This window comes from Streptomyces sp. NPDC093064 (assembly GCF_044754605.1).
Classification (GTDB): domain Bacteria; phylum Actinomycetota; class Actinomycetes; order Streptomycetales; family Streptomycetaceae; genus Streptomyces.
In genome coordinates this window covers 1-55,630 of sequence record NZ_JBIVPK010000044.1, presented here as the reverse complement: position 1 = coordinate 55,630, position 55,630 = coordinate 1, and the positions used below count along the sequence as shown (strand labels likewise).

At 73.8% G+C, this 55,630-nt stretch carries 49 protein-coding genes and 1 pseudogene (1 of these 50 cut by a window edge); 22 read left to right on the top strand and 28 right to left on the bottom strand.

The genetic code is table 11. The features are described from left to right. Positions 1-1,321, bottom strand: partial view of a S1 family peptidase gene (locus ACIQFZ_RS34065; protein WP_402693033.1) — the 5' portion only. The gene continues 59 nt to the left of window position 1, outside the view; 1,321 of the gene's 1,380 nt are visible here — the first part of the coding sequence; its start codon is at positions 1,319-1,321; its stop codon lies beyond the left edge, outside the window. A gap of 130 nt (positions 1,322-1,451) precedes the next feature. Continuing rightward, complete coding sequence (locus ACIQFZ_RS34060) at positions 1,452-2,462, bottom strand: DUF3800 domain-containing protein (protein ID WP_365424433.1); 1,011 nt, start codon at positions 2,460-2,462, stop codon at positions 1,452-1,454. A gap of 82 nt (positions 2,463-2,544) precedes the next feature. Here ACIQFZ_RS34060 and ACIQFZ_RS34055 point away from each other — a divergent pair, with 82 nt between their 5' ends. Together ACIQFZ_RS34055 and ACIQFZ_RS34050 are read left to right on the top strand one after the other, a co-directional pair. Beyond that, entirely contained in the window at positions 2,545-2,925 is a 381-nt protein-coding gene (locus ACIQFZ_RS34055) for a PPOX class F420-dependent oxidoreductase (protein ID WP_402693032.1), read from the top strand. Between the two features lie 74 nt (positions 2,926-2,999). After that, positions 3,000-4,259 (top strand): glycosyltransferase 87 family protein, encoded by a 1,260-nt coding sequence (locus tag ACIQFZ_RS34050; protein WP_402693031.1) that lies wholly within the window; start codon positions 3,000-3,002, stop codon positions 4,257-4,259. Positions 4,260-4,293: 34 nt separating this feature from the next. Here ACIQFZ_RS34050 and ACIQFZ_RS34045 read toward each other — a convergent pair whose 3' ends face one another. Together ACIQFZ_RS34045 and ACIQFZ_RS34040 are read right to left on the bottom strand one after the other, a co-directional pair. Then, positions 4,294-4,707 (bottom strand): Zn-ribbon domain-containing OB-fold protein, encoded by a 414-nt coding sequence (locus ACIQFZ_RS34045; protein WP_376652873.1) that lies wholly within the window; start codon positions 4,705-4,707, stop codon positions 4,294-4,296. 146 nt (positions 4,708-4,853) lie between these two features. Further along, the gene (locus ACIQFZ_RS34040) at positions 4,854-5,615 is read right to left on the bottom strand and encodes a TetR family transcriptional regulator (RefSeq protein WP_365424428.1); all 762 of its coding nucleotides are present in this window, start codon (positions 5,613-5,615) and stop codon (positions 4,854-4,856) included. 161 nt (positions 5,616-5,776) lie between these two features. Between ACIQFZ_RS34040 and ACIQFZ_RS34035 the strand changes: the two genes are divergently transcribed. Together ACIQFZ_RS34035 and ACIQFZ_RS34030 are read left to right on the top strand one after the other, a co-directional pair. After that, a complete protein-coding gene (locus ACIQFZ_RS34035; protein ID WP_365775715.1) occupies positions 5,777-6,610 on the top strand; it encodes a hypothetical protein in 834 nt (277 codons plus the stop codon). Between the two features lie 103 nt (positions 6,611-6,713). Beyond that, complete coding sequence (locus ACIQFZ_RS34030) at positions 6,714-7,442, top strand: peptidoglycan-binding domain-containing protein (protein WP_365424425.1); 729 nt, start codon at positions 6,714-6,716, stop codon at positions 7,440-7,442. Positions 7,443-7,494: 52 nt separating this feature from the next. Here the strand turns inward: ACIQFZ_RS34030 and ACIQFZ_RS34025 are convergent, their stop codons facing one another. The 4 genes from ACIQFZ_RS34025 to ACIQFZ_RS34010 form a co-directional block, all read right to left on the bottom strand. Further along, positions 7,495-9,876, bottom strand: coding sequence for a SpoIIE family protein phosphatase (locus ACIQFZ_RS34025; protein ID WP_383058708.1), 2,382 nt, complete (start codon positions 9,874-9,876; stop codon positions 7,495-7,497). A 143-nt stretch (positions 9,877-10,019) separates the two neighbouring features. After that, the gene (locus tag ACIQFZ_RS34020; protein ID WP_172632751.1) at positions 10,020-10,400 is read right to left on the bottom strand and encodes a hypothetical protein; all 381 of its coding nucleotides are present in this window, start codon (positions 10,398-10,400) and stop codon (positions 10,020-10,022) included. 331 nt (positions 10,401-10,731) lie between these two features. Next, the gene (locus ACIQFZ_RS34015) at positions 10,732-11,655 is read right to left on the bottom strand and encodes a MurR/RpiR family transcriptional regulator (protein WP_365424423.1); all 924 of its coding nucleotides are present in this window, start codon (positions 11,653-11,655) and stop codon (positions 10,732-10,734) included. A 90-nt stretch (positions 11,656-11,745) separates the two neighbouring features. Next, positions 11,746-12,411: a nucleoside/nucleotide kinase family protein gene (locus ACIQFZ_RS34010; RefSeq protein ID WP_383058684.1), complete on the bottom strand. Its 666-nt coding sequence runs from the start codon at positions 12,409-12,411 to the stop codon at positions 11,746-11,748. A 206-nt stretch (positions 12,412-12,617) separates the two neighbouring features. On the opposite strand from ACIQFZ_RS34010, the gene ACIQFZ_RS34005 reads away from it, so the two are divergent. Beyond that, a complete protein-coding gene (locus tag ACIQFZ_RS34005; protein ID WP_402693030.1) occupies positions 12,618-13,370 on the top strand; it encodes an HAD family hydrolase in 753 nt (250 codons plus the stop codon). Then, positions 13,367-15,709: a glycosyl hydrolase family 65 protein gene (locus tag ACIQFZ_RS34000; protein WP_365424417.1), complete on the top strand. Its 2,343-nt coding sequence runs from the start codon at positions 13,367-13,369 to the stop codon at positions 15,707-15,709. Before ACIQFZ_RS34005 ends, ACIQFZ_RS34000 begins: the two co-directional genes overlap by 4 nt. Before the next feature lie 35 nt (positions 15,710-15,744). Here ACIQFZ_RS34000 and ACIQFZ_RS33995 read toward each other — a convergent pair whose 3' ends face one another. After that, the gene (locus ACIQFZ_RS33995) at positions 15,745-16,638 is read right to left on the bottom strand and encodes a M56 family metallopeptidase (RefSeq protein ID WP_365424415.1); all 894 of its coding nucleotides are present in this window, start codon (positions 16,636-16,638) and stop codon (positions 15,745-15,747) included. Further along, on the bottom strand, positions 16,635-17,018 hold the full coding sequence (locus ACIQFZ_RS33990; protein WP_141355372.1) for a BlaI/MecI/CopY family transcriptional regulator: 384 nt from the start codon (positions 17,016-17,018) through the stop codon (positions 16,635-16,637). Before ACIQFZ_RS33990 ends, ACIQFZ_RS33995 begins: the two co-directional genes overlap by 4 nt. A gap of 231 nt (positions 17,019-17,249) precedes the next feature. Between ACIQFZ_RS33990 and ACIQFZ_RS33985 the strand changes: the two genes are divergently transcribed. After that, the gene (locus ACIQFZ_RS33985; protein ID WP_402693029.1) at positions 17,250-18,746 is read left to right on the top strand and encodes a hypothetical protein; all 1,497 of its coding nucleotides are present in this window, start codon (positions 17,250-17,252) and stop codon (positions 18,744-18,746) included. Between the two features lie 818 nt (positions 18,747-19,564). On the opposite strand, the gene ACIQFZ_RS33980 is transcribed toward ACIQFZ_RS33985, so the two are convergent. Genes ACIQFZ_RS33980 through ACIQFZ_RS33970 form a run of 3 tightly spaced genes read right to left on the bottom strand, consistent with a single transcriptional unit; the run spans position 19,565 to position 21,557 of the window. Then, on the bottom strand, positions 19,565-20,293 hold the full coding sequence (locus ACIQFZ_RS33980; RefSeq protein ID WP_402693028.1) for a phosphatase PAP2 family protein: 729 nt from the start codon (positions 20,291-20,293) through the stop codon (positions 19,565-19,567). Further along, complete coding sequence (locus ACIQFZ_RS33975; RefSeq protein ID WP_402693027.1) at positions 20,290-20,892, bottom strand: phosphatase PAP2 family protein; 603 nt, start codon at positions 20,890-20,892, stop codon at positions 20,290-20,292. The genes ACIQFZ_RS33980 and ACIQFZ_RS33975 overlap by 4 nt, the downstream gene beginning before the upstream one ends. Then, positions 20,889-21,557 (bottom strand): DedA family protein, encoded by a 669-nt coding sequence (locus ACIQFZ_RS33970; RefSeq protein ID WP_365436331.1) that lies wholly within the window; start codon positions 21,555-21,557, stop codon positions 20,889-20,891. The genes ACIQFZ_RS33975 and ACIQFZ_RS33970 overlap by 4 nt, the downstream gene beginning before the upstream one ends. A 355-nt stretch (positions 21,558-21,912) precedes the next feature. Between ACIQFZ_RS33970 and efeU the strand changes: the two genes are divergently transcribed. The 3 genes and pseudogenes from efeU to ACIQFZ_RS33955 all read left to right on the top strand — a co-directional run bounded on the left by efeU (position 21,913) and on the right by ACIQFZ_RS33955 (position 26,454). Then, the gene (gene efeU, locus ACIQFZ_RS33965; RefSeq protein ID WP_402693026.1) at positions 21,913-24,507 is read left to right on the top strand and encodes an iron uptake transporter permease EfeU; all 2,595 of its coding nucleotides are present in this window, start codon (positions 21,913-21,915) and stop codon (positions 24,505-24,507) included. 56 nt (positions 24,508-24,563) lie between these two features. After that, on the top strand, positions 24,564-25,844 hold the full coding sequence (efeB, locus tag ACIQFZ_RS33960; RefSeq protein WP_402693025.1) for an iron uptake transporter deferrochelatase/peroxidase subunit: 1,281 nt from the start codon (positions 24,564-24,566) through the stop codon (positions 25,842-25,844). 125 nt (positions 25,845-25,969) lie between these two features. Further along, positions 25,970-26,454, top strand: a pseudogene (locus tag ACIQFZ_RS33955) (DUF5709 domain-containing protein). 13 nt (positions 26,455-26,467) lie between these two features. Here ACIQFZ_RS33955 and sthA read toward each other — a convergent pair. Continuing rightward, positions 26,468-27,871, bottom strand: a complete 1,404-nt coding sequence (gene sthA, locus ACIQFZ_RS33950; RefSeq protein ID WP_365775710.1) for a Si-specific NAD(P)(+) transhydrogenase — start codon at positions 27,869-27,871, stop codon at positions 26,468-26,470. 295 nt (positions 27,872-28,166) lie between these two features. Beyond that, positions 28,167-28,373, bottom strand: coding sequence for a hypothetical protein (locus tag ACIQFZ_RS33945; RefSeq protein ID WP_365419370.1), 207 nt, complete (start codon positions 28,371-28,373; stop codon positions 28,167-28,169). Between the two features lie 200 nt (positions 28,374-28,573). Between ACIQFZ_RS33945 and ACIQFZ_RS33940 the strand changes: the two genes are divergently transcribed. Further along, on the top strand, positions 28,574-30,418 hold the full coding sequence (locus tag ACIQFZ_RS33940) for a glycoside hydrolase family 15 protein (protein WP_376652859.1): 1,845 nt from the start codon (positions 28,574-28,576) through the stop codon (positions 30,416-30,418). A 30-nt stretch (positions 30,419-30,448) separates the two neighbouring features. On the opposite strand, the gene ACIQFZ_RS33935 is transcribed toward ACIQFZ_RS33940, so the two are convergent. The 4 genes from ACIQFZ_RS33935 to ACIQFZ_RS33920 all read right to left on the bottom strand — a co-directional run bounded on the left by ACIQFZ_RS33935 (position 30,449) and on the right by ACIQFZ_RS33920 (position 35,690). Next, a complete protein-coding gene (locus ACIQFZ_RS33935) occupies positions 30,449-31,291 on the bottom strand; it encodes a chitosanase (RefSeq protein ID WP_402693024.1) in 843 nt (280 codons plus the stop codon). A 39-nt stretch (positions 31,292-31,330) separates the two neighbouring features. Next, positions 31,331-34,090 (bottom strand): SpoIIE family protein phosphatase, encoded by a 2,760-nt coding sequence (locus ACIQFZ_RS33930; protein WP_402693023.1) that lies wholly within the window; start codon positions 34,088-34,090, stop codon positions 31,331-31,333. Positions 34,091-34,295: 205 nt separating this feature from the next. Continuing rightward, on the bottom strand, positions 34,296-34,988 hold the full coding sequence (locus tag ACIQFZ_RS33925) for a GAF and ANTAR domain-containing protein (RefSeq protein WP_365775709.1): 693 nt from the start codon (positions 34,986-34,988) through the stop codon (positions 34,296-34,298). 237 nt (positions 34,989-35,225) lie between these two features. Then, complete coding sequence (locus tag ACIQFZ_RS33920; RefSeq protein ID WP_383058692.1) at positions 35,226-35,690, bottom strand: hypothetical protein; 465 nt, start codon at positions 35,688-35,690, stop codon at positions 35,226-35,228. A gap of 249 nt (positions 35,691-35,939) precedes the next feature. Here ACIQFZ_RS33920 and ACIQFZ_RS33915 point away from each other — a divergent pair, with 249 nt between their 5' ends. Further along, on the top strand, positions 35,940-36,401 hold the full coding sequence (locus ACIQFZ_RS33915) for an SRPBCC family protein (protein ID WP_402693022.1): 462 nt from the start codon (positions 35,940-35,942) through the stop codon (positions 36,399-36,401). A gap of 2 nt (positions 36,402-36,403) precedes the next feature. On the opposite strand, the gene ACIQFZ_RS33910 is transcribed toward ACIQFZ_RS33915, so the two are convergent. The 3 genes from ACIQFZ_RS33910 to ACIQFZ_RS33900 form a co-directional block, all read right to left on the bottom strand. After that, on the bottom strand, positions 36,404-37,300 hold the full coding sequence (locus ACIQFZ_RS33910) for a fructosamine kinase family protein (RefSeq protein ID WP_402693021.1): 897 nt from the start codon (positions 37,298-37,300) through the stop codon (positions 36,404-36,406). Next, entirely contained in the window at positions 37,297-37,761 is a 465-nt protein-coding gene (locus ACIQFZ_RS33905; protein WP_376555856.1) for a low molecular weight protein-tyrosine-phosphatase, read from the bottom strand. Before ACIQFZ_RS33905 ends, ACIQFZ_RS33910 begins: the two co-directional genes overlap by 4 nt. A 90-nt stretch (positions 37,762-37,851) precedes the next feature. Then, positions 37,852-38,511: a lipoprotein gene (locus tag ACIQFZ_RS33900; RefSeq protein ID WP_402693020.1), complete on the bottom strand. Its 660-nt coding sequence runs from the start codon at positions 38,509-38,511 to the stop codon at positions 37,852-37,854. Between the two features lie 491 nt (positions 38,512-39,002). On the opposite strand from ACIQFZ_RS33900, the gene ACIQFZ_RS33895 reads away from it, so the two are divergent. After that, positions 39,003-39,533: a hypothetical protein gene (locus ACIQFZ_RS33895; protein WP_365419347.1), complete on the top strand. Its 531-nt coding sequence runs from the start codon at positions 39,003-39,005 to the stop codon at positions 39,531-39,533. Positions 39,534-40,129: 596 nt separating this feature from the next. Here the strand turns inward: ACIQFZ_RS33895 and ACIQFZ_RS33890 are convergent. After that, positions 40,130-41,728, bottom strand: a complete 1,599-nt coding sequence (locus ACIQFZ_RS33890) for a glycerol-3-phosphate dehydrogenase/oxidase (RefSeq protein WP_402693019.1) — start codon at positions 41,726-41,728, stop codon at positions 40,130-40,132. Continuing rightward, positions 41,725-42,360: a TetR/AcrR family transcriptional regulator gene (locus tag ACIQFZ_RS33885; protein WP_365419341.1), complete on the bottom strand. Its 636-nt coding sequence runs from the start codon at positions 42,358-42,360 to the stop codon at positions 41,725-41,727. Before ACIQFZ_RS33885 ends, ACIQFZ_RS33890 begins: the two co-directional genes overlap by 4 nt. A gap of 144 nt (positions 42,361-42,504) precedes the next feature. Between ACIQFZ_RS33885 and ACIQFZ_RS33880 the strand changes: the two genes are divergently transcribed. Together ACIQFZ_RS33880 and ACIQFZ_RS33875 are read left to right on the top strand one after the other, a co-directional pair. Then, on the top strand, positions 42,505-44,100 hold the full coding sequence (locus ACIQFZ_RS33880) for an FAD-binding oxidoreductase (RefSeq protein ID WP_376652865.1): 1,596 nt from the start codon (positions 42,505-42,507) through the stop codon (positions 44,098-44,100). Positions 44,101-44,175: 75 nt separating this feature from the next. After that, on the top strand, positions 44,176-45,057 hold the full coding sequence (locus ACIQFZ_RS33875) for a YegS/Rv2252/BmrU family lipid kinase (protein WP_383058697.1): 882 nt from the start codon (positions 44,176-44,178) through the stop codon (positions 45,055-45,057). A 56-nt stretch (positions 45,058-45,113) separates the two neighbouring features. Here ACIQFZ_RS33875 and ACIQFZ_RS33870 read toward each other — a convergent pair whose 3' ends face one another. After that, positions 45,114-45,479 (bottom strand): transglycosylase family protein, encoded by a 366-nt coding sequence (locus tag ACIQFZ_RS33870; RefSeq protein WP_383058698.1) that lies wholly within the window; start codon positions 45,477-45,479, stop codon positions 45,114-45,116. A 233-nt stretch (positions 45,480-45,712) separates the two neighbouring features. Here ACIQFZ_RS33870 and ACIQFZ_RS33865 point away from each other — a divergent pair, with 233 nt between their 5' ends. The 7 genes from ACIQFZ_RS33865 (at position 45,713) to hypE (ending at position 53,869) form a co-directional block, all read left to right on the top strand. Beyond that, the gene (locus tag ACIQFZ_RS33865; RefSeq protein ID WP_402693018.1) at positions 45,713-47,422 is read left to right on the top strand and encodes an enoyl-CoA hydratase-related protein; all 1,710 of its coding nucleotides are present in this window, start codon (positions 45,713-45,715) and stop codon (positions 47,420-47,422) included. Beyond that, a complete protein-coding gene (locus ACIQFZ_RS33860; protein ID WP_383058700.1) occupies positions 47,419-48,021 on the top strand; it encodes a hydrogenase maturation protease in 603 nt (200 codons plus the stop codon). The genes ACIQFZ_RS33865 and ACIQFZ_RS33860 overlap by 4 nt, the downstream gene beginning before the upstream one ends. Before the next feature lie 61 nt (positions 48,022-48,082). Then, complete coding sequence (gene hypB, locus ACIQFZ_RS33855) at positions 48,083-48,856, top strand: hydrogenase nickel incorporation protein HypB (RefSeq protein ID WP_365419322.1); 774 nt, start codon at positions 48,083-48,085, stop codon at positions 48,854-48,856. Next, positions 48,853-51,228 carry a carbamoyltransferase HypF gene (gene hypF, locus ACIQFZ_RS33850; RefSeq protein WP_365419319.1) on the top strand — a complete coding sequence of 792 codons (2,376 nt, stop codon included), beginning with the start codon at positions 48,853-48,855 and terminating at the stop codon, positions 51,226-51,228. Before hypB ends, hypF begins: the two co-directional genes overlap by 4 nt. Before the next feature lie 73 nt (positions 51,229-51,301). Continuing rightward, positions 51,302-51,634, top strand: coding sequence for a HypC/HybG/HupF family hydrogenase formation chaperone (locus ACIQFZ_RS33845; protein ID WP_365419317.1), 333 nt, complete (start codon positions 51,302-51,304; stop codon positions 51,632-51,634). Beyond that, positions 51,634-52,794, top strand: coding sequence for a hydrogenase formation protein HypD (gene hypD / locus ACIQFZ_RS33840; protein WP_402693017.1), 1,161 nt, complete (start codon positions 51,634-51,636; stop codon positions 52,792-52,794). Before ACIQFZ_RS33845 ends, hypD begins: the two co-directional genes overlap by 1 nt. Before the next feature lie 85 nt (positions 52,795-52,879). Continuing rightward, positions 52,880-53,869, top strand: a complete 990-nt coding sequence (gene hypE / locus ACIQFZ_RS33835) for a hydrogenase expression/formation protein HypE (RefSeq protein ID WP_376652876.1) — start codon at positions 52,880-52,882, stop codon at positions 53,867-53,869. A gap of 70 nt (positions 53,870-53,939) precedes the next feature. Here the strand turns inward: hypE and hypA are convergent, their stop codons facing one another. Genes hypA through ACIQFZ_RS33820 form a run of 3 tightly spaced genes read right to left on the bottom strand, consistent with a single transcriptional unit; the run spans position 53,940 to position 55,536 of the window. Further along, positions 53,940-54,299 (bottom strand): hydrogenase maturation nickel metallochaperone HypA, encoded by a 360-nt coding sequence (gene hypA / locus ACIQFZ_RS33830; protein WP_365419312.1) that lies wholly within the window; start codon positions 54,297-54,299, stop codon positions 53,940-53,942. Between the two features lie 47 nt (positions 54,300-54,346). After that, positions 54,347-54,943: a DUF5947 family protein gene (locus ACIQFZ_RS33825; protein WP_402693016.1), complete on the bottom strand. Its 597-nt coding sequence runs from the start codon at positions 54,941-54,943 to the stop codon at positions 54,347-54,349. Further along, a complete protein-coding gene (locus tag ACIQFZ_RS33820; protein WP_365419306.1) occupies positions 54,940-55,536 on the bottom strand; it encodes a NifU family protein in 597 nt (198 codons plus the stop codon). Before ACIQFZ_RS33820 ends, ACIQFZ_RS33825 begins: the two co-directional genes overlap by 4 nt. Between the last annotated feature and the right edge of the window lie 94 nt (positions 55,537-55,630).

The window sequence follows — 55,630 nt, the reverse complement described above, 5'->3', positions numbered from 1 at the left end:
TCCAGCGGGTGGCCACCAGGGCGATCAGACTGCCCCCCATGATCAGAAGACCCGGGCCGACGTTTTCGGGGTCGAAGAGCCGGGAGAGCAGCGCGGTCCCGTCCGGGGTGCCGGTCACCGGCGCCGAGGAGCCGGGGGAGGCCGCGCCGGGGGCGATGGCGCTGTGGGTGGCCGGGGCGGACGGCTCCGCGCTCTGCTCGGTCCTCTGCCGCGCGTCGGTCACGATCAGCCGCACGTCGAGCGCGGACAGTGCCTTGGTGACCGGCTGGAAGAACGTCGTACCGCCCCTTGTGCAGTCGCCGCTGCCGCCCGAGGTCACCCCCAGGGCGATCCCCTCGGAGAACAGCGGACCGCCGCTGTCGCCCGGCTCGGCGCACACCGTGGTCCGGATGAGACCCGTGACGGTTCCCTCGGGGTAGTTCACGGTCGCGTCCAGGCCGGTCACCTCGCCGTCGCGCAGCCCGCTCGTGCTGCCGCTGCGGAACACCCGCTGTCCCACGGCCGGATCGCCCGCCCCCGTGATCCGTACGCCGTTGCCGCCGCCGATCGCCACCACGTCGGCGCCCTGGCCCGCGCTGCCGGAGTCGTATCGCACCAGCGAGAAGTCGCCGCTCGGGAAGGAGCCGGCGACCGTCCTGCCGAGCTGCAGGTCGCCCTGGCCGTCGGCGAACCAGAGGGAACCGGTGGGCCCGCAGTGGCCGGCCGTGAGGATGAAGTCGGTCCGCCCGTCGGTCACGTTGAAACCCGCCGAGCAGCGCCCGCCGGTCGACAGGATGGGCTGCGCCCCGTTGAGTCGGGTGGTGAAGGCGCCCTCGGTGCGCTCCATGCGCACAAAGCCGCCGATCTTGCCGGCGACCTCGGTCATCCGGGCCCAGTCGGCGGCGGAGACCGTGCTGTCGCCCTCGACCGTCACCCGGTTGGAGCGGTAGTCCATCATCCAGGCCGTGCCGGCCACCCGGGGCGCCGCGCGGAGTGTCGCGGTGGCCGCCTTCAGCTCGTTCATGCTGTGCCGCACGACCTTCGCCTCGGCGCCCGCCCGCCGTACCTCAGCGGCCGCCCGCTCGTCGGTCACGGCGACCACCGGGCGCCCGTCGGAACCCATCCAGTTGCCCGCCGTGCGCGAGGTGCCGAGCCGGGCCACGAGGTCGGCGCCGGACGTGCCGGATGTGCCGGCCGGCCCCGCGGATCCGCGCGCGGCGGAGGCGCCGGGAGGCTCGCTCGCCATCGCCGCCTGCGCGACCATCGCTCCTCCCAGGAGGAGTCCCGCGACGGCCGTCAGCCGTGTCACCCGCCGGACGACCCGTCGTCGTGCGTGCCCCATGCATGGCTCCCGAACCCGAACGCGCGGTCTCAACACCGCGGGGCGCTGCGGTCGTTGAGCGCCCTTCCTCCATACGTGGCAGGGCACGGCCGCGTTCAGCGCTCGGATGATCTCCTTCTGGCGCGCCCGCTCAACAGGGGAGCCGCGCCCCCGAGCCGGCCCGCGTCTCCCGGCCGGGGCCGTCCGGGTACGGGCCGAGGCGGGTCCAGCTCGGGGCGTCTCCCCAGACGGAGGCCGCACCGACGTAGGGGCGCAGCAGGGTGGTGAGCACCGGGTCGCCGTAGCCGTTCAACTCGTCGGAGGCGAGCTTGCGGGCGACACCGGCGAGGAAGTCGGCGAGCTGCACCCGCGGATCCAGCCGCGAGTGGACGAGTTCCACGCCGTCCACGGTCACACCCCGCTGCCGGGCCGTCCGCAGGAGCCAGTCGACGCGGTCGGGAGTGAGCATGTTCTGCCGGTCGTGCACGAGCCGCACGGCGGTTCGCGGCGCGCTCCACAGCGCGGCCGTGCGCAGGATCGCGGGCAGCAGCGGGTTGAGCGCGGGGATCAGGGGCGGGCCGGCGGCGACCCGGGCCCGGTAGGCCTCGGCGCGCCCACGGCTGCCGGCCAGCCGCTCCAGAACCGCCGCGGCCGGCTCGGGAACCTCCGTACGCCGCAGTTCCTCGACACCGGTGAGGAAGGCGTCCACCGGGTCCACGGGCTCAGCGTCGCTCCTGGCCCGCAGCAGCCGGTTGGCCGCCCGCAGGAACCGCCGCCATCCGTCCGCGCCGAAGGCCTCCCGCCCCGCGCCGTACAGGGCGTTCGCGCCGGCCGCGTCCCCGAGCAGCAGATCCAGGGCCCGGTCCACCACGAAGAACGCCTTCTCGGTGAGGTCCACCCGGGCGTGCCCGTACAGCGGCCCGGCAGGGGAGAGCACCCACTCCAGCACCGCCCGGTGCTTCTCCCGCAGCAGATGGCCGGCCTTGTACTCCTCCGCGGGCGAGCGGATCCGGTTCCGTATCTCCCGTACGCACCCGGCGGCGGACTCCATCGGCAGCAGCACGCTGGCGTGCGCGAAGACATCGGTGTTGCCGTCGGTGAGGTTCTCACCGTCCGACCCCGACTCGTCGCAGGCGACCTCCCGTACCCCGTCCCGCACCATCCGTCCTGCCCCCGTCCTCGTCGTCCCGGGCCACAGCCCGAGTCTTCCACCGCCTCGTCGCGCCGGGCCTAGACTGCGGCGCATGGACGACACCCTGGTGGAGCGGCTCGGAGCGGGGAAGTACCTGCTCGTCACCAGCTATCGCAGGAACGGCACCCCGGTCGCCACCCCGGTCTGGGTGGTGCGCGACGGCGACGCGCTCGGTGTGTGGACGACCGCCGACTCCTGGAAGGTCAAGCGGATCCGCAACCGCGCCGACGTCCTCGTCGGCCCCTGCGACCTGCGCGGGCATCCGACCGGGGAACAGGTGGAGGCACGGGCGGAGATCTGCGACGCGGACACCACCGCCCGCTACCGGAGCCTGATCGCCCGCAAGTACGGGCTGATCGGTCGCCTCACCCTGCTGGGCAGCAGGCTGCGCCGCGGCCTCGGAGGAACCGTCGGAATCCGCGTGACCCTCTGACCGCGTGGCAGCCGCCGCACGCGGTACCCGCTGGGCTAGTGTGCGGGGCGCTGCGAGACGACGGGGCTGGTGCGGTGCAAGGGATCTGGGCCAGGAGCCGGGGGATCGGACAGTGGCTCACCGGCCATGCCGGCTGGTGCCTGGCCGTCTCCCTGGCGGTGCACGTCGTAGCCGTCGTCACCCATCCCACACACCCGCTGGACCTGCGTGTCTACCGCGAGGCCGCGCCGCACGTGCTCTCCGGCGGCCTGTACGACTACGCGCTGCGCACCACCCCGCCCATCCCGCGGCTGCCGTTCACCTACCCGCCCTTCGCCGCACTGGTGTTCCTGCCGCTGGCGTGGCTTCCCTGGGGGGCGCTGGTCGCGCTCTGGCAGTCGCTGTCCGTGGCGGCCCTGGTCGTCGTCGCTATGTGCGCGGTGCGGCTGCTGGGCCCGCGTCCCGGCGGCAGGGTCCGGCAGCGCGCCCTGCTCTGGGCCGCCGCCGGGCTGTGGCTGGAACCCGTGCGCCACACCCTCGACCAGGGCCAGGTCAATCTGCTGCTGGGCGCCGTGGTCCTGTGGGGCCTGGCCGTGCCGCGTGCGGCGCCGGGCAGGGGAGCGGGGGTGGGCCTGGCGGCGGCGGTGAAGCTGACCCCGGCCGTCGGGGGGCTGTACCTGCTGGCGACCCGGCAGTGGCGGGCCGCCGCGTGGGCGGTCGCGACCGCGGCCTTGGCGACGGCGCTCGCCTGGGGTGTCGCCCCGCGCGAGTCCGCCCGCTACTGGTCCACGCTCGTCACGGACACCGGCCGGGTCGGCCCGGTCTGGTCGGTGCGCAACCAGTCGCTGCGCGGCGCCGTCGCCAGACTGCTCGGTCAGGACATCACCGCCGCCGTGGTCCTCTGGTGCGTGCTCGCTCTGGTGACCGTGGCGCTGGTCTGTGCCCTGCGCTCCGCCGTACGGCGGCACGACCTGCTCGGCGTCCTGGTCGCCGTGGAGCTGTACGGGCTGCTGGTGAGCCCCGTCTCGTGGAGCCACCACTGGATCTGGTGCCTGCCCGCCATGATCTGGCTGGCCCACGGACCCCTCCGCGGCCGCCTGCTCAGCCGCGTCACGCTCGTGTTGTGGGCTGTGGTCACCGTCGCCCGCGTGGTGCCCTTCCTGATCGGCGCCGAGGACCACCTGGTCCACCCCGGTGCCTATCCGGCGCTGCTCGCCTGGCCCGGCTGCGTCTACGCCGGGTGCGCCGTGCTGACGCTCGCCGCCGTGGCGCTCCGAACCGCGGGGCACGACCGGCCGGTCCTCGCGCCCGACAGCGCGCCGGAGCGGGATCGCTCGGACATCGTGGGCGGTTGACGGCCGGTCAACGTCGTGGGCGGTTGACCGCCGGTCAGCTCCAGGCGCCGTACGGCTCGTCGACCAGCTGGAAGACCGGCTCGCCGCGCACCGGGTCCTTGGCCGTGGTCAGCCGGACCCGGTCGCCGCCGTGGATGCCGATGGGCGGCCCCATGACCCGGCCCCGTACGACGAAGCCCTCGCTCATCTCGACCAGCGACACATTGCGCGCGGCGGGGGAGTTGCGGTTCACCACCGTGGAGTGGCGGACCGTGCCCGTACCCGCGCTGCGCTCGGTGCGCAGGTCGCTGCCCCGGCACACCGGGCACAGCAGCCGGTGGTACACGGCCGTCCCGCACCAGGTGCAGCGCTGGAAGTACAGGGCCCGCGAGTCGCGGGCCGCGGGCTCGAGAAGGCCGGTCGTGGCGCCGACTGCCGGAAGAACGGTGTTTCCTGAGTGGTAGTACACGCTGGTCAACTCCCTGCGCTCGACCGGAATCCCTCGTGCGCGGCGCACCCGGGCACGCATGTGCACGGTGGTCGCGCCACCGTGCACGACCACAGCGTATGGCACTGGGTGTCACCCGTAAAGGCACTGCGTACCCTCAATTGCCCTCAGTTCGGGGGCTGCCGGCCCTCCGCGAGCGCCGTCTCGACCTCCCGCACCACCCGCCACAGGGGCGCTCCGCGCCGCGCGACCACGACGACCACGTCCTCCTGGGCCGCCCCGGGCCGCCGTTCGGCGCGGGGGGCGGCCGGGTCGCAGAAGGCGGCCTGCACATGGTTCAGCGCGTGGTCCACCGCCGCACCCGCGTCGCCCTGTCCGTCCGAACGCAGCCATGAGCGCAGGGCGTTGTTGTGTGCCGCCACCACCGCCGCCGCGATCACGTCCGCCCGCAGCGTCCCGTCGCGCCGCTGCGCGAACCGGGTCCGCAGATACCCGGCGAGCGCGCGCTCGTAGCGCCACACCACCGACAACTCGTACGCCCGCAGCCCCGGTACGCGCTTGGTGATCCGGTAGCGCTGGACGGAGAACGCCGGGTCCTCGGTGTACATCCGCAGGACCAGGCGGGCCGCGTCGCAGACCCGCCGCACGGGTTCGTCCTCGTCGCCGCCGGCGGCGAGGAAGGCCGTCATATCGGCCAGGTACCGCTCGTGGTCGGGGAAGACCACGTCCTCCTTGGAGGGGAAATAGCGGAAGAACGACCGCCGTCCGACCCCGGCGAGCGCCACGATGTCGTCGACGGTGGTCTGTTCGTAGCCGCGCTCCAGGAACAGCCGGAACGCCGCCGCCACGAGGGCCTCCCGCATGGGCGTCCGCCCGGCCGCCGTCCGCGCCTTCTCACCGCGCCGGGACGCGGCGCTGCTGGAGCTCATGGACGGGAACGTAGCATCTGGACGGGCGTAGATGGCACTCAGTGCAGCCTGATGGGGGAACGAGTGCAAGGGGGAGCATCGGGCGGTTTGCGCAGTAACCTTTCCCCACCTTCTCCCGCTCCCCGTCCGCCCCAGCGGACACCACGTTCCAGGAGACGCCCATGCCGCCCGTTCGTTCCCGTCTGCTCTACGTCACCGACCTGGCGTACCCGGCCCGCGGGCGCCGCTACTGCGACGAGGACATCCGGCTCACCTCGCGCCTGCGCGAGGACTTCGACCTGGCCCTGTGCAACCCCCGGGACGCCGCCGCGCTGATGGACGCCTTCGACGCCGTCGTCGTCCGCAACAGCGGACCCGTCCTGGAGTACCAGGCGGCCTACGACGACTTCCGGACCCGGGTCCTGGACCGGAAGACACCGGTCTACAACCCGCTCACCGGGCGCGCGGACATGGCCGGCAAGCAGTACCTCCTCGATCTCAGCGCCGCCGGCCGCCCGGTCATCCCCACCGTCGACCGCCCCGAGGACCTGCACCGGCTGCCCGCGGCCGACCGCTACGTGGTCAAGCCCAAGCTGGGCGCCGACTCCATAGGCCTGCGCATCGTGCCCGCCGGGGAACTGCCCGGCCTGGCCGACGGCACCCTCCTCGTCCAGCCGCACATCGACTTCGCCTACGAGGTCTCGTTCTACTTTGTCGACCACGACTTCCAGTACGCCCTCCACGCCCCGGACCCGGAACGGCGCTGGGAGCTGCGCCCCTACGAACCCTCCCGCGAGGACCTGGAGTTCGCCCGGAGCTTCGTCGAATGGAACACCCTCGCCCACGGCATCCAGCGGGTCGACGCCTGCCGCGCCCCGAGCGGCGAACTGCTGCTGGTCGAACTGGAGGACCTCAACCCGTACTTGTCCCTGGACGCCGTCGACGACACACGCCGGGACGCCTTCGTCGCCGCGATGAAGTCCTCCCTGCACCGCTTTCTCGCCGCCACCGGGTGAGCGGCCACCGCCCGCAGCACCGCGGGCGGCGCTGAACCGGCCGGGCGGCGGCCGCGTATCACTCCTCGGGATGGGCCCGGACGCAGAGCGTGAGGAGTGCAGTGTGTCGACACCGCCCGGACACCAACAGCCGCACGGCGGGGCGCCCCTGGAGCCGGTACGCGTCATCCGGCCCAGACGGACCGACGCCCTCGCCGAGCTCATGCGGGAGTTCAGGGAGTACCAGCGGGACACCGGTGGCGGCGAGGATCCGCCGGGGCCGCCCGCCGGATCCGCGGAGGACGCGGCGACCGAGGAACTCCCGGCCGCACCGGCCGAGAGTTCCACACCCCGGGGCCCCGTACCTCGGGGCCCCGCACCCAGCCGGGCGCCGGTCCGGGGCCCGGACGCGGCGGGGCGCTCACTGCACGGGGCCGCCGTCGCGGTCGCCGTGGCCGCGGCCGCGCTGCTGGGTTTCGGCTGCGCCCTCCTGCTGCCCGCCCGGGGCGAGGCCGCCGGCGCGGCGGCGGCCCCACCGCGGCCGTCCGCGAGTGCCGCCACCACGACCATCCAGGCCGCGACCCCCATCGCCACCCCGTCGACCGATCCGGACGGCCTCGGCACCCTGCGCGAGGGCGACAGCGGCCCGGGCGTCACCGAACTGCAAGAACGCCTCCTGCGTGTCCCGGACGTCTACCGCGACGGCTCCACCGGCGGCCGCTACGACGGCGAACTGAGGGCGGCCGTCGCCCGCTTCCAGCTCTGGTACGGCATCAGCGGCGACGCGACCGGCGTCTACGGCGACGACACCCGCCGCGCCCTGGAGTCCCGTACCACGGTCGACGGCGGTTGAACCGGTCGGACGGTGCGGGGAGGGGTGCGGTGACGGCCGCGGCGAGCGGGACCTACAAAGGCTGTGCGGGCACCCGGAGGTCCAGGACGCAGACGTCGTCGCGGCGTTCGCTCTCCAGCATCGAGGCCAGCAGCGGCCCCAGCGCGCCGGCCGGCTCGCCGGGGCCGGTCGCGGCCGCCGCGGCAAGCCGCTCCAGGCCCTCCTGGATGGCCTCCCCGGGCCGCTCGACCAGGCCGTCGGTGTACAGCAGCAGCCGGTCTCCCGGCTCCAGTCGGCACTCCGCCTCCTCGAACACCGGGGTTCCGGTCGCCCCGAGCAGGACACCGCGCGGACGGTCGAGGTAGCGGGGCTCGCCCCGGCGCAGCAGCAGCGGCGGCAGGTGTCCCGCCTGGACCCACAGCAGACGGCGCTCGGCCGGCTTGTAGCGGGCCAGCACCATGGTGGCCGTACGACTGGTGTCCCGGGAGTGGAGCAGCAGGGTGTTCAGCCCGAGGAGCGCGTCCGCCAGCGCCGAACCGGTGAAGATCATGCCCTTGGCCGTGAACCGGAGCTGGGCCATGGTGGCCACCGCGTCGATGCCGTGCCCGGCGACGTCGCCGATCACGAACAGCGCGTCGCCGCCCGGCAGTTCGATCGCGCTGAACCAGTCACCGCCGACGTGGATCCCGGACTGCGCGGGCAGGTAGACCACGTCGACCCGCAGCCCGGCCAGCCGCACGGGCCGCCGCGGCAGCGGCAGCAGCGCGTGCTGGAGGCGGCCCGCCAGAGTCCGCTCGGCCTGGAGGATCCCGTGCTGCGCCAGGATCGCCCGCTCGCTCTCGACGAGGGCGAGTTCGGCGCTGCGCTGCGCGGTGAGGTCCTGCACGAAGCCGTGCACCTGGACCGGTGTGCCCTCGGCGTCCGGGACGGCCTCCGCGACGAGCCGCAGATGCCGAACCCCGGCCGCCGTCATGATCCGGAACGGCACGTCGAACGGCTTGCCCCCGGTGAGCAGTTCGCGCACCACCCGGGCCAGCCCGGGCGCGTCCTCGGGAAGGGCGAGCTCCGGCAGCTCGGCCAGGCGGACCGGTCCGTCTCCGGGGTCGCGGCCGCACAACTCGTAGACCTGGTACGACCAGAACGCCTCCTGGGTGACCAGGTTCCAGGTGGCCCAGCCGAGGTGGCCCAACCGCTGGATGTCCGCCAGGCGCTGCTCCTGCCGGTCGGAGGACTCGTGCCGCAGCCAGGTGACCACCAGGCCGTCGTCCAGACGGGCGGCCCGCACCGAGTACGTGGACAACTCCTGGCCGCCCGCCACCAGTTCCTGCCGCGCGAACGGCTCGCCCTCGTAGGGCTCCCCGTCGGCCAGCGTGTCCAGCCAGCCCTGCCACAGCGGCTCCCGGGCGACGGCCGGCCAGCACTCGAGGAGCCGCCGGCCGACCAGTTCGCGTCCGCCGCGGCCGACCGTGTCGACGGTCTGCGCCGTCGCGGCGTCTATGCGGTAGTCCTCGACCTCGCCCGACGGTGACCGCAGCGGGGTGAGCAGCAGTGTGATGCCGGGCAGCGCGTCGAACAGGGCGCGGACCACAGCCTCGGCACCGTCCGTGGCGCCCGCCACCGCGGGCTCCGGCCGGGCGGCGAAGGCGCGCAGCCGACCCGCGCACAGCCGGGTCACCCCGCGCAACAGCTCCCGGACGTCCGGGAGGAACGGGCCGGGGCGGTCGCGCAGCACACCGATGACGGCGTCCGCCGCGTCCCCGTTGAGCACGGGCAGCCAGGCCCGGGTGAGCCACGGGCCGGCCGGGCCCCTGATCGGCAGGTACCGCTTGCTGTCCTCGGCGAGGTCCTCCAGCCACAGTTCCTCGCGGGTGTCGAGGGCGTGACGCGCGGCCACCCCGCTGACCGGGGGCACGTGCCGCCACAGGTCGGCGAACACGTCGTCGATGCCGGCGTGCCCGATCAACTCCAGCCCTCCGGCGGGCAGTCGCCGGTAGATCATCACCGCGGCGGCCCCCACGGGCACGGCGAGGTGGTCCAGCAGGCACCGGGCGAGGTCCAGCGGGGTGCCGACCCGGACCAGGGCCCGGCCGAGCACGGCGAGCACGTCCGAGCCGCCGCTCCCGTCGGGGACGTCCGTCCCGGTCCCGGCGGGAGCGGGCCGTGTGGATGAGGGTGCGGGGCCCGCGGGTGCGGGGGATGGGGTGGCCGGCTCGGCGCCGGCGTCGTCCGGCCGGGACCGAAGGGCGCCGAGCGTGATCCAGCACTCCTCCATGAGCGTGCGGTTCGCGGCCTTGGACCGCGCCAGCAGCTCCTCGTACGCGGCCTCCGCGGCGCAGCCGGTCAGCGCCATCAGCGCTCCCTTGGCCCGCTCCAGTACGGCCGAGATCGCCGCCTGGTCCTGGAGCCGGTCGAGCTCGGCCCGCTGCCTTGCCACCACCTTGGCCAGCGCCGCCATGTCGGGGACGGTGCCGGACTCCGCGGGAACGGCGGGCTCGCTGGTCACGCGTCGAGCATCGCACAAACCGGCCGGTCCGATCACCGGATTGCCGGCCCGGATTCACGCGCGATCCGGCGCTGGGCGAGCGCGGCCGGGATGTCTCACCGGTGTCCGGCGCGCTCCACGAGTGCCTCCGTCACCGCGCGGACGCTGCGGGCGATGTGCTGGAGTTGCAGCAGTTCGGCGGCGTACAGCTTGATCGTGTGCTCGATGACCGACTCGGGCATGCCCAACCGGGGCAGTTCGGTGCGCGCGGTCTGGAGGGCGGTGCGGGCCACCCGGATCTCCTGCTCGACCTGTATCCGTGCATGGCGGGCGAGCAGTACGGGGTGGCGGATCAGGGCCGGGTAGCTGCCGTAGCGCGCCGGGACCAGTTCGCGCAGCCACTTGGCCGCGGAGCGTTCCCAGTCGTAGCTGCCGGGGGTCTTGACCTGGCGGGGCCAGTCCGGGCTGAGGCGCGTGGTCGTCGGGGGCATGGTCATCGCTTCCGGGTGTGCGGCGTCGTGGAGGGGTGGTACGACGAGGTGAGCGGCCCCGGCCTAGGGGATGACCGGGACCGCTGCGGGCGTTCGCGCAGGCGATGCCCGACCCGGCACCCCGTGTGCCGGCGCCGGTGGGAGACGGCGGCTCGGGGTGCCCGTGCAGGGTGTGGCACGTACCGGGGTTGGTCCGGGGCGTGATCCGTGAGCAGTATTTATATATGCCGTTCGGTTGGCAAGGAGTAAGTAAACATTCACGCCCGCTTGCATTGCCCGCCCGCAGACGGCGATCTTCCAATGTCGCGCCGACCGTGGCGGACCGGTGGTGAGCCGGTCAGTCCCGAAGGAAGAAGTGGTGCTGGTCGGCGATCTGCTCGTACTCCTCCAGCCGGGCGTGGGTCCGTTCCGGGTCGGCGTCGGTCATGGCCTGGAGCAGGGCCGCGCACATCACGCCGGGCGCGGCGTAGGAGTCGAAGACCAGGCGGGACCCGGTCCCGGTGGCGAAGGTGACGTCGGCCTCGTCGGCCACCGGTCCGAGCGCCAGGTCGGTGATCACGGCCACCTTGAGCCCGGCGTCGCGGGCGACCCGGACGGCGGCCAGGGTCTCGTGGGCGTGCCGGGGCATGGAGAAGGCCAGCACCCAGGTGCCGCCGGCCTCCCGGGCCTGCAACAGCGCGTCGTAGGCGACGCTGCCGCCGCGGGTCACCAGCCGCACGTCCGGATGGATGCGCCGCGCCGCGTAGGCGAAGTACTCGGCGAGCGATCCCGAGATGCGCAGGCCGAGCACGGTCAGCGGGGTCGAGCGCGACAACGCGCGGCCGGTGTCGATCACAAGGCCGGGGTCGGCGAAGTCCCGGCGCAGGTTCTCCAGGTTCCCGATCTCCGCGTCGACGGCCGCCTGGAGTTCGTTGCTCCGGTCCTGCACGGAGGTGCCCGGTCCGCCCGCCAGCGTCCGCAGCGCGATGGACTGGAGCCTCTCGCGCAGCGCCGGGTAGCCGCTGAAACCGACCGCCGCGGCGAACCGCGTCACCGACGGCTGGCTGACGCCGACCCGGTCGGCGAGCTCCGTGATCGACATGAACGCCGCCTCGGTGATGTTCTCGATCAGGTACTGGGCGATGCGGCGCTGCCCGGGAGACAGATGGGGCCCGTCGAAGATCGTTCTGAGCTGGGACGTAGGGGCGGCCTCCGCCCGCGCAACCGTCTTTCCCGAGGTGATCGCGGACGCCTGTGCCCGCGCCTGCTGCGGCGATGGCACCGAGGCGCCTCCTTTGTCTCCCACAGAGGCCCAACATAGTCCAACGCGGCAGGGGCGCCCGTCGCGCCGGACGACCGGGACCGGGCGGGCTCAGGCCGCGCGTGTGCAGGGCGGCAGGGCCGACCGCGGCACGATCAGGTCCGCGCGGGACCGGGTCGCCGCGACCAGGTCCGCGTTGCGCTGGTCGGTGCCCACGACCCAGGCCACCGCCTCCTGGTGCGACTTGCCGAACTCCTCGTGGCGGGCGACCAGGCGGCGTACACGCTCCGGCTCGTCGAGTTCGCAGAACCACACCTCGTCCAGCCGGGGCCGCACCCGCGCCCAGAGTCCGGTGTCCAGCAGCAGGTAGTTGCCCTCCGTCACCACCAGCCGGGCCGACGGCGGTACCGGGACGGTGCCGGCCACGGGCTGCTCCAGGACGCGGTCGAAGCCGGGCGCGTACACCGTCTCGTCCGGCTCCTCGCGCAGCCGGCGCAGCAGCGCCGCGTACCCCGCCGCGTCGAAGGTGTCCGGCGCGCCCTTGCGGTCCCGGCGGCCCAGCCGGTCGAGTTCGACGTCGGCGAGGTGGAAGCCGTCCATCGGGACGTGCGCCACCCACGGCTCCCCGTCCCCGTCCGCGTTCAGCGCCCGCACCAGGTGCTCGGCCAGCGTCGACTTGCCCGCGCCGGGACTGCCCGCGACCCCGAGGATCGCCCGGTGCCCGGCACGGGGGAGGGCTCGGGCACGGGCGAGGAGGTCGTCGAAGGTCGGCGGCACACGGCACAGTGTGTCACCCGGTCGGCGGGGACGGATCCCGGCGCCGCGGGGCGGACGCGTCCGCGCAACCGGCGTACGCCCGCCGCCGGGAGCACGATGGCCGCGGGACTGACGACCGTTCGCCGCGACTGAACGTCAGATGCGGCATCGGCCGGATGTGGCACTCGACACCCTCTCAAAGCCGCGATGCGGGGAAAGGTGCCTTTATGACACAGCTCGGTCTGCCCGAAGACATCACCGTCTGCCTCTTCGACCTCGACGGGGTGGTCACCAAGACGGCCGTGGTGCACGCGGCCGCCTGGAAGGAGACGTTCGACGCCTTCCTGCGCGAGCGGGAGGGCGCCGGCTTCCGGCCCTTCGACCAGGTCGCCGACTACGACGAGTACGTCGACGGCCGCCCCCGCGCCGACGGGGTGCGCACCTTCCTCGCCTCCCGCGGCATCGAACTGCCCGAGGGAAGCCCTGACGACCCGCCGGACGCCCCGACGGTCAACGGGGTCGGCAACCGCAAGAACGAACTCCTCCTGGAGAAGATCCGTACCGAGGGTGTGGAGGCGTACGAGGGCACCCTGCGCTACATCGGGGCCGTCCGGGCCGAGGGCCTGCGGACCGCGATCGTCTCCTCCAGCGCCAACACCCGGGACGTCCTGCACTCCATCGACGCCGAACACCTCTTCGACGTCCGCATCGACGGAGTGGTGGCCCGCGAACGCGCGCTGCCCGGCAAGCCCCGGCCCGACACCTTCCTGGCCGCCGCCCGCGACCTCGGCGTCGAAGCCGGGCGGGCCGCCGTCTTCGAGGACGCGCTGGCCGGCATGGAGGCGGGCCGCTCGGGCCGCTTCGGATACGTCGTCGGTGTCGACCGCGTGGGCCAGCGCGACGCGCTGTACGCGCACGGCGCCGACGTGGTCGTCAAGGACCTCGCCGAACTTCTCGGCGCGGGAGGAGGAACCGCGTGATCACCCACCGTTCGTACGCCGTCGAGCCGTGGACCGTGCGCGAGACGGAACTCAGCCTCGACGTCCTCGCCCAGAGCGAGTCCGTCTTCGCGCTGTCCAACGGGCACATCGGCTGGCGCGGCAACCTCGACGAGGGCGAACCGCACGGACTGCCCGGCTCCTACCTCAACGGCGTGTACGAGGTGCACCCGCTGCCGTACGCGGAGGCCGGCTACGGCTACCCCGAGTCGGGCCAGACGCTCATCAACATCACCAACGGCAAGGTGCTGCGGCTCCTCGTCGACGACGAGCCGTTCGACCTGCGCTACGGCCGGCTGGTCTCCCACGAGCGCACCGTCGACCTGCGCCGCGGGGTGATGGAGCGGACCTGCGAGTGGATCTCCCCGGCCGGCACGACGGTCCGGGTGCGCTCCACCCGCCTGGTCTCCCTCACCCAGCGGTCGATCGCCGCGGTCGCCTACGAGGTGGAGCCCGTCGGCTCCCAGGCCCGCGTGGTCATCCAGTCGGAGCTGGTGGCCAACGAGCAGATGCCCCAGTCCGACGGCGACCCCCGGGCGGCGATGGCCCTGGAGTCCCCGCTGGAGCCGGAGGACGACTTCGCCTCCGGCGAACGGCTGCGGCTGGTCCACTGCACCCGGCACAGCGGCCTGCGGGTGGCCGTGGCCGCCGACCACGTCGTCTCCGGCCCCGAGCACACCAGGACCGACAGCGAGAGCCATCCCCACCTGGCCCGGCTGACGGTCACCTCCGTCCTCGAACCGGGACAGCGGCTGCGGGTGGAGAAGTTCGTCGCGCACGGCTGGTCCGGCGCCCGCTCCCTGCCGGCGATGAGCGACCAGGTCGACGCGGCCCTGGCGGCCGCCGCGCACGGCGGTTGGACCGGCCTGGTCGAGGAACAGCGGGCGTACCTCGACGACTTCTGGTCCTGTGCCGACGTCGAGGTGGACGGCGACGAGGAGATCCAGCAGGCCGTCCGCTTCGCCCTCTTCCACGTCCTTCAGGCCGGCGCCCGCGCCGAGGAGCGGGCGATCGCGGCCAAGGGGCTGACCGGCTCCGGCTACGACGGGCACGCCTTCTGGGACACCGAGATGTTCGTGCTCCCCGTGCTGACCTACACCGCGCCCGACGCCGTGACCGAGGCACTGCGCTGGCGGCAGAACACCCTGCCCGCCGCCCGGGAGCGCGCCGCCCAGCTGGGCCTGCGCGGCGCCGCGTTCCCCTGGCGGACCATCGAGGGCCAGGAGGGGTCGGCGTACTGGCCGGCCGGCACCGCCGCCTTCCACGTGAACGCCGCCATCGCGCACGCCGTGGTGCGCTACGTCGCGACGACGGGCGACGAGGACTTCGAACGCGACACCGGAGTCGAACTGCTCGTCGAGACGGCCCGGCTGTGGCGCTCGCTGGGCCACCACGACCACCACGGCACCTTCCACATCGACGGCGTCACCGGACCCGACGAGTACAGCGCGATCGCCGACGACAACACGTACACCAACCTGATGGCCCGGGCGAACCTGCTGGCCGCGGCAGACGTCGTCGAACGCCATCCGAAGGAGGCGGAGCGGCTCGGCGCCGACGACGAGGAGAGCGCCACCTGGCGGGACGCGGCCGAGGCGATGAACCTCCCGTACAACGCCGAGCTGGGCGTGCACGAGCAGCACGCGGGTTTCACCCGTTACCAGCGCTGGGACTTCGCCGGCACCCGCGCCGACCAGTACCCGCTGCTGCTGCACTTCCCCTACTTCGACCTGTACCGCAAGCAGGTGATCAAGCAGGCCGACCTGGTGCTGGCGATGTACACCTGCGGCAGCGAGTTCGACGAGGAGCACATCGCCCGCAACTTCGCCTACTACGAGCCGCTGACCGTACGGGACTCCTCGCTGTCGGCCTGCGTGCAGGCCGTCATCGCCGCCCAGGCGGGACATCTGCGCCTGGCCTACGACTACGCGGCCGAGGCCGCCCTCATGGACCTGGAGGACCTGGAGCACAACACCCGCGACGGGCTGCACATCGCCTCCCTGGCCGGTACCTGGCTGGCGCTGGTGGCCGGGTTCGGCGGCACCCGCAGGGCCGGTGAGGAACTGTGGTTCTCGCCACGGCTGCCGGAGAAGTTCAGCCGCCTCGCCTTCACACTCCAGTTCCGCGGCCGCCGGCTGCGCGTGGAGGTCACCCAGCAGAGCGCCACGTACTCGCTGCTCGACGGGCCGACCATGACGATCCGTCACCACGACACCCCGGTCACGCTCCGCCCGGGAGCCGCCACGGCCCGCCCCGTCCCACCGCCGAAGCACCTGCCGGCCCCGGAGCAGCCCCCGCACCGCAAGCCCAATGCCGGCTGACGCGCGCGCTCCTCTCCGTACGGGACGCCCTCGGCCTACGGGACGATGTGCACCAGCAGGCGCAGCAGGTCGCCCGTGGCGTCGGCGGCGCCCAGGGCGGGCAGCGCACCGAGGGCGAGGACGGCCGCCGCGACCGAGCGCAGATACGGCGGCGGGGCGGACTGGAGCGCCGCGATACGGCGGGTGACGGCGCGATCGGTGAAGCCCAGGGCGCACGAAGGCTCCGCCCGCCCGGCCGTGAGCGCCGCGCGGGCGAGCGCGCGGGCGGTGGTGGTGCGGTCGCCGACCACCGCGGCGGCCCGCTCGTCCGCCCAGCGCTCGACGAGGAAGGACACCTGGTCGCGGACCGACCCGAGCAGCGGGTTGGCCGCGCAGGCCAGCCTGGCCGTGGTCACCAGCAGCGCGTGCCGGTGCGCCAGATGGGCGCGTTCGTGGGCGAGCAGCACCCGGCGCTCGACCGGCTCCAGCGCGCCGAGCATCGCCTCGGTGACCAGGATCCGGCCCGGTGAGCCGGGGATGGCGAACGCCCGCGGCACGGGCGAGGCGGCGACGATGAGTTCGGTGTCCCCCGGTTGCCCCTCGCACAGCCGCCGCAGCGTACGGCGCGTGGCGTACTCGGCGCGGACGGCCCGCCACAGCCGGTGGGCGATCAGCGCCAGGGCCGGGCAGGCGGCGATCCCGATCGCCTCGGGCACCGGGTCCGGGATGACGTGGCCGGCCTCCCGGGCCTCGGCGACGACCGGCGGGGCGTCGTTGAGGAGGGTGGCGGCCAGCAGGACGAGGGACCACACGGTGGCGGCGGCCGTCACCGCGGCAGCGGCGGTCAGCACGCGCGCGGCCAGGGCGGGGGCCACTCGTCGGCCGACCGCGGGACTGATCGCGGCGAGCAGCGCGGACAGCGCCAGCGGGGTGTAGACGTCGACCGTCACGCGGCGCCTCCGGTGAGCAGTTCGCGCAGGGCCCGCTCCTCCTCGGGGCTCAGCCCGGTCACGAACTGCTGGAGGGCGGCGATCGGATCGGGACCGCGGTCCAGGGCGTCGTGCATCGCCTGGGCGGTCAGCTCGGCCGCGTTCTTGGCCGGCCGGTAGGCGCCCCGCCGCCCGTCCACCTCGCGCAGCACCAGGCCCTTGTCGTACAGGCGCTTGAGGATGGTGTGCACGGTGTTGTAGGCCAGGCCGCCGCCGATCTCCAGCTGGATCTCGGCGGGGGTGAGCGGGTGCTCCGTGGACCACAAGGCCGCGAGGACCTCGCTCTCCAACTCGCCCGAACTGCGCCGTTCCACCCTGCCGTGAGGCCCTCTTCCAGCCATGCCCTCAACCTTACAGCGCGTAGGGGGTCAGGCGTCCGGCGGCGTCCCGCCCGGCACGTGGGCGCGGCGCGGGTTAGTTTGTCCGTGTTTTCCCTGACGTCGTACCTGTTTTCCCTGACGTGTTACTTGTTTCTCTGACGTCCTACCTGGTTCCTGCTTACCTGGTTCCTGCGCCGGCGGCGCGGAACGCGGGGAGTCCGAAACCCCGCGGTGCGGGGGTGAGGGGTGGAGATGGCCGACAGTACGCACGCCATACTCGCCGGGACGCGGCGAGCGGGACCGGGGTCCGGCTCCGCCCGCGCCCGCCGGGCCCGCGGCGACGTCCTCGTGGCAGCGGTGGCCGCCGCCTTCACCCTCGCCCAACTCCTCCTGGTCCGCCCCGGCATGGGCCTCGGCTGGGACGAGTCCATCTACGTCAGCCAGGTCAGCGGACACGCGCCGGCCGCCTACTTCAGCGCCCCGCGCGCCCGCGGCGTCTCGCTGCTCGTCGCGCCGGTCGCCTCCTGGTCGTCGTCCACCACGCTGCTGCGCGTCTACCTCGCGGTGCTCTCCGGGCTCGCCCTGTACTTGGCCCTGCGCGTGTGGCGGCATGCGTTCCGCTCCGGTGTCCTGGCCCTGGCCGGCGCCCTGTTCGCCTCCCTGTGGGTGACCCTGTTCTACGGCCCGCAGGCCATGCCCAACTACTGGGTCGCCATCGGCGCCCTCGCCTGTGCGGGCTGCTACCTGCGGGTCCGGACTGCCCGGCGCGACCTCACCGCACTGTGGGGCCTGGCCGGCGGCGCCGCCCTCATGGCGTTGATGCGTCCCATGGACGCCGTCTGGGCGGTCCTGCCCCTGCTCACCCTCGCCCTGCTGGAGCGGCGCTGGAAGCCGCTCGCCGCGCTGCTCGCCGGACTGGTGGCCGGGTCTGCCGAATGGGTGATCGAGGCGTACGTCGCCTACGGGGGCCTGTTCCAGCGGCTGTCCGACGGATCCGCCATACAGGGCGGCCTGGGCTGGCACTTCGCCGTGGCCGACCAACTGCGCAGCCTGGGCGGGCGCGCCCTGTGCCGGCCCTGCACCGGCGCGCAGCCGAACCTGGCCGTCACCGCCTGGTGGTACGTCCTGCCGCTGCTCGCCCTGCTGGGCCTCGCCCTTGCCGTGCGCGCCCGGCGGAGCCCGCCCACGCTGGTCGCGCTGGCCTGCGCGGCCACGGCCGCCTTCCCGTACCTGTTCATGATCGGATACGCGGCGCCCCGCTTCCTGCTGCCCGCCTACGCCCTGCTCGCGATCCCGGCCGCCGACGCCCTCGTCCACCTTCTCAGAGCGCCGAACGGCAGGTGGCGGCCATTTGCCGTGTCCCTGGCCGCCGTTGGCCTCGCCGGGCATCTGGCGGTGCAGTACGCCGTCCTCGCCCACACCGTCCACCGCACCACCGTCGACCGCCGCGCCTGGTCCGGCACCGCCGCCACGCTGCACCGCCTCGGAGTGCGCCCGCCCTGTCTGCTCACCGGTGAGGAGGCCATCCCGATCGCCTTCTACACCGGCTGCGGTTCGGCCGCCGTCGCGGGCCCCAACACCAACAGCACCCCGGCGGCCATCGATCAGGCCGCACGGCGCCTGCCGGTCGCCGCCCTCACCACCGCCGACGGCACCCCGCCCGCGTACGCCCGCACCTGGCCCTCCCACCGCTTCGGCGACCTGCGCCTGTACGTCGCACCCCAGGCGCGCAAGGCCACCGGCCCCTGACGCTCCGGGCTCCGCAACCGTCACCAACGCGCCGCGCCCGCGGGCCTGGTGGCACGACCGGGGCAATGGCTCGCGACGGCGGTGTGTCTCCCGGCCAGGGCGGCCGGCGCCGCGCTCCTGCGGACCCTCCCGGCCCGCGGCCACGGGCCGGTTGGCGTGCAGCGCCTTCGCCGCCACGGCCTCGCTCGCCGCCCGGGCGGGCCGGCCCTGGCCCGGCGGGGCGCGGTGGCCGAGTCGCTGCCCGGTGGGCGGCTCGTGGCAGCTGGCCAGGTACGGCTGCCAAGCGGTTGCGACCGTGTCCTGTGGGCCTTCCCGGTCCGCGACTACGGGCCGGTTGGCGTGCGGGGCCTTCGCCGCCACGGCCTCGCTCGCCGCCCGGGCGGGCCGGCCCTGGCCCGGCGGGGCGCGATGGCCGAGTCGCTGCCCGGTGGGCGGCTCGTGGCAGCTGGCCAGGTACGGCTGCCAAGCGGTTGCGACCGTGTCCTGCGGGCCTTCCCGGTCCGCGACTACGGGCCGGTTGGCGCGCAGCGCCGTGCGGCCGCCGCGTACACCCCCGCGCCGAACCGGCCGGTGGCCGGCGAGATACCCCCGTCGCCGACGAGAACGACCTCGGCCGTCTGTTCGGCGCGGTCTCGTAGACCAGTTGTTCGGGGCCCCGCGCCGGTGTGGCCGAGTCGCTGCCCGGTGGGCGGCTCGTGGCCGCGCGGTTCGCCGCCGGGGGTGCCGCCCCCGGTCTCCGTCGTCGGCCGGTCGCGGCGGTGGGTTCGCGTCGAGGGGTGGGTCGAGGTTTCCGTCGTGCAGGCCGCGACGGCGGGGCGTCACGCAGGGCGTGACCGCCCTCGACCGCCGGAACCCTGGTCCGCATGTTCCTCCACCGGCCCTCCGGCTCTCGTGGTCAGCTCGGACACGAAGCCGGATGGCAGCCACCAGGCCGCCGCGCACAGGCACACCCCGAGCCAGCCCGCGGCGAAAAGCCAGCCGCCGATCACGTCGGTGAACCAGTGCACCCCGAGATACACCCGGGTCAGCCCCACCAGCGCGCCCCAGCAGCCGACGACGAGGCACACCGCTCCACGGCCGCGCGGGGCACGCACGACTATCGCCAGGATCACCAGCCCGGCGGTCAGCGCGGACGTGGTGGTGTGCCCGGACGGGAACGACCAGGCCGAGGCGTGGGCCGCCCAGTCCTGCCGCGGCGGACGTGGCCGGGAGATCAGCTCCATCACGCCGTAGCGCAGGGCCTGGCCCGCCACCAGGCAACCGAGACCGAGAGCGGCCGTGACCGCACGCTGCCGGGCCGTGCGGCCGACGGCGAGGCCGGCCAGCGCGACGAGCAGGTACGGGACGACCCCCGTCCCCGTGGCGGTGAGCCCGCGGGCCACCGCCACCGCCACCGCCGGGCGGTGGTCGAGGGACCAGGAGAGCAGGGTGTCGTCCACGGACAGGGGGGTGCCATGGCCGCCGACGACCAGTCCGAGCACGGCGAACGCGGCCCAGGCGCCGAGCCCCGCACTGCCCGCGAGGTCGGCGGTGTCCCGGGGCCTCATGACACCAGCAACGGCCGCAGCCGCGTCGCGGCCAGGCGCCGGGCGAGTATCTCCGGCCGGCGCAGCAGCGCCTTCATCACGACGTAGGCCACCAGGCCGCCGGTCAGGAGCCCGGCCGCCACGTCGTGCGGATAGTGGGCGCCGACCCAGACCCGGGAGGCGGCCATCGCGACGGCGGCCACGCAGGCGATCGCGCCGAGCCGGCGCGAGACGAGGAGCAGCGCCACCGCGGCCGCGGCGGCGATCGCCGCGTGGTTGCTGGGGAAGGACCAGTCGGTGCGGGCCGGACAGGCCTCCAGGGTGACCACGTGCAGCGTGCGGCACGGGCGCACCTCGTGCACGAGCAGCTTCACCAGCGAGTTGACGGCGTAGGCGAGCACCACGACGAGTGGCACCACCAGGGCCGTGACCGCCGTCCCGGCGTCCACCCGGCGGGAGCGCCACCAGACCGCGAGCATCAGCACGGCGAACACGGCCAGGCCGTAGGCCGACCACACCGTCACCATGTCGTCCCACCACGCGGGGGAGCGGCGGGCCAGGTCCACCACGTCCGAGTACAGGGGGCCGTCGATGGACGAGCCCGACAGGGCGAGGATCATCCGCGCGCCTCCTTGGCCTTCGCGGCCCGGCGCGAGCGCAGGACCTCCGGGACGAGCGGGATCAGCGACACGATCACGATAAGTCCGATCACCGGGAGCAGATACTTGTCGATGTTCGGGACGGAGGAGCCGAGCGCGTACCCCGCGAGGGTGAGGCCGACGCTCCAGACGAGACCGCCGACGACCTGCCACAGGGTGAACGTGCGGGTCGGCACGCCCAGGGCGCCGGCCATCGGGTTGAGCACCGTACGCACCACCGGCACGAAACGGGCCAATACGATCGCCTTCGCGAACCCGTACCGCTCCAGGAGTTCCTCTGCGCGAGCGGCGCCCTCGTGCAGGCGCGGGGAGCGGCTGCGGGCGAGCAGGGCGCCGCCCGCCCTGCGCCCCAGCAGGAAGCCGCACTGCGAGCCGGCGAGCGCGCCGACGACGGCCGCGACCAGCAACGGGGCCAACGACAGCCGCACACCCCGGTCGGCCGTGCCGGTGCACAGCAGGCCCGCGGTGAACAGCAGCGAGTCGCCGGGCAGGAAGAAGCCGATCAGGAGCCCCGTCTCGGCGAACATCACCACGCCGACGCCGAGCACGCCGAAGGCGGCCAGCAGCGACTGGGCGTCCAGCACATTGACAGCGAGCTGCGACGACAGGTGCAGGGGTGCGATCATCGTCGCGGGCCCTTTCCGTCGGGTCGGCGGGCGCGAGACTGAGGGCACCGGCCGAGTGACTACAAATCTGTAGACCGTCTACGTCACTGTAGACGACGGAAACCCTCCGGGCGTTCCCGTGGTCGCCCCAACGAGTGAAACAGGTCGCCCGGTCGGACGCGCGCACGTCGCCTGCGCGGCGAGATCGGTTGTGACCGAGGACTCCCGTGCCCACGCCGACCTTTACCGGCCTATTGCCGCTTCATGACCAGCCGACTACACGCCTGTAGTCATGATGGATCACGAAGTTAGGCATGCCTTCGCTAACCCGGTCCCAGAGTGGCTGGGGCGGTGTGCCAGGGAGGGGCCGTACGGCATGTGGGACGACGCGTTTCCGAGTTTCCTGATCGGGCTGAGAGAGGGACTCGAAGGCGGACTGATCGTCTCCATCCTCGTTGCCACCCTGGTCCGGGCCGGAGCCAAGTCCCGGCTGCCGCAGGTGTGGACCGGCGTCCTCGCGGCCGTCGCGCTCGCGATGAGCTTCGGCGCGGTGCTCACCTTCACGGCGGCCTCGCTGTCCGCGACCGCGCAGGAGGCGTTCGGCGGTGCCCTCAGCGTCGTGGCCGTCGCGTTCGTCACCGCCATGGTGTTCTGGATGCGCCGCTCGGCCCGCAGCCTCTCCGGTGAGATCAAGGAGAAGGTGGCCGACGCGCTCGGCATGGGCGCCGGTGTGCTGATCCTCACCTCCTTCCTCGCGGTGGGCCGAGAGGGCCTGGAGACGGCCCTGTTCCTGTGGACCACCGCCCGCGCGGCCGGCGAGTCCGCGGGACCGCTGACGGGCGCCGGGATCGGTCTGGTCCTTGCGGCCGGCCTGTGCTGGGGCCTGTACCGGCGGGTGCTGAAGATCAACCTCACCAAGTTCTTCACCGCCACCGGCGCCGTACTGATCGTGATCGCGGCCGGCGTCCTCGGCTACGGCCTGCGCGACCTCCAGGAGGGCGGAGCCCTTCCCGGCAAGGTGGCGTACGCCGTCGACCTCGGCGGCACCGTCGACGCGGGCTCCTGGTACAGCACCCTCGTCCAGGGAGTCTTCAACCTCACCCCGACGATGACCTGGCTCCAAGTCCTCGGCTACGCCGGCTACCTCGCCGTGGTGATGACCCTGTTCGTCCGGGGCATACGCGCCACGAAGCCGGTGTCCGCCACGAAGCCGGTGTCCGCCACGAAGCCCGTGCCCGCCACGGCGCCGACCGGCACGACGGCCGCTGCTTTGCCGGAGGCCGCGCGGGGCGCCGGTGCCGAGAGCGGGCCTCAGGCAGCCGCCGGGAGCGGGACGCGTGCCGCTGCCGGGGCCGAGGCCCCGGACGGTAGCCCTGTCGGGGCGGCGGCCGAGGCCGGGCCGGCGGCCGCCGTGGCGGCTGAGGACAGGGACCGAGCCGCCGCCGGGCCGCACGCGAGGACCGCCACTGCGGCGACGACAGCGACGGCGACCGGGACGCCCGCCGGCTCCCGGGCCGGGACGCCCGCGGTTTCCCGGGCCGGGACGCCCGCGGTTTCCCGGGCTGAGACGCCCGCCATGTCCCAGGCCGGGACGCCCGCGGTTTCCCAGGCCGAGATGCCCACCGTTTCCGGGACCGTGACGCCCGCCGCCTCCCACGCCGAGACCCCCGTAGCCTCCGGGGCCGACGACTCGTCCGGTGGTGACGGCGTCGGTGGGGTGCGGGCCGAGGGGGCCGACCCGGCGCGGAGGCAGGACCGCGGCGTCCGCGAGACACCGGCCGAACCGCACGCGCAGGCGGCCGTCGCCCGCCGGAGGCGTCCCGCCTGGGTCGTGCCCGTGGCCGTCGTCGCGGTGCCCGCGGTCGTCGCCGGACTCGTGGTCGCCCTGGGACGGCCCAAGCCCGCCGGAGCCCAGACCGTCGCCGTCTCGGAGACCGAGTGCGGCAAGGGCTTCACCGCGCCCCGGCCGGGACGCCAGACGTTCCAGATGCAGAACACCGGGTCGAAGACGTCCGAGGTGTACCTGATCGACCCGGCCACCAACGCGGTCTACGGCGAGATCGAGGGCCTGGCCCCCGGCACCACCCGCGACCTGGTCGCCACCGTCGCGGGCGGCAGCTACGCCTGGCGCTGCGTGCCCACCGGCGGCACGGCCGTCACCTCCAAGGCCGTCCGGGTCGGCGGCGGGGCAGGGGCCACGGCGGTCGTCCCGGTGTCCGAGCAGGACCTCGCCACCCCGCTCAAGGAGTACAAGCAGTACGTCGAACGCGGTCTGGCCACGCTCGTCGCCCAGACCGGCCGGTTGAACGCCGACATCCAGGGCGGCGACCTCGACGCGGCCCGCGCCGACTGGCTGACCGCCCACCGCACCTACTCCTCCCTCGGCGCCGCCTACGGCACCTTCGAGGACTTCGACAAGAAGATCAACGGCCGGCCCGACGGGCTGCCCGGCGGAGTGGACGACAAGGACTTCACCGGCTTCCACCGCATCGAGTACGGCCTGTGGCACGGCCAGAGCGCGGACCGCCTGAAGGCCGCGGCCCAGCAGCTCGACGACGACGCCGCCGGCCTGCGCAAGGCCTTCCCCGCGCAGGCTTTCGACCCCGGTGACCTGCCGCTGCGGGCCCACGAGATCCTCGAGAACACCCTCCAGTTCGAGCTCACCGGCCAGACCGACCAGGGCAGCGGCACCGAGCTGGCCACGGCCGACGCCAACCTCGCCGGCACCAGCGAACTGCTCACCGTGCTCAAGCCGCTGCTGACCTCCCGCGCCCCGCACCTGCTGCCCACGCTCGACGCGGACACCGTCCGGCTGCGGAAGCTGCTCGACGCGGCCCACCAGGGGAACGCCTGGACCCCCGTGAACCGGCTCGACGCGATCACCCGGGCCCGTCTCGACGGGGCCACCGGACAGCTCCTGGAGGACCTCGCCCCCGTACCGGACCTGCTGGAGATCCGGAAGTCCGCCTGATGACCGCACCGCGCGCCGTGACACCCGAGACCGTACGCACCGAAGGGAACCGCTCCATGCCGTCCGCCGAAACGTCCGCACCCGAGGGCGGCTGCCCCGCCGGCCACGGGCGCCGCACCTTCGTCAAGACGGCCCTGGGCGCCGGTGCCGCCGGCGCGGTCCTGGCGGGCGGCGGCTTCGCCCTCGCCCAGAGCGGCGCGGGCCAGGCGCACGCCGCGGACGGCACCGGCGGGGCCGCGGTCCCGTTCCACGGCGTCCACCAGGCAGGCGTCCTCACGCCCGCCCCCGCGGCCGCCGCCTTCGTCTCCTTCGACGTCATCGCCGAGGACCGCGCGGAACTCGCCGCACTGCTGCGGACCATCACCGAGCGGGCCCGCTTCCTCACCGCCGGCGGCACCCCCACCGACCTGGGCGTCGGTGCCCCGCCGTCCGACAACGGCATCCTCGGTCCCGAGATCCCCGCCGACTCCCTCACCGTCACCGTCGGCGTCGGCGCCTCCCTCTTCGACGACCGCTTCGGCCTGGCCAAGGCGATACCGCGGCGACTCACCCCCATGCGGACCTTCCCCAACGACAACCTGAACCCCGCCGAGTGCCACGGCGACCTGTCCCTGCAGATCTGCGCCGACCGCCAGGACACGGTGCTGCACGCACTGCGCGACATCGCCCGGCACACCCGGGGCGCCCTCCAGATCAAGTGGCGCGTCGACGGCTTCCAGAGCGGCCCGCGCCCCACCGGCGCCCAGCGCAATCTGCTCGGCTTCAAGGACGGCATCGCCAACCCGGACGTCGCCTCCGCCCGGGAGACGAACCGCCTGGTCTGGGTGGGCGAAGGGCAGGGCGAGCCGGCCTGGGCGGCCGGCGGCAGCTACCAGGTGATCCGGATCATCCGCATGCTGGTGGAGTTCTGGGACCGGGTGTCGCTGACCGAGCAGGAGAAGATGTTCGGCCGCCGCAAGGACACGGGCGCCCCGCTGGACGGCGCCAAGGAGACCGACGTCCCCCAGTACGCCAAGGACCCCAAGGGCACGGCGATCCCGCTGGACTCCCACATCCGGCTGGCCAACCCACGCACCGCCGCCACCGACACCTCCCGCATCCTGCGCCGCGGCTACAACTACGACCGCGGCGTCGACAACGTCGGCAACCTCGACATGGGCCTGGTCTTCTGCTGCTACCAGCAGGATGTCGTCCGCCAGTTCGAGGCCACCCAGACCCGGCTGATCGACGAACCCCTCGTCGACTACATCTCCCCGACCGGCGGCGGCTACTTCTTCGCCCTGCCCGGCGTCCGCGACTCCTCCGACTGGCTCGGCCGCGGACTGCTGTCCGCCTGACGGACGCGGGACCATCCCCTCCCAGCCACCGGGGTGAGTCCCCTCCCACCCGCCGCGGTGATTGGGACGGGCTCTGCGGGAAACGCGGATCACGACATGCCGCAAGGCCCGCCAGGGAGGAACCCGTGAGCACCGATCCGATGGCAGACGACGTCTACCAGCCCACCGGCGGCAACGAGGAACAGGGAGACGCCGCGCCGCTGGACATGGAGAACGCGGTGGGGGAGCGGACCTACGACGACGTTCTCGACGAGGGCTACTCCCCGCCGGAGAAGCCGCTGGGCGTCACCAAGTACGGCACGACGGCCGCCGAACAGCGCGAGGGCGAGAGCCTCACCAGCGGCTGGCGCAGGAGCGGCCCGACGAGGGCGGGCCCGAAGGCGACGGGGTGGGCGACCTGCCCGGCGGTGAGGGCGAACCGGTCGACCCCGAGGCGGGCGGGGACCGCGCCGGCCGCCTCGTCGCCCTGGACGAGGGTGTCCGCGGCGACACCACCGAGGAGGAGGTCGCCGCCGACATGGGCATCGACGCGGGAGCCGCCGGCGCCGAGGAGGCCGCCGTCCACATCGTCCACGACGACACGCTGCCGGACGACGGCACCCAGCCCTGACCCGGCCCCGGGGTCAGCCCCCGATCCGGTCGATCTGCCGGAGCTTGTTCGTCGCGTCCAGGGCGGCCACCTTGTACGACTCCGCGAGCGTCGGGTAGTTGAACACCGCGTCGACCAGGTAGTCCACGGTGCCGCCGCAGCCCATCACCGTCTGCCCGATGTGGATGAGTTCGGTGGCCCCGGCGCCGAAGCAGTGCACCCCGAGCAGCGTGCGGTCCTCCGGTGAGACCAGCAGTTTCAGCATGCCGTGCGAGTCACCGATGATCTGCCCGCGGGCCAACTCCCGGTAACGGGAGACGCCCACCTCGAACGGCACCCGGTCCTCGGTGAGCTGGTCCTCGGTCCGCCCGACGAAGCTGATCTCCGGGATTGTATAAATGCCGATCGGCTGAAGGCCGCTCATCCTGCCGACCGGCTCCCCGCAGGCGTGGTACGCCGCCGCCCGCCCCTGTTCCATCGAGGTCGCCGCGAGCGCGGGGAAGCCGATCACGTCGCCGACCGCGTAGATGTGCGGCACCTGCGTGCGGTAGTGCTCGTCGACCGCGATCCGGCCGCGCGCGTCGGCGCTCAACCCGGCCTTCTCCAGGTCGAGTCCGTCGGTGAGGCCCTGCCGGCCCGCCGAGTACATCACCGCGTCGGCCGGTATCTTCTTGCCGCTCTCCAGCACGGTGAGCGTGCCGTTCTCGTGCCGCTCCACGGCGGCCACCGTCTCCCCGAAGCGGAAGGTGACGGCGAGGTCCCGCAGGTGGTAGCGGAGCGACTCCACGATCTCGACGTCGCACATGTCGAGCATGCCCGGCCGCCGTTCGACGACGGTCACCCTGCTGCCGAGCGCGGCGAACATGGAGGCGTACTCCATCCCGATGACCCCGGCGCCGACGATGACCATCGACCGCGGCACCCGCTCCAGCGTGAGCACGTTGTCGGAGTCCATGATGGTGCGCCCGTCGAACTCCACGCTGTCGGGACGGGCCGGTCGCGTACCGGTCGCGATGACGATGTGTTCGGCCGTCAACAGCCTTTCCTCGCCGTTGACTTCGCGCAGCGCGACGGTGTGCTCGTCGACGAAGCGACCGGTCCCGGCGAGCAGGGCCACATGGTTGCGGGAGAGCTGGCTGCGGATGACGTCGACCTCGAGGCCCACCACGTGCTGGGTGCGTGCGGTCAGGTCGGCGACGGTGATGTCCTCCTTCAGCCGGTAGCTCTGACCGTACAGATCGCGCTGGGTGAGTCCGGTGAGGTAGACCACCGCCTCGCGCAAGGTCTTGGAGGGAATGGTTCCGGTGTGGATCGAGACCCCGCCGACCATGTCGGGTCTGTCCACGACAGCGACCCGGCGGCCCAGCTTGGCCGCGGCGATGGCGGCCTTCTGGCCGCCCGGTCCGGATCCTATGACGATCATGTCGAAGTCGGGCACGCCCCGGAGTCTCGCAGAGCGAGCACCTCCAGCGAAAGGGACGAACGAAAGGGACCGGAACGACAGGGCTCCGATCCCTCTCGCACACGGCCCGGAGGACCTACGGCCTCTCGTTCGGAGCATGCCAGGCTCGCGGGGTCTGGCACCGTGCCTCGCCGCGTTGACGTCGGTTGGCAGGGCTCCGCCCTGCCGCCCTCCTCCGCCTTGCGATGCTCCCCCACTGCCTGAACGGCGTGGGAGATGCCCCCATCACCAGACCCCGCTTCCCGATCCGGCCTGATCCGAACGAAAGACCCTAAGGCAGCAGCTTGTCCAGGGCGGCCGGGCCCTCCGTCTCGATCTTGCGCTTGGCCCACTCCAGGTTGCGCGGGGTGAGGTCGCGGCCCGCGGCCAGCACCACGTCCTCGGGCGAGACGTCGGTGCCGGTACGGGCGTGGAGCACATCGTCCGGGGTGCAGCGCTCCCCGGGCTCGCGGGATGCATCGGGTTGTGACGTCGACATGTGACCTCCTCGGGTCCGGCTGGGTCCCCGCCCGGGTCCGGAGTGCGGCCCTCGTGCTGCGGGAGCGGGACCTCCTCCCACGATTGCCCGTCGGACGGCACCCTGCATCCGGAAGACCGCTCCTAAGCTGGAGGAATCGCAGGATCCGCGAGTACCGGTCCGTGCGAGGGGGAATGCGAGGGGGACAGGAGGAAGCCGCGATGGCCGAAACCCGAAGCCGAGGGCCCGAGACGGGCACACCCCGCTACGTTCCGATCGCCGACCACGGCCTGATCGGCGACCTGCGCAGTGTCGCCCTCGTCGGCACCGACGGCACGATCGACTGGTACTGCTGCCCCGCCTTCGACGCCCCGAGCGTCTTCGCCGCGATCCTGGACGCCGAGCGCGGCGGCAGCTTCGAGCTCGCCGCGGCCGAGGCGGTGCGCACCAAGCAGTTCTACTTCCCCGACACCAATGTGCTGATCACCCGGTTCTTCACCGAGGACGGTGTCGGCGAGGTGCAGGACTTCATGCCGGTGTCCGGAGACCGGCAGGGATCCGCCGAGACCGAACGGCACCGGCTCATCCGGCGCGTGCTGTGCGTACGCGGCACCCTGCCGTTCCGGGCCCGGGTGGCGCCCCGCTTCAACTACGGCGCCGACCCGCACACGGTCCGGATAGAGGGCTGCACGGCCCTGTTCGAGTCGGCGACCCTGTCCCTCGCCCTGACGTCCACCGTGCCCCTGGAGAGCGACGGCACGGACCTGCGCGCGGACTTCAAGCTCGCCGAGGGTGAGTCGGCCGTCTTCGCGCTCGACCAGGTCGGCGGCGAGGTGGCCCCACGGCGGTGCGCCCACGCCGAGGCCGAGGAGCAGTTCTGCGCCACGGTCGCCTACTGGCGCCGCTGGCTCGCGCAGTCCCGCTACCGCGGCCGCTGGCGCGAGATGGTCCACCGCTCCGCCCTCACCCTGAAACTGCTCACCTACGCCCCGACCGGCGCCATCGTCGCCGCGCCCACCACGAGCCTGCCCGAGCGGGTCGGCGGTGAGCGCAACTGGGACTACCGCTACGTCTGGGTGCGCGACGCCGCGTTCGCCGTCTACGCACTGCTGCGGCTCGGCTTCGCCGGCGAGGCCGAGGCGTTCATGGGCTTCCTGACCCGGCACATCAGCCCCGGCGACGGCAAGGCGACGGGCCCGCTGCAGATCATGTACGGCATCGACGGCCGCAGCGAACTGCCCGAACGCGAACTCGGCCACCTGGAGGGGCACCGGGGCTCCGCACCCGTACGGGTCGGCAACGCCGCCGCCGACCAGCTCCAGCTCGACATCTACGGCGCCCTGATCGACTCGATCTACCTCTTCGACAAGTGGGCCCAGCCCATCTCCAGCGCCCAGTGGGACGACGTGTCCGCGCTGGTGGAATGGGTGTGCGAGAACTGGGACCAGCCCGACGAGGGGGTGTGGGAGACCCGGGGCGGCAAAAAGAACTTCCTGTACTCGCGCCTGATGTGCTGGGTGGCCGTCGAACGCGCCATGCGGCTGGCCAACCGCCGCGGCCTGCCCGCCGACCTGCCCCTCTGGCGGCAGAGCCGGGACGCCATCTACCGCCGCATCATGGACCGCGGCTGGTCCGCCGAGCGGCAGGCTTTCGTCCAGTACGAGGACGGCGACGTACTGGATGCGGCCATGCTGATGATGCCGCTGGCGAAGTTCATCGCGCCGACCGACCCCAAGTGGCTGTCCACCCTCGACGCGCTGACCGGCGACCTGGTCTCCGACTCGCTCGTCTACCGGTACGACCCGCAGGCCAGCCCGGACGGGCTGCGCGGCGACGAGGGCACGTTCTCCATCTGCTCGTTCTGGTACGTCGAGGCCCTCACCCGGGCCGGCCGCCTCGACGAGGCCCGACTCGCCTTCGAGAAGATGCTCACCTACGCCAACCACCTCGGCCTGTACGCCGAGGAGATCGGCCCCACCGGCGAGCAGCAGGGCAACTTCCCCCAGGCCTTCACGCACCTGTCCCTGATCAGCGCGGCCTACAACCTCGACCGCGCCCTGGGCTGACGCCGAACGCGGCGCCCCTCCGCCGCGGCGTCAGCCGAGGTGGTAGCCGTCCCCGTACACCTTCCAGTCCAGCGGCGGTTCCAGATCGAGGTTGCCCTGGCGCAGGAAGACCCGCTGCCCGCTGTCGACCCTGCTGGTCTCGCGGTGGGCCGGCTCCTGCCGCATGGCCCACAGGCGTGCGTCGAGGAACGCGTTCAGATACGTCACCTCGTCGCCTCCCCGGGCCGGGGGGCGGGCCGTGCGCAAGGCCCGCTCGCGGATGCCGCGGAAGCCGGTCAGGCCACCGCCGCCGTGCATCACGATCGCGTCGTAGTAGGCGAACTGGCCGAGGGCGCGCAGGCCGTCCGCCTTGCCCTGGGCGACGGCCGGGGCGAAGTAGACGCGGTCGCGCTCGTCGTTCTGGGCCCGCTGGAACGCGGTGTCCTGAGCCGCCCTGCGCCAGTCCTCGGGGAAGCCGGGGTCCAGTCCCCGGTGCGAGTCGGTGCCCTCGACCTGGCGCAGCGCCGGGAGGTACCCGGCCAGTACGTTGCTCGGCCTGCGGTCGGTGTAGTGCCGCACCAGGCCGAGCATGTCGCCGGTGCCGGAGCAGAAGCCGACGATGCCGGCCGTGTAGCCGCGTCCGTCGCCGAGGTCCTCGATGTACGCGTACTGGGCCTTCCAGTCGAGCGTGGAGTTCTCCGCACTCGACACCAGTTTCATGGCGATCTCCTTCTTCGCCGGGTCGTCCAGGCCCGGGGCCGCGGCGGCGCCCCGGGCGCCGAGCAGGGGGAGGGCGACGAGCGAGCCGCCGATCAGGGCGAGGACGCTGCGGCGGGCCGCGCCCTGCGGCACGGTTGTGCCGGCCGGTGCGGTCGTGCCGGGGGTGTCGTGCACCAAAAGGGCTCCAAGAGACTCGATGGTGGGAGAAGCGTCTCAGGGCAGCGGCTGCTCGGCCCAGATTGCCTTGCCGGTCGGCGTGTAGCGGGTGCCCCACCGCTCGGAGAGCTGCGCGACGAGGAAGAGTCCGCGGCCTCCCTCGTCCGTGCTCGCCGCATAGCGCAGGTGCGGGGAGGTGTTGCTGCTGTCGAAGACCTCGCATATCAGGGCGCGGTCACGCAGCACCCGGACCCGGATGGGCTCGGCGCCGTACCGGATCGCGTTGGTGACCAGCTCGCTCAGGATCAGTTCGGTGGTGAACGTCAGCTCCTCCAGTCCCCACTCGGCCAGCCGCCGGCTCACCGCAGCGCGCACGTCCCCGACGGCCGCCGCCTCCCCGGGCACGTCCCACTCGGCGACCTGCCCGGGCCCCAGGGCGCGGGTGCGGGCCACGAGCAGCGCGATGTCGTCCACCGGCCGGAACGGCCGCCGGACGTCCAGGACGGCCCGGCACGTGTCCTCCGGCGACTCGCCGGCGGAGGCGAGAGCGCTGCGCAGCTCCTCAAGGCCCGTGTCGATGTCCCGCTCCCGGTCCATCACGAGCCCGTCCGTGTACAGGACCAGCCGGCTGCCCTCCGCCAGCTCCAGCTCCGCCGTCTCGAACGGCAGCCCGCCCAGCCCGAGCGGGGGACCGGCGGGCACGTCGGGGAACGTCACGTCCCCGTCGGGCCCGATCACGGCGGGCGGCGGATGCCCCGCGCGGGCGACCGCGCACCGGCGCGAGACCGGATCGTAGATCGCGTACAGGCAGGTCGCGCCGGTGACGGGCGCGCCGGCACTGTCGGCCGTCTCGTCCTGGTCGATACGGCCGACCAGCTCGTCCAGCAGCCCGAGCAGTTCCTCGGGCGGCAGGTCCAGGGCGGAGAAGTTGCTGACCGCGGTCCGCAGCCGCCCCATCGTGGCCGCGGCGTGCAGCCCGTGGCCGACCACGTCCCCGACGACGAGCGCGACCCGCGCCCCGGACAGCGGCAGCACGTCGAACCAGTCCCCGCCCACGCCCGCCTGCGCGGGCAGATAGCGGTAGGCGACGTCCAGCGCGTCCTGCTCGGGCAGGCTGCGCGGCAGCAGGCTGCGCTGAAGGGTGACCGCCAGCCCGTGCTCGCGGGTGTAGCGGCGGGCGTTGTCGATGGAGACGGCGGCCCGGGCGACCAGCTCCTCGGCGAGGGCCAGCTCCTCGGAGTCGAAGGGCTCGTCCTTCTCCGACCGCCAGAAGCTGCCCAGGCCCAGCACCAGATTGCCCGCCCGCACGGGCACGGTGATCAGGGAGTGGATGCCGAACGCGAGCACCCGCTCGGTGCGCTCGGCGTCCTGGGCCTGCCAGCCCGGGGCCGCCTCCAGCCGGGGCTCGAGGACCGGCCGGCGGGCCTTGATGCCGAGCGCCTGCGGGGTGGAGGGGACGAAGCGGATCTCCTGCCCCAGCGGATAGAGCGGCGTGTTCTCGCGGATCCCGGCGCAGGCCGTACGGCGCAGCGCGGCCCCCGGATCCGGGTCCTCGCCGGCCAGCACGGCGGCGTACAGGTCCACGGTGGCGTAGTCCGCGAACCGGGGAACGGCGACCCGGACGAGTTCCTCGGCGGTCCGGGTCACGTCCAGGGTCGTGCCGACGCCCACCCCGGCGTCGTAGAGCAGGCTGAGGCGTTCCCGCGCCTGCTCCGCCCGGCCGGACAGGGCGCGCAGCTCCGTGGAGTCGCGCAGCGTGGCCACGGTGCCCGACGGGCCGCCCGCCATGTCCGTGGGCCGCTGGTTGATCGCCAGCAGCCGGTCGCCGACCAGGTGCACCTCGTCGGTGGCGATCCGGCCGGAGGCCAGCAGGCCGGCGGTCTCGGGGGCGAGTTCGAGGTCGAGCACATGCCGGCCCTCGGCGTCCTCGGGCAGCCCGAGCAGGCGGTGCGCCTCGTCGTTGGCCAGCAGCAGCCTCCCGTCGTCGCCGACGATGGTCACGCCTTCCCGGACGGAGTGCAGCACCGCGTCGTGGTGCTCGTACATCCGCGTCATCTCCCGGGGGCCGAGCCCGTGGGTCTGGCGCAGCAGCCGACGGGTGACCAGCGCGGTCCCCGCCGTGGCCAGGGCCAGGGCCACGGCCGCGGCGCCCAGGACGACCGGCAGCTGCCGGTCCACGAGGCCGCCGGCGTTGCTGGTGGTGATGCCGGCCGACACCAGGCCCACCACCTTGCCGTCCGGCGCCTGGACCGGAACCACGGCCTGCACCAGCGGCCCGAGCGTCCCGTCGACCTGCTCGACGACCGTGCCGCCGGCCAGCGCGGGCTGGAGGGTGCCGACGAACTGCTTGCCGATGCGGTCCGGCGCGGGGTGGGTGTAGCGGGTCCCCTTGGTGTTCATCACGACGAGGAAGTCGACGTGCGCCTCCTTGCGGGCCGCCTCGGCCCGCGGTTGCAGCACCGCCGTCGGGTCCGGGGCGGCGAGCGCCTCCCGGATGCCCGGGGCGTTGGCGAACGTCTCGGCGACGGCGAGCGAGCGGTTGCGGGCCTCCTGGTCGCTGTCGTGCCGCACCTGAAGCACCAGCGCCACCACGGCCGCCGCGACCAGCAGCACCACGATGGCGACCTGGAGCAGGAACACCTGCCCGGCGACGCTGCGCCCGCCGAGCGACCGCAGCCCGGACGGTCTGCTCCGGCCCGATCGGCCATGCCCGGCCGGCTCGCGCGCCCGCCGGGCTGGGCCGGACGCGAGCTGGAGACGCCGTCCGCTGGGACGGCGGGCCGACCGGGGGCCGGTACGACCCGGGAGTCGGACCATGAGCCATGTCTACACTGCCGCGCCGCGTGAGGCGAGAGGCAGTCACCTCCTTGGTCACGAGCGCGGGCAGGGGGCGGCCGCGCGGGCGGCGCCACCCGAACGGGCGGTCCTGCCCCCCGAATATGACCGCGACACCATCCACCGGCCGCACGGCACCCACCCGCCGGGGGACGGCGCAGGGGAGACCCGGCCCGCTCGGCCCGTGTCAGCTCTGCTTGGAGGCGTCGGTACGGATGGTCTGCGCGACGTCGCGGATCTTGACGTTGTGGTGCTGGGAGATGCGGCGCAGGACGGCGAAGGCGTCCTCCTCGCTCAGGCCGTGGCGTTCCCGCAGGATGCCCATGGCCTCACCGATGGCGTGCCGGGTCTCCAACGCGTGTTCGAGCTGGTCGACGGTTCTGGCACCCGCCACGGCGACGGCGGCGTGCGAGGCGAACAGCCAGCCGGCGGTCTCGCTGTCCTTGGTGAAGGAGCCGGGACGGCTGGAGTAGAGGTTGAGCGCACCGAAGTCCTGGTCGTGGGTGTACAGCAGGAAACCCATCATGCTGCCGATGCCCAGGCCGCGGGCGGCCGGCGCGTACCGCGGCCACGCGGGCTGCGGCTGCGTGAGGTCGGCGATGCGGAAGAGACGGTCCCCGTCGACGCGGCGGGCCGCGTCGAAGCAGGGGCCCTCGCCGACCTCGCCCTGCAACCGGTCGGACTCCCCGACCACGTCCCCGCAGGCGGCCAGCGTCACGGCGCGCCCCTTGCGCAGGGCCAGGATCCCGGACGCCTCGCACCCGTCGATCAGCTCGACGGCCGCCCGGACGATCTCGTCGAGCGTCTCCTGCGCGGAGTCCTGGGCCAGCAGGCGCCGGGCCAGCTGGGCCATCTGCTCGGCGAACTCGCGCCAGTCCATCCGCACCCGCCCTTCTCCCCGCCGTGCTCACCGGTGCGCACGTGGCATCGCCCGTAACCGGCCGGCATTCGCAGCGTACCCCGCGGTCACGTGCGTATCCGGGCCGCACCGATCATGGTCCCGCACACTCTCGCGCCTCGGCCCCGCATGCCGATGCCCCGGCCGCGGGGGCCGGGGCATCGGCACGCAGGGTGACGGGGGACCGAAACGGTCGCCGGCCGTCCGGTGCCCGCGGGGTCAGGCGCCCCAGGTGCCCTGGTTGACGGCGCAGTTCCAGCCGGAGCCGTGCAGGGTGAACTTCACCTTGTAGCTCCTGGTGTTCAGCAGGTGCGTCCGGACCTTGAAGCCGAGGCTCGCCTTTCCCTTGAAGGTCGTGGTGCGGACCGTCACGGTCTGCGAGGTCCTGTGGGTGATCTTGCCGCCCTTCGGCGTCGCCGTGCCGAAGCGGATGTTCTTGACGTTGGTGACCGTGAACGTGACGTTCTTGAACTGCTTCGTGGTCTTGCTCTTGATACCGAAGTACAGGCCGCCGTTGGTCACCCACCCGTTGTGGTCCACGTAGAAACGGGACGGGTAGACGATGTTGATCGGGCAGCCGGAGCTCTGCGGTGTGGCGGTCGCCGCGGAAGCGGCCCCGGCGAAGCCCAGTTGAGCGGCGGTGACGACACCGGCCGCGGCCAGCGCCGCGACGGTCGTGCGCATGCGGTTCACTAAGGTGACACCTTCCCCCTACGGCCCTCACGGACCGGACCGACATGGCGTGCGGCGTCCCCGTGGGATGCTACGCGCCACTGTGACGCCGTATTTCTTAGCACGCGGTGAATGTGCGGGAGCAACACCTGCGACTCCAGGGCAACTTGGTGACAAAACCGGGACAATCGTGAGGCACCGTCCGTCCGGTGTCGTACGGTTCGGTCCCGGATCCGGGCGCCGCGTGTGTACGTTGCTGCCATGTATGCCACACGGGTTTCACGGCGGGTGCAGGCGTCTCCCGGCGCCGTCTACCGGGCCCTCACCGACCCGGACGCGGTGGCGGGATGGCGCGTCCCCGACGGCATGACCGCTCATGTCCACACGTTCGACGCTCGTGAGGGCGGCACGTTCCGGGTGTCCCTCTCGTACGACGAGCCGGGCGCCCGGGGCAAGTCGGGTGCCCGCACGGACACCTACCGGGGGCACTTCGCCCGGCTCGTGCCCGATCGGCTGGTGGTCGAGGTGCTCGCGTTCGAGACCGACGAGGACGCCCTGCACGGCACGATGACGATGACCACGTCACTGGCCGAGGTGGACGGTGGTACGGAGATCGTGATCGTGCACGAGGGCATCCCCGACGAGGTGCCGCGCGCGGACAACGAGCTGGGGACGCGCATGGCCCTGGACAACCTCGCCCGGCTGGTGGAGGGCGACGGGTAGGGTCACCCGCCGGCGCCGCGGGCCGCGGCGACCGCCTGTTCGGCGTAGCCGCGTCCGAAGAGCACGGTGTGCACCAGCAGCGGGAAGAGCTGGTGCAGCCCGACGCGGCCGGCCCAGCCGCCGGCGAGCGGCGCGACCTCGCGGTATCCGTCCAGTACGCGGTCCAGGTGCGGGCAGCCGAACAGATGCAGCATCGCCAGGTCGGTCTCCCGGTGCCCGCCGTGCGCGGCCGGGTCGATCAGCCAGACCTCGCCGTCCGCGCCCCACAGCACGTTGCCGTTCCACAGGTCGCCGTGGAGTCGCGCGGGCGGTTCGGCGGGGCCGGCCAGTTCGGGCAGCCGTTCCAGTACGCGTTCGATCACGGCCGCCTCGGCGGGGCGCAGGGTGCCGTCGTCGGCTGCGCGGCGCAGATAGGGGAGCACCCGGTGCTCGGCGTACCAGCCCGGCCAGTCGCTGCCGGGAACGTTGCGCATCGGCGCGAGTCCGATGTACGCCTCCCGCGGCCCGCCGGGCGGGGCGGCACCGAACGCGGGCGCCCCGGCGGCGTGCAGGGCGGCGAGGTCACGGCCGAACCGCGCCGCCGCCCCTGGACTCGGCCGACCGGGTGGAACTTGGTCGGTGACCAGCCAGCGGCGGTCGTGGCCGTACACGGCGGGGACCCGCACCGCGCCCGCCTCGGCGAGCCAGCGCAGCCCCGCAGCCTCGGCGCGCACCGCCTCCGGATCCTCACCGCGCTTGACCACGACCACCGCGCCGTCGTCGAGGGTCACCTCGGTGGGGTTCGCCGCCGACGGGCTGCGGCCGGCCGCCGCACGTCCGGTCAGCCGGGCGGCCGCGGCAGCGGGCTCCTCGCCGGAGCCGGAGCCGGAGCCGGAGCCGGAGCGCGGTCGCCCGGTCACGCGGGCAGGCGCTCGCGCACCCAGTCGAGCAGGCCCGGGGTCGCGGCCTCGATCATGGCCAGCACCTCCTCGAACCCCTCCGGGCCGCCGTAGTACGGGTCGGGCACATCGAGGTCCCCGGTCGCGTCCGGGTCGAAGGAGCGCAGCAGCCGCACCCGGGACGGGTCGTCGACGAGTCGGCGCAGCGCCTTCTCGTGACCGCGGTCCATGGCCAGGAGCAGGTCGGCGTCCAGGTGCTCGGCGCCGACCTGGGCGGCGACGTGCCGGACCGGGTAGCCGTGCCGGGCCAGCACCTCACCGGCCCGCTCGTCGATGGCCTCCCCGGCGTGCCACGGGCCGATGCCGGCGCTGCTGACCCGGACCGCGTCCGTGAGCCCCGCCCGGCGCAACCGCTCGGCGAACACCAGCGCCGCGGACGGCGACCGGCAGATGTTCCCGCTGCAGACGAAACAGATGTGCACGGCCCCCAGAGTACGGGCCCCCCAAAGCCGCCGACGGGACGCCGTACTCCGGAGACCGGCCGGCCGGGCCCGTCGCGCCGCGTGGGAGGCTCAGGAGCCGCGCAGAGTCCGCCTGGCGAGTTCGTACGCGGGGAGCATCTGTTCGTGTTCCTCGGTGTCCATGCCGCCGAGGTGCAGGACCACAGGGCCCCGGGCCGTGCCGACGGCCAGCGCGCGTTCCTTCTTCGACTCGCCCAGGAACTCGCTCGTACGCAGGTACTCGACTTCGACCCCTTCGAGTCCGCCCGTCGTGAACGAGCGGTACGTCTCCCCGCTCACGCCCTCCTCGGCGGCCACGAAGGCCCGCAGCGCCGTGCTCGCGTCCCCCGCGCCCGGGGAGCCGGTGAACACGCGGAGGAAGCCGATGTTCCCCGCGGGCTTGGCGTCGACCTCGCACACGGCGGTCACCGGGCCCTGGCGCAGCAGCGCGTCCGCGACCTCCTTGCCGGTGGAGGAGTCGCCGGCCGCCGCCGGATCCGCCGCCTCGGCCTTCCAGCCCTCGGCGATGTCGAAGGTGACGGGAAGCTCGCACACCGAGCCCCGGGCTCCGATCGTGTCCCCGCTGCGGACGGCCGAGCCCGTCGCGTCCGTCGCCCGCACGGTGGACGCATCCTCCCGCGGCGCCCCCGAACATGCCGTCAGCGCCCCGCCCAGCAGCAGTACCACCACAGTTGCCGAACCCCGCCACGCCGTCCCCGCCCGAACCCGCACAGCCCTCTCCCGTTTTTGCCGGTGCGTCACTGTAATCGGCGGCGGGCCCAGACCCGTTGCGGCCCGGAGGCCCTGACGGTGCCTGCCCATGGCGCGGGCGGCACGCGCTCGGCGGCGACGCACGGCGGGCGACCACCAGTACCCCAAGGCGATCGGCGCGTGGAAGGTAGCCGAGGCCGCGCTCGAAGCGGCCGGTGTGCCCGTCGACGCCCCCGGCGTGATCCTCGGCGCCCGTTGGTCCCGCCACGCTGGAGGAGATCATCTCCCTCCTGGGCGCCCACCGCGTCCGGAAACGCTTCCCCGCCGGGGCCTGACCGGCACCGGTACGTACGGGCAACGGCCTCCGGGCCGTCTCCGGTCGGGCACCGCCGCAGGCGAATGTGTCGGAAGCCACGCCCCGGAGGCGGCCTGGGTCATACTGCTCGGCCCGGGGCGCGGACTACCGTTTCACGCAGTCCTTTTTGTCCGTGAACGGCTCGAACGGCCCGGCAGTGCACGAAGATCTCTCTCCGCTCATCGCGGCGACCACCCACTGGCTGACCAGCGCGTACCCGGCGTCCGGCGGCGCGTTGGCCTCCGCCCTGTGCGAGGTGCAGGCACGCCAGGCGGTGACGGTCGCGGCGCGGCTGCGCTACCCGACGCCGATGGACGCCGCGCTGGTGATGATGGCCGGCCCCGGAGGCTCGGCCCGACTGGACTGGATCGCCGGCGCGGACGGCGTCGACACCGACGACCCGGACGCGTACGCCTGGCGCACCTGGGTGGACGAGGTCGTGCTGAGCTGGGCCGCCTGCCTGCTCATCGACCCCGAACTGGCCGGGCGCGCGGTGGACGCGCTCACCGAGACGACCGAACCGGCGTCCACGCCCCCGGAGTTCCGCCGCCTGGTCGCCCCCGACGACGGCGACCGGCGGGCAGCGGCCCTGCTCCGTCACCCCGACCTCCTCGCCCCGGTCTCCACTCTCCACCACCCCCAACTCCTCGCCCGCCTCGAAGAACAGGGCGAAGCCTTCGCCGCCTGAGCCGACACGGCCCCAGCACCGACCCGCGGGATCCGACCCCGCCGCCACACCCCTGACGCCAACCGACGCGGCCCCTGGCAGGGAAGCGCGTCCCTGGCAGTGACCTGCCCACGCGCCAACGAACGCGCCGGGCGCGGACGGGCGCGGTCCTGATGGCGAAGGCCTCGCTGACGCCGACGAGCCGGCCTCTGGCGCCAACTCGTCCCGTTCGGGCGGCGACTGGCGCCGTCCTGGTGCCGACCTGTCGGTGCGGGCATCGGCGGGTGTGGCCCTGGCGCTCATGGGCGTGGCTCTGGCATCGAAGGGCGTCGCTGGCGCTGACTTACGTGGCTCTGCGCCGACCGGTGTGCCGCTCACGTCGGTGGGCGTGGCTCTGGTGTGGACGCGGGCCAGCCAGCGGCTCTGCGCTCATTGGGTAGGGGCGGGATGCCTGGCCGGCCACCGGGCCGGTGCTCCACGCCGCCCCCCGACATCGTGTGTCCCGCCCGCTCAGGACCCGGCTCCACTCACCGGCGCCAGTCCCGGCCGACGGGCCGAGCACCCCGACTCCGAGGGTGACGCGGCCCGTTCACCGGGCGTCCCGCGTCGAGCGCGGTTCATCGGGAGCCCAGTGTCTCGCCCAGCACCTCGCGTGCGGCCTCCAGGGCTGTCGTACGGTCGGACGGTACGAGGCCGACTCGGGTGCGGCGGTCCAGGAGGTCGGACTCGTCGAGGGCACCTTCCTGACGTACGGCCCACAGGAGTTCGGCGCGGGTGACAGGGTGGCCCTCCAACACGGGTGCGCGCAGGCGTGGGTCCCGGGCGCCCAGGGCGTGGACGGCCGGTGCCTCCGTGCCATAGCGCCGGATCAGGCGGTGCGGGGCCCGGAGCGCGGTGAGGATCCGCGGTGACGCGGCGCCGACGAGCGGGAGCGCGGCCGTGAGGGAGGGGCCCGCGCCGAGTCCGTGCGCGGCGACGGCGGTGTCGACGGCGTCCTCGGCCATGCGCCGGTAGGTGGTGAGCTTGCCGCCCACCACGGTGATCACGCCGTCCGGCGAGGTGAGCACCGCGTGCCTGCGGGAGATGTCCGCTGTCCGGGGCGCCGAGGCGGACCCGGTCGCCGGCGTGGTGTCCAGCAGGGGACGCAGACCCGCGAAGGCGCCGGCCACGTCGTCGCGGCGTATGGGTACGTCGAGGGCGGAGGCCAGCACGTCGAGGAGGAAGCCGACGTCGGACTCGGGGACCTCCGGCACGTCCGGGACGCCGCCCTCGACGGGCTCGTCGGTGAGGCCGACGTAGACCCGGCCGTCGTCCTGCGGCAGGACCAGGACGAAGCGGTTGGTCTCTCCGGGGACCGGGATGTGCAGCCCGGCGGGCAGGGGACCGAGCAGGCCGGAGCGCAGCACGAGGTGGGTGCCCCGGGAGGGCCGGATCCGGATGCCGTCCACCAGGCCGCCCGCCCACACTCCGGAGGCGTTGATCACGGCGCGGGCCCGGATCTCGCCCTCCTCGCCGGTCAGTTCGTCACGTACCCGGGCTCCGGAACCGGTGAGTTCCAGGGCCCGGACCCGGGTCAGGACGCGGGCGCCGCGACCCGCCGCCGTACGGGCGAGCGCGGTCACCAGGCGGGCGTCGTCGGTGAGCCGCCCGTCCCAGGACAGCAGACCGCCGCGCAGCCCGGTGCCGCGCACGGCGGGCGCGAGGTGGCGGGTCTCCACGGTGGACAGCCTGCGCGGTACCGGCAGGGTGGCGCGGGCGGTGCGCGCCGCCAGCCGCAGCCCGTCGCCCGCACGGAAGCCGGCCCAGGCCAGGGCGGCCTGGCCGCGCGAGACCAGCGGCGTGAGGGGCAGGACGAACGGCTGGGCGCCGACCAGATGGGGAGCGGTGCGTTCCATCAGCACACCGCGTTCGACCGCGCTCTCGTGGGCGACGTCGAACTGGGCGGAGGCGAGGTAGCGCAGTCCGCCGTGGACGAGTTTCGAACTCCAGCGGGAGGTGCCGAAGGCCAGGTCGTGGGCGTCGATCGCGGCGACGCTCAGCCCGCGCGCCGCGGCGTCCAGCGCGGCCCCGGCGCCGGTCGCGCCCAGACCGACGACCAGGACGTCCACGGCCGGACCGCCGACTGTCCGGGCCAGTTCGCGGGCGCGGCGGGCGGCGGTGAGCGAGGTGCCCGGAGCCGTGTGCGCGGGGACGGCAGGGTCGTTGCCGAAGCTCATGGCGTCAGGGTCCTCTCCAGGATGGTCCGCAGTTCCGCGAGGAAGGCCTCTCCGTCCAGTTCGGGGTCGTCCTCCTCGGTCATGGTGCGCAGCGACAGCGTGAAGGACTGCACGATCAGCAGCAGGGACCGCGCCTGCCGCTCGGTGTGGCCGGCGCGCACCGACCCGTCGGCGTGGCCCTCGCGCAAGTGATCGGCGAGCAGGGAGAGCAGGGCCTCCTGGCTGGCTCCCCGGCGGTCCAGCACATAAGGGAGGAGCAGTTCGGGGTCCACGTCGACGATCTTGCGGAAGAGCGGGTGGGCGCGGAACGCCCTCACCCCCGCCACGAGCCCGTCGACGATCAGCGTGCGCGCGTTCGTTCCGGGCCTGCGTTCCGGCATCGCCCCGACGGCCACGGCGATCCACTCCCGCGTCATCAGATCGCCGACGAGGGACCGCACATCGGGCCAGCGGCGGTAGAGCGTCATCCGGGACACGCCCGCGCGGCGCGCCACGTCCGTCAGGGTCGTACGCCGGACGCCGACGGCCAGGACGCAGTCGCGCACGGCGTCGAGTACGGGATCACTGTCCGAACGATCTGAACGATCCGAGCGGTCCGGCCGGTCCGAACCGTTGTGACGAATAGGCGTCATGTGTCACAGTGTAACGCACTGCGGTCGCGTCGCGACGCACCACGGAACACGGCACTCAGAACAGCCGCCCAGAACACGGCACTCAGAACACAGCACTCGGAACAAGGCAACCCCTCCTTCGACACGACCGGTGAGGAACACCCCATGGACATGCTGTGGAGCGGCTGGGGCGACCCGGCCAGGGCCACACCGCTGCCCGAGCCGGTGACCGGACTCCTGCGCGACCTGCTCGGCGTCAAGCCCCGCGAGACCGGACCGGTCGCCCTGGAGGAGATCCGCGTCCCCGCCTCACCGCTGACCGTGGACGCGCTCCGCGCCCTGGGCGAGGCCGTGGGCGACGAGGCGCACGTCCGCACCGACGCCGAGTCCCGGATCCGCCACACCCGCGGCAAGTCCACCCCGGACCTGCTGCGCATCAGAGACGGCGACGTCACGGACGTCCCGGCGGCCGTGGTGCTCCCCGCGGACCACGACGACGTACTCGCCGTGCTGCGCGCCTGCGCCGCCCACGGCCTGGCCCTGGTCCCGTTCGGCGGCGGCACCTCCGTCGTCGGCGGTCTCGCCCCCGAGCGCCGCCGCCCCTTCGTCGCCCTGGATCTGCGCCGTATGAACCGGCTGCTCGCCCTGGACCCGGTCTCCCGCACCGCCACCCTGCAAACGGGCCTGCGCGCCCCGGACGCGGAGGCACTGCTGGCCGAACACGGCTTCACTCTCGGCCACTTCCCCCAGTCCTACGAGTGGGCCACCCTCGGCGGGTTCGCCGCCGCGCGCTCCAGCGGGCAGGCCTCGGCCGGCTACGGCCGCTTCGACGACATGGTGCTCGGCCTCACCCTCGCCACCCCCGAGGGCGCCGTCGAGGCGGGCCGCGCCCCGCGCTCGGCGGCCGGACCCGACCTGCGCCAGCTCGTCCTCGGCTCCGAGGGCGCGTTCGGTGTCATCACCTCGGTGACCGTGCGCCTGCGCCCCCTCCCGCAGACCCGCGTCCACGAGGGCTGGCGCTTCGCCTCCTTCGAGGAGGGCGCCACCGCCCTGCGCCGGCTCGCCCAGGACGGGCCGCGCCCGACCGTGCTGCGCCTGTCCGACGAGACCGAGACCCTGATCGGCCTCGCCCAGCCCGACGCCATCGGAGCCCTGGACGTCCGGCAGGGTGCGGGCTGCCAGGCGATCGCGGGCTACGAGGGCACCGCGGAGCACACCGCCCACCGCAGGCGGCGGGCCGCGGCCGTGCTGAGCGAGTGCGGCGGCACCTACCTGGGCGAGGAGCCGGGGGAGCGCTGGGCCCACGGCCGCTACTCGGCGCCCTACCTGCGCGACTCCCTGCTGGACGCGGGCGCGTTCGCCGAGACGCTGGAGACCGCCGCCTTCTGGTCCCGTATCCCCGGGCTGTACGCCTCCGTCCGCGCGGCGCTGACCGCCACGCTCACCGAGTCGGGCACCCCGCCCCTGGTGATGTGCCACATCTCGCACGTCTACGAGAACGGCGCCTCGCTGTACTTCACCGTGGTCAGCGCCCAGGGCGACGACCCGGTGGCGCACTGGGCGCCCGCCAAGCGGGCCGCGAACGAGGCCATCCTCGCCGCGGGCGGCACCATCAGCCACCATCACGGCGTGGGCACCGACCACCGCGACGGGTACGTCCGGGAGGCCGGACCGCTCGCCATCGAGGCCCTGCGGGCCGTCAAGCGCAGACTGGACCCCGACGGCCTGCTGAACCCGGGCGTTCTGCTGCCCTTCGACTGACCCCGGCTGCCCCTCGATCGACCCCGGCCCGGCACCACCCGCGACCGCCCCCTTTTCGTCCCGGAGGCCCCACCGATGCGACAGTTCACCGCCATCGTCAACCCCACCGCGGGCGGATCCGCCGGGGCCGCGGCGCTGCTGCGGGTGGCCAGGCTGCTCCGGGAGGCCGGCGCCGGAGTGGAGACGGAGTACAGCCGCAGTCTCGCCCACGCCCAGGAACTCGCCCTCCTGGCCGGGGAGCGCGACCGCGTCGTGCTCGCCGTGGGCGGCGACGGCATCGCGGGCGGCGTCGGCGGAGCCCTCAGCGGCACCGGCACCCTCCTGGGCCTGGTCCCGGCGGGCCGCGGCAACGACTTCGCCCGCGCGCTGGAACTTCCCGCCGAACCGGCGCAGTTGGCCCGGATCCTGCTCCACGGCACCCCGCGCCGCGTCGACACCATCGAGGTGGAGTCGGCCGCGCGCCCGCGCACCGTCGTCCTCGGCAGCGTGTACGCGGGCGTCGACGCGCTCGCCAACCGGCACGCGAACAACTCCCGGCTGCTGCGCGGCGCCGCCTCCTACTACGCGGGCGGGCTGCGCGCCGTGGCCACCTGGCGGGCGGCGACCTACCACGTCACCGTCGACGGCGAGGAGCACACCCACCGCGGCTACACCGTGGTGGCCGCCAACTCCGCCTACTACGGCTCCGGTCGCATGATCGCGCCCGGCGCCCGCGTCGACGACGGCCTGCTCGACGTGGTGATGATCCGCGAGGCACCGCGCCGGCTCTTCTTCGCGCTGATGAACGAGCTGAAGTCGGGCGCGCACGTGGAGCGCCCCGAGGTGCGGATCCTGCGGGGCAGACGGATCCGGTTCGCCGCCGACCGCGAGGTGCCCTACGGGGCCGACGGCGAGGTCGAGGCGGTCCTGCCCGTCACGGCCCGCGTGCTGCCGGGCGCGCTCGCCGTGCTCTGCTGACCACCTGCCGACTCAACTGGCCATCAGAGAGCGGAACTTGGGTGACCGAAGCGATGTCAGGAGCAGCCCCACGCCGACATCCCCTGGAGGACGGCCAGTCGCCCGGCCACCCTGATCTGCTGCCTGCGCGAGGCCAGGTCCGCTCGGCGCGCGTACTTCAGCCCTCCCGCGGCGATCCAGCTGGACTGGCGGAACTGGAGTCCGCCGTAGTATCCGTTGCCGGTGTTCGCCCTCCAGTTGCCGCTGGACTCACACGCGGCGATGGTGTCCCAGTCCGGACTGAGACCGACGGCCGGGAGTGCCGTCGCCTGGGGTCCGCCGGCCAGTGCCGCGGTGGTCGCCGCGACCAGCAGGGTTCCGCGCAGCGCGCGACGGCGAGGGAGCCGGCCGGGGGCCCTGTCGATATTCTGCTGACAGATCATATGCAGACTGTTACATTATGTGATCAGAAAGTAGCGAAGCGACGCGCCGGGTACCTGTCCGTCGAGTTGCTGACGGCCGGCGAGTCGGTGGCTTCGCCTTCGAGGGTCCGTGCAACGCGATCCGGATGGAGGAGGAGGCCTGACGCGGACGGCGGACGCGGTCTGAAGCAGACGGACGAACGCCCCGCCGGGGTCCTTCCCGGAGCCTCGCGAACCGGACAGCATGCCGCGTCATGGACATTCTGCTCGTCGTCAGCGCCTTCAACAGCCTGTCGCAGCGCGTCTACGCCGAACTGGCGGACCACGGCCACCACGTCGACGTCGTACTCGCCACACCGGGCTCCGACGCCGTCCGCGCCGCCGTCGCCGAGACGAACCCGGAACTCGTCATCGCGCCGATGCTCAAGACCGCGCTGCCCGAGGACGTGTGGCGGGAGCACACCTGCCTCATCGTGCACCCCGGCCCACCGGGCGACCGAGGCCCCTCCGCGCTGGACTGGGCGATCGCCGACCAGGCGCCCGACTGGGGCGTGACGGTCCTTCAGGCCGAGGCGGCGATGGACGCCGGCGACATCTGGGCGGCCATGCCGTTCCCGACGGCGCCGGTCGGCAAGAGCGACCTGTACCGCAACGAGGTCTCCGACGCCGCCGTGGCCGCCGTACTGCTGGCCGTACGGCGCTACGCCGAGGGCTCCTTCAAACCGCTGCCGCAGAGCGACCCCGCCACCCGCGTCGTCTGGCGCGGCTTCCTGCGCCAGGAGCGGCGCCGCGTCGACTGGGAGAACGACAGCACCGCGACCGTGCTGAACAAGCTGAGAGGCGCCGACTCGCAGCCCGGAGTCCTCGACGAACTCCTCGGCCGTGAACTGTTCCTGCACGGCGGCCACCCGGAGGACCAACTGCGCGGCCGCCCCGGAGAACTGCTCGCCACACGGGCGGGAGCGGTGTGCCGCGCCACCCGGGACGGCGCCGTGTGGATCCCGGAACTCAGGCCGCGCAAGAACTCCGGCGACCCGGCCCCCTTCAAACGCCCGGCCGCCTCGGTCCTCGGCCCGACCGTTCTCCCGGAGGCGGCCGTACCGCTCGAACTGCCCGCGGGGCGGCGCACCTGGACCGACATCCGCTACCGGCAGCGCGGCGACGTCGGCTTCGTCGCCTTCTCCTTCCCCGGCGGCGCGATGAGCAGCGGCCACTGCCGCAGGCTGCTCGCCGCCTACCGCCACGCCCTCACCCGCTCCACCCCGGTACTCGTCCTCGGCGGCGCCCGCGACTTCTTCTCCAACGGCATCCACCTGAACGTCATCGAGGCGTCCGACGACCCGGCCGCCGAGTCGTGGGCCAACCTCAACGCCATGGACGACCTGGTCGAGGCGGTGCTGCACACCACCGACCGGCTGGTCGTCGCCGCGCTCGGCGGCAACGCCGCCGCGGGCGGCGTCATGCTCGCCCTCGCCGCCGACGAGGTGTGGTGCCGCACCGGCGCCGTACTCAACCCGCACTACCGCAGGATGGGCCTGTACGGCTCGGAGTTCTGGACGTACACCCTGCCGCGCCGGACCGGAACCGGGACGGCCGAGCGGCTGACCACCGAGGCTCTGCCGGTGAGCGCCGCCACCGCGCACGGCCTCGGCCTGGTGGACCGTCTCGTGTCCGTTCCCGCGGGGGAGTTCACCGCCGAGGTCGACCGCATGGCGGCCGGGCTCGCGGACGCACCCGACCTCGGCCGGCGGATCGACGCCAAGGCGGCGGTCCGCGCACGCGACGAGGCGCTACGGCCGCTCGCGGACCACCGGCGCGCCGAACTCGCCCGGATGCGCGACATCTTCTTCGACCCCGCCGCCCCCTACCACGCGCTGCGCTCGGCGTTCGTCCGCAAGCTCCCCGGCGCCTGCGCCCGCCCCCTGTCCGCGGCCGGCGCCCCGGCCACCGGAGGCACCCGATGACGCCGCCGCCCGGCACCCGGCTCCTGGTCGCCGGCGTCGGCAACATCTTCCTCGCCGACGACGCCTTCGGCCCCGAGGTGATCCAGGCCCTCGGCTCCCGCCCGCTGCCGGCCGGAGTCCGGGTGCGGGACTTCGGCATCCGCGGCCTGGACCTCGCCTACGAACTGCTGGACGACTACGACACGGCCGTCCTGGTCGACGCGGCGCCGCGTGGCCACCGGCCCGGCACCCTGTCCTTGATCGAGGCGGGACCCCCCGACGCGGAGGCCGGCGCCGCGGCCCCGCCGGAGGCCCACGGCATGGACCCGGCCAAGGTTCTCGCCCTGGCCGCGCACCTGGGCGACGGTCCGCTCCCGCGCGTCCTCGTACTCGCCTGCGAGCCCAAGGTGCGGCCACGCGGCGACGAGGACATCATGGCCGGGCTCAGCGACCCGGTGCGCAAGGCCGTCGCCCCGGCCGTCGAGGCCCTGCATGCCATGGTCCCGGTGCTGCTCGCCGACCCCGCGGCCACCCCGCCGTTGGTCCGCACGGAGGAATCCGCCCCCGGGCACACGGCTGCGCTCCCGCACCTCGCCACCGAAACGGCCGAAGATCGGTGAGGGGCCCCGCAACCCTCCACCCATCCTCCCCGCCCCCGAGCCGACCCCGAGGAGCAGCGCCATGTGCCGGTCCGTCGACGTCAAGCAGGCCGTCCTCGCCAAGAACGACGACCTCGCCGCCACCCTGCGCGGCGACCTGGCCCGGCAGGGCGTGGCCGTCGTCAACCTGCTGTCCAGCCCCGGCAGCGGCAAGACCGAACTCCTCGGCCGGGTGCTGGCCCGCGCCGTCGAACGGGACGTCCCGGTGGCCGCGCTGACCGCGGACCTGGCGACCGAGAACGACGCCCGCCGGCTGGCCCGCTCCGGCGCCCCGGTGCAGCAGGTGCTCACCGACGGACTCTGCCACCTGGAGGCCCGCCAGGTCCGCACCCGGCTGGAGGGCTGGCTGCCCGAGGGCACGGCGGTGCTGTTCGTGGAGAACGTCGGCAACCTCGTCTGCCCCGCGTCGTACGACCTCGGCGAGACCCTGCGGATCGTGCTGATGGCGGTGACCGAGGGCGAGGACAAGCCGCTGAAGTACCCCACCGCGTTCGGCTCCGCCCACCTGATCGTGGTCACCAAGACCGACCTGGCCGAGGCCGCCGGCTTCGACGAGACCGCCTTCCGCACCCATGTGCAGCGGGTCAACCCAGGGGTCGAGATCGTACGGACCTGCGCGCGCACCGGCGACGGCGTCGACACCGTCCTGGACCGGGTGCTGGTCGCCCGCGACGGCGCCCCGCTGCACCGGCCGCCGCTCACCCCGCGGCCCCACGTCCACGAGCACGCCGCCGACGGGGAACAGGCCCACGACCACCACACGCAACCGCACCCGGCGACCACCCCCGCCTCATGACCGCACCCGTCACCGGCCCGGTGCGCCGTCGGCTCACCGTGCGCGGCACCGTGCAGGGCGTGGGCTTTCGGCCCTTCGCGCATCGCCTCGCCGCCGACCTGGCGCTGGCCGGCTTTGTGAGCAACACCGCCGCCGGCGTGCTGATCGAGATCGAGGGCCCACCGGACGACGTGACCCGGTTCTGCGACCGGCTGGCCCGGCAACCGCCCCCGCTGGCCGCCGTCACCGGCATCGGCCTGGAGGACCTTCCCGCCACCGGTGCCACCGGCCCGTTCGCCATCCGCGCCAGCGAACACGCCCCGGGACGCACACAACTCCCGCCCGACACCGCGACCTGCGCCGACTGCCTGCGCGAACTGGCCGATCCGGGCGACCGCCGCCACCGGCACCCGTTCATCACCTGCACCCACTGCGGCCCCCGCTTCACCATCGCCACCGCCATGCCGTACGACCGCGCGGTCACGACCATGGCCGGCTTCCCGATGTGCCCCGCCTGCGCCCGGGAGTACACCGACCCCGCGGACCGGCGCTTCCACGCCCAGCCCGTGGCCTGCCCCGACTGCGGCCCCCGACTGCGCCTGGTCCCCGCAGCGGACAGCGGGCTCCGCCCGGCCCGGGACACGGACGCCCTGGCGGCGGCCCGGGCCCTGCTCACCGCCGGACGGATCGTCGCCGTCAAGGGCGTCGGCGGCTACCACCTGGCCTGCGACGCCACCGACACCCGTGCCGTTGCCACCCTCAGGGCACGCAAGGAACGCGGCGGCAAGGCGTTCGCCGTGATGTGCGCCGACCTCGCCGCCGTCGAGCGGATCGCCGACCCGGCCGACCGCGAACGGGCCACGCTCAGCGGCCCGACGCGGCCCATCGTCCTGCTGCGCCGGCGCGCACGCCCGGACGGGCTCCGCCTGTCCGACGAGGTGTGCCCCGGCAGCCCCCATGTCGGCGTGATGCTGCCCTACACCCCCGTGCACACCCTGCTGTTCGGGCTGCCCGGCGATCCCCCCGGCCCCCGCGTGCTGGTGATGACCAGCGGCAACCGCTCCGGCGAACCGATCGTCACCGACGACGAGGAGGCGCTGACCCGGCTCGCCGGGCTGGCCGACGCCTGGCTCGCCCACGACCGGCCCATCGCCTCCCCCTGCGACGACTCCCTGCTGCGGGTACGTCCCGACGGCACCGAACAGGTGCTGCGCCGCTCCCGCGGCTACACGCCCCGCCCGCTGCGCCTGCCGCTCGCGGTGCGTCCCGCGCTCGCCGTGGGCGGCGACCTGAAGAACGTCCCGTGCGTCGGCGACGGCGAGCAAGCCTGGTTCGGGCCGCACATCGGCGACATGGCGGACCTCGCCACCCAGGAGGCCGCCCGGCGGGCGGAACGGCACCTGCTGCGCCTGACCGGGGTGACCCCCGTCCTGGTCGCCGCCGACCGCCACCCCGGCTACCACTCGGCCCGCTGGGCACGCCGCCGCGCGACCGAACTCCTGGAGCCGGAGCCCGTACTGGTCCAGCACCACCACGCGCACATCGCCTCGGCGATGGCGGAGCACGGCCTCGACGGCACCACGCCCGTCATCGGCGTCGCCTTCGACGGCACCGGATACGGCGACGACGGCACCGTCTGGGGCGGCGAGTTCCTGCTCGCCGACTACACCGGCCACCGCCGCTTCGCCCGGCTGACCCCCGCCCCGCTGCCCGGCGGCGACGCGGGCGTGGCCAACCCCTGCCGGCTCGCCCTGGCCCGGCTGTGGGCCGCGGGACTGCCCTGGGACCCCCGTCTGCCCAGCGTCGCCGCCTGCACACCCGACGAACGGTCGCTGCTCCGGCGGCAGTTGGAGCGCGACCTGGCCTGCGTGCCGACCTCCAGCACGGGCCGGCTCTTCGACGCCGTGTCCTCCCTCGCGGGCGTGTGCCACCGCGCGGGGTACGAGGCGCAGGCCGCGCTGGAGCTGGAGGCGGCCGCGACCCTGGCCCGGGACGCCGACGGCGCGGCGTACCCCTTCGCCATCACCGACGGACCCGGCCCCCTCGGCTGCGACCCGGCGCCCATGCTCCGGGCGCTCCTCGACGACCAGCGGCGCGGCACCCCGCCACCGGTCCTCGCGGCCCGCTTCCACCGGGGCCTCGCGCGGGCCGTCGCGGAGATCTGCCACCGCGCCCGCGCGGCCACCGGCCTGACCACCGCCGTCCTCAGCGGTGGTGTCTTCGCCAACGGCTTGCTGGAGGACGAGTGCGCCGCGCTGCTCACCGCGGACGGCTTCACCGTTCTGCGCCACGGCGAAGTTCCCCCGAACGACGGCGGACTGGCCCTCGGACAGCTCGTGGTCGCGGCACACGAGCGGCATCAGCGGCGGCGTCCGGAGGCCGCCGCCATGTGAGCCGACCGGGCCGGGATCCGCGCGAGGGCCGCGGGGCCGGCGGACGACAGACAGCGACGAGACGGAGTGACCCATGTGTTTGGCAGTGCCCGGCAGAGTCGTGGCCATCGACCACCGCGCCGACCCGCTCACCGGTCTGATCGACTTCGGTGGGGTGCAGAAACAGGCGTGTCTGGAATACCTGCCCGATGTGCGGGTGGGGGAGTACGTGATCGTCCACGTCGGGTTCGCCCTCCAGCGCCTGGACGAGGAGTCGGCCCGCGCGTCTCTGGAGCTGTTCGAGCAACTGGGGCTGCTGGAAGAGGAGTTCGGTGACGCCTGGGTACAGGCGGCCGAGCAGGCCGGCGACCCGGCCCCGCACGCCCCCGGGGCCGAGGAACGCGAGAAGAGCGGGAGTGAGGCCTGATGAAGTACATCGACGAGTTCAACGACCCCGGTCTGGCCCGGCGGCTGCTGGACGAGATCCGCGCCACGGTCACCCGGCCGTGGGCGCTGATGGAGGTCTGCGGCGGCCAGACCCACTCGATCATCCGGCACGGCATCGACCAACTGCTGCCCGAGGAGGTCGAGCTGATCCACGGCCCCGGCTGCCCGGTGTGCGTGACCCCCCTCGAAGTCATCGACAAGGCACTGGCGATCGCCGCGCGCCCCGACGTGACCTTCTGCTCGTTCGGCGACATGCTGCGGGTGCCGGGCACCGACCGGGACCTGTTCCGGGTCAAGGGCGAGGGCGGGGACGTACGGGTGGTGTACTCGCCGCTGGACGCCCTCCGGCTCGCCCGGCAGCGCCCGGACCGGCAGGTGGTGTTCTTCGCCATCGGCTTCGAGACGACCGCTCCCGCCAACGCCATGGCCGTGCACCAGGCCCGCCGCCTGGGCCTGGACAACTTCAGCCTGCTGGTCTCGCACGTCCGGGTGCCGCCGGCCATCGAGGCGATCATGACGGCCCCGGCCTGCCGGGTGCAGGGCTTCCTCGCCGCCGGGCACGTGTGCAGCGTCATGGGCACCGCCGAGTACCCGGACCTGGCCGAGCGGCACCGGGTGCCGATCGTGGTGACCGGGTTCGAACCGCTGGACATCCTCGAAGGCATCCGCCGGGCCGTGCACCAACTCGAGCGCGGCGAGCACCGGGTGGAAAACGCCTACCCGCGCGCCGTGCGCGAGGCAGGCAATCCGGCCGCCCTGAGCATGCTCCAGGAGGTCTTCGAGGTGGCCGACCGGTCCTGGCGCGGCATCGGACGCATCCCCGCAAGCGGCTGGCGGCTGTCCGACGCCTACCGCGCCTACGACGCCGAGCACCGCTTCGACGTCGCGGACATCCGCACCGAGGAACCCGCCGTGTGCCGCGCGGGCGAGGTCCTCCAGGGCCTGATCAAGCCCACCGAGTGCTCCGCGTTCGGCACCGCCTGCACCCCGCGCACCCCGCTCGGCGCCACCATGGTCTCCAGCGAGGGCGCCTGCGCCGCCTACTACCTGTACCGCCGGATGACCGGACAGGCCTCGCCGGGCGCTCCGGCGCCACAGGGCTCCCGCATCCCGCAGGAGGAGATGAACCCCGTTGGCTGAACTGGCTTCCGCGGCGGCCGACGCCCCCGTCGACCCGGCGAACTGGACCTGCCCCGCCCCCCTGCGCGACCAGCCGGTCGTGGTGATGGGCCACGGCGGAGGCGGCGCGCTGTCCGCCGAACTGATCCGGGACGTCTTCGCCCCGGCCTACGGCAACCCCGTCCTCGCCGCCATGGGCGACTCCGCCGTGCTCCACCTCGGCGGCACCCGTCTGGCGTTCTCCACCGACTCCTACGTCGTCAGGCCGCTGTTCTTCCCGGGTGGCAGCCTCGGCGACCTGGCGGTGAACGGCACCGTCAACGACCTGGCGATGAGCGGCGCCCGGCCCGCCTACCTCTCCGCTGCCTTCGTGCTGGAGGAGGGCGTGGAGCTGACCGTGGTCGACCGGATCGCGCGCGCCATGGGCGCGGCCGCCGAAGCCGCGGGCGTCACCGTGGCCACCGGCGACACCAAGGTGGTGGAGGCCGGACACGGCGACGGCGTGTACGTGACCACCGCCGGGGTCGGTGTCGTCCCCGAGGGAGTGGACATCCGCCCGCAGCGGGCCCGGCCGGGCGACGCCGTCATCGTCAGCGGCCCGATCGGCCTGCACGGCGTGGCGATCATGAGCGTCCGGGAGGGCCTGGAGTTCGGCGTCGAGGTCGCCAGCGACACGGCGCCCCTGGGGGACCTGGTGGCCGCCATGCTGGCCGTCACCCCGGACATCCACGTGCTGCGCGACCCCACCCGGGGCGGTCTCGGCGCCTCCCTCAACGAGATCGCCCGCGCCTCCGGCACCGGGGTCCTGCTGCGCGAACGAGCCATCCCCGTCCCCGAGGCGGTCGCGAACGCCTGCGGATTCCTCGGCCTCGACCCGCTGTACGTCGCCAACGAGGGCCGGCTCGTCGCCTTCGTGCCGCCCACCGAGGCGGAGGCCGTCCTGGAGGCGATGCGCGCCCACCCGCAGGGCCGCGGAGCCGTGCTCATCGGCGAGTGCGTCGCCGACCATCCCGGCATGGTGGTCGTCGCCACCGCCCTCGGCGGCACCCGGGTCGTCGACCTGCCGCTGGGGGAGCAACTGCCGCGCATCTGCTGACTGTTGGAGTCGAGAGGCCCTGCCGGTGCATGACGTACCGGCAGGGCCTCTCGGCCGCCTGGCGGGCCCGTCAAGGCGCGGGCGACGGGGCGGGTTCGATGGCGGTGATCTCCAACTCCCGTCCGGTGCGCAGGTCCCGCGACGGACGATCGCAGTGCGGGCACCAGAAGAACGGGGGCATGCCGACCGGGAACTCCGCGTCGCACGGGACGCAGTAGGCGTGCGCGGTCACCTGCTCGACGACGAGCCGGGCCCCGGCCAGGGCGGTGCCCTCCCGGGCGACCTCGAAGGCGAAGCTCAGCGCGTCGGGTACGACCCCGGCCAGCTCGCCCACCCGTACCGTCACCACCGACACGGCGCCCGTCCCCTCGGCCCGTGCGGCCTCGTCGGCCTGCTCCACGATGGCGGTCGCGATCGACAACTCGTGCATGTCGGTCAGCTCCGATCGGCCAGTTCCGTTCGGTCAGTTCTGTGTGGTCAGCTCTGTTCGGTCAGCTCCGCGAAGAACTCCTCGACGGCGGGCCACACCCGGCCCCCGCCGGACAGGCCCCGCCACTCACGGCGGACCACGGCCAGCATCCGGAAGCAGTCGTCGACGGGCACGATCCAGTGGTGGTCCAGGCCCTGGACGGTGTTGACGAGCAGCGCCTCCACGTCGGGCTCCATGGAGGCGAGTTCGGGGAACCGGGTGGTCAACTGCCGCCAGACCGCCGCGTCCACCTCCCACCGCATGGCACCCGCCGGGCTCGGCCCCTCGGCGGTGACCGTGCCGTCGGCGCACGGCACGAAGAAGACCAGACCGACCGGCACCCCCAGCGCGGCCGTGTCGACGCGCGGAAGCCGCACCCGGCGCCGGGGGACGAGCCGGTAGTGCCCGCCGCCCGCCCCGTCCTCGGCGAAGAGCACCGAACAGGGGCCGCAGGCGCACCGCACCTCGGCCTCGGCGGTGTCGTAGAGGTGGCGATGGTCCTCGGGCACCGGCGCGGCGCACAGATCGCACGCCTCGCCCGGTGCCGCGGAGGCCCGGCCGGCCGAGGAGCGGATGAGGCGGGCCAGCGCTCCGTCCCCGGTCACCGTGGCTCCTGCGACCGTGGCGCACCTCGGCGCGCGAGCGTCTCCAGGGGGACGAACGCGGGAGCCGCCTGCCGCTCGGACACGCCGGGCACCGCCTCCACCGCCGCCAGTTCCGGAGCGGCGGCGAGCACGGCCGCACGGACGGCGCCGGTCACGTCGTCCGTGGCGCCGCCGCACCCGGAACCGCACCCGCCGCCGCCCGTGGTCACCCGCACCCGGGCCACCTGTTCCTCCAGGCCCATCCACTCGACGTCGCCGCCGCGCTCCCGTACGGCCGGGCGCAGCCGTTCGACGGCGCGCGCCGCCCGGCGCTCGGCCGGCTCGGGGTGGATCTCGTGCAGGACCAGCAGGTGCCCCACCAGCTCGTCCTCGGCCAGACGCGCCGTCAGTTCACCGTCCGCACGGTCGAGGACGCGGCCCAGCGCCTCGCCGTAGACCTCGGTCAGCAGCCGCACCGCATCCAGGGCGGACCGCACGGTCGGCCCCGGAGCGGACTCGAGCCCCGCCAGGAGTTCGTCGAGCCGGGCGAGCCGCGCCTCGACGTCCGGGTCCGCGAGCCGGCCGGACCGGGCGTCCTGCTCCGCGTCAGGCATGTTCGGCTCCGTAGGTGGGGGTGTGGGTGGTGGTGAGGGTTTTGCCGTTGCCGAGGTACATGTGGACGCCGCAGGGGAGGCAGGGGTCGAAGCT

Excerpts from the sequence above, each read along its gene's own strand:
- ACIQFZ_RS34060 (WP_365424433.1), bottom strand. The coding sequence starts at position 2,462 with ATGGTGCGGGACGGGGTACGGGAGGTCGCCTGCGACGAGTCGGGGTCG.
- ACIQFZ_RS34055 (WP_402693032.1), top strand. The coding sequence starts at position 2,545 with ATGGACGACACCCTGGTGGAGCGGCTCGGAGCGGGGAAGTACCTGCTC.
- ACIQFZ_RS34040 (WP_365424428.1), bottom strand. The coding sequence starts at position 5,615 with ATGAGCTCCAGCAGCGCCGCGTCCCGGCGCGGTGAGAAGGCGCGGACG.
- ACIQFZ_RS34035 (WP_365775715.1), top strand. The coding sequence starts at position 5,777 with ATGCCGCCCGTTCGTTCCCGTCTGCTCTACGTCACCGACCTGGCGTAC.
- ACIQFZ_RS34025 (WP_383058708.1), bottom strand. The coding sequence starts at position 9,876 with ATGGCGGCGCTGGCCAAGGTGGTGGCAAGGCAGCGGGCCGAGCTCGAC.
- ACIQFZ_RS34020 (WP_172632751.1), bottom strand. The coding sequence starts at position 10,400 with ATGACCATGCCCCCGACGACCACGCGCCTCAGCCCGGACTGGCCCCGC.
- ACIQFZ_RS34005 (WP_402693030.1), top strand. The coding sequence starts at position 12,618 with ATGACACAGCTCGGTCTGCCCGAAGACATCACCGTCTGCCTCTTCGAC.
- ACIQFZ_RS33990 (WP_141355372.1), bottom strand. The coding sequence starts at position 17,018 with ATGGCTGGAAGAGGGCCTCACGGCAGGGTGGAACGGCGCAGTTCGGGC.
- ACIQFZ_RS33985 (WP_402693029.1), top strand. The coding sequence starts at position 17,250 with ATGGCCGACAGTACGCACGCCATACTCGCCGGGACGCGGCGAGCGGGA.
- ACIQFZ_RS33980 (WP_402693028.1), bottom strand. The coding sequence starts at position 20,293 with ATGAGGCCCCGGGACACCGCCGACCTCGCGGGCAGTGCGGGGCTCGGC.
- ACIQFZ_RS33975 (WP_402693027.1), bottom strand. The coding sequence starts at position 20,892 with ATGATCCTCGCCCTGTCGGGCTCGTCCATCGACGGCCCCCTGTACTCG.
- ACIQFZ_RS33970 (WP_365436331.1), bottom strand. The coding sequence starts at position 21,557 with ATGATCGCACCCCTGCACCTGTCGTCGCAGCTCGCTGTCAATGTGCTG.
- efeU (WP_402693026.1), top strand. The coding sequence starts at position 21,913 with ATGTGGGACGACGCGTTTCCGAGTTTCCTGATCGGGCTGAGAGAGGGA.
- efeB (WP_402693025.1), top strand. The coding sequence starts at position 24,564 with ATGCCGTCCGCCGAAACGTCCGCACCCGAGGGCGGCTGCCCCGCCGGC.
- ACIQFZ_RS33945 (WP_365419370.1), bottom strand. The coding sequence starts at position 28,373 with ATGTCGACGTCACAACCCGATGCATCCCGCGAGCCCGGGGAGCGCTGC.
- ACIQFZ_RS33940 (WP_376652859.1), top strand. The coding sequence starts at position 28,574 with ATGGCCGAAACCCGAAGCCGAGGGCCCGAGACGGGCACACCCCGCTAC.
- ACIQFZ_RS33930 (WP_402693023.1), bottom strand. The coding sequence starts at position 34,090 with ATGGTCCGACTCCCGGGTCGTACCGGCCCCCGGTCGGCCCGCCGTCCC.
- ACIQFZ_RS33925 (WP_365775709.1), bottom strand. The coding sequence starts at position 34,988 with ATGGACTGGCGCGAGTTCGCCGAGCAGATGGCCCAGCTGGCCCGGCGC.
- ACIQFZ_RS33920 (WP_383058692.1), bottom strand. The coding sequence starts at position 35,690 with ATGCGCACGACCGTCGCGGCGCTGGCCGCGGCCGGTGTCGTCACCGCC.
- ACIQFZ_RS33915 (WP_402693022.1), top strand. The coding sequence starts at position 35,940 with ATGTATGCCACACGGGTTTCACGGCGGGTGCAGGCGTCTCCCGGCGCC.
- ACIQFZ_RS33890 (WP_402693019.1), bottom strand. The coding sequence starts at position 41,728 with ATGAGCTTCGGCAACGACCCTGCCGTCCCCGCGCACACGGCTCCGGGC.
- ACIQFZ_RS33885 (WP_365419341.1), bottom strand. The coding sequence starts at position 42,360 with ATGACGCCTATTCGTCACAACGGTTCGGACCGGCCGGACCGCTCGGAT.
- ACIQFZ_RS33880 (WP_376652865.1), top strand. The coding sequence starts at position 42,505 with ATGGACATGCTGTGGAGCGGCTGGGGCGACCCGGCCAGGGCCACACCG.
- ACIQFZ_RS33875 (WP_383058697.1), top strand. The coding sequence starts at position 44,176 with ATGCGACAGTTCACCGCCATCGTCAACCCCACCGCGGGCGGATCCGCC.
- ACIQFZ_RS33870 (WP_383058698.1), bottom strand. The coding sequence starts at position 45,479 with ATGATCTGTCAGCAGAATATCGACAGGGCCCCCGGCCGGCTCCCTCGC.
- ACIQFZ_RS33865 (WP_402693018.1), top strand. The coding sequence starts at position 45,713 with ATGGACATTCTGCTCGTCGTCAGCGCCTTCAACAGCCTGTCGCAGCGC.
- ACIQFZ_RS33860 (WP_383058700.1), top strand. The coding sequence starts at position 47,419 with ATGACGCCGCCGCCCGGCACCCGGCTCCTGGTCGCCGGCGTCGGCAAC.
- hypB (WP_365419322.1), top strand. The coding sequence starts at position 48,083 with ATGTGCCGGTCCGTCGACGTCAAGCAGGCCGTCCTCGCCAAGAACGAC.
- hypF (WP_365419319.1), top strand. The coding sequence starts at position 48,853 with ATGACCGCACCCGTCACCGGCCCGGTGCGCCGTCGGCTCACCGTGCGC.
- ACIQFZ_RS33845 (WP_365419317.1), top strand. The coding sequence starts at position 51,302 with ATGTGTTTGGCAGTGCCCGGCAGAGTCGTGGCCATCGACCACCGCGCC.
- hypD (WP_402693017.1), top strand. The coding sequence starts at position 51,634 with ATGAAGTACATCGACGAGTTCAACGACCCCGGTCTGGCCCGGCGGCTG.
- hypE (WP_376652876.1), top strand. The coding sequence starts at position 52,880 with ATGGGCCACGGCGGAGGCGGCGCGCTGTCCGCCGAACTGATCCGGGAC.
- hypA (WP_365419312.1), bottom strand. The coding sequence starts at position 54,299 with ATGCACGAGTTGTCGATCGCGACCGCCATCGTGGAGCAGGCCGACGAG.
- ACIQFZ_RS33820 (WP_365419306.1), bottom strand. The coding sequence starts at position 55,536 with ATGCCTGACGCGGAGCAGGACGCCCGGTCCGGCCGGCTCGCGGACCCG.